At 40.8% G+C, this 57,671-nt stretch carries 48 protein-coding genes, 1 tRNA gene and 1 pseudogene; 23 read left to right on the top strand and 27 right to left on the bottom strand.

Annotated features, from left to right (window positions below):
* Position 1 precedes the first annotated feature (1 nt).
* From secD to FTU09_RS09810, 5 genes are all read right to left on the bottom strand, one after another.
* A complete protein-coding gene (secD, locus tag FTU09_RS09830) occupies positions 2-1,897 on the bottom strand; it encodes a protein translocase subunit SecD (RefSeq protein WP_179991288.1) in 1,896 nt (631 codons plus the stop codon).
* A gap of 51 nt (positions 1,898-1,948) precedes the next feature.
* Positions 1,949-2,278, bottom strand: a complete 330-nt coding sequence (yajC, locus tag FTU09_RS09825) for a preprotein translocase subunit YajC (RefSeq protein ID WP_004974939.1) — start codon at positions 2,276-2,278, stop codon at positions 1,949-1,951.
* Between the two features lie 103 nt (positions 2,279-2,381).
* On the bottom strand, positions 2,382-3,512 hold the full coding sequence (gene tgt, locus FTU09_RS09820; protein ID WP_004974942.1) for a tRNA guanosine(34) transglycosylase Tgt: 1,131 nt from the start codon (positions 3,510-3,512) through the stop codon (positions 2,382-2,384).
* Positions 3,513-3,803: 291 nt separating this feature from the next.
* The gene (locus FTU09_RS09815; RefSeq protein ID WP_167846297.1) at positions 3,804-4,862 is read right to left on the bottom strand and encodes an RNA-guided endonuclease TnpB family protein; all 1,059 of its coding nucleotides are present in this window, start codon (positions 4,860-4,862) and stop codon (positions 3,804-3,806) included.
* A 74-nt stretch (positions 4,863-4,936) separates the two neighbouring features.
* Entirely contained in the window at positions 4,937-5,692 is a 756-nt protein-coding gene (locus FTU09_RS09810; protein ID WP_180080159.1) for a DUF4303 domain-containing protein, read from the bottom strand.
* 176 nt (positions 5,693-5,868) lie between these two features.
* On the opposite strand from FTU09_RS09810, the gene FTU09_RS09805 reads away from it, so the two are divergent.
* Complete coding sequence (locus FTU09_RS09805) at positions 5,869-6,819, top strand: sensor domain-containing diguanylate cyclase (RefSeq protein ID WP_167846296.1); 951 nt, start codon at positions 5,869-5,871, stop codon at positions 6,817-6,819.
* A gap of 80 nt (positions 6,820-6,899) precedes the next feature.
* Here FTU09_RS09805 and FTU09_RS09800 read toward each other — a convergent pair whose 3' ends face one another.
* The 3 genes from FTU09_RS09800 to queA are packed head-to-tail and all read right to left on the bottom strand — an operon-like array spanning position 6,900 to position 9,580.
* Positions 6,900-7,466, bottom strand: coding sequence for a LemA family protein (locus FTU09_RS09800; protein WP_104852521.1), 567 nt, complete (start codon positions 7,464-7,466; stop codon positions 6,900-6,902).
* 22 nt (positions 7,467-7,488) lie between these two features.
* Positions 7,489-8,517, bottom strand: coding sequence for a hypothetical protein (locus FTU09_RS09795; protein ID WP_180080156.1), 1,029 nt, complete (start codon positions 8,515-8,517; stop codon positions 7,489-7,491).
* Between the two features lie 25 nt (positions 8,518-8,542).
* Positions 8,543-9,580, bottom strand: coding sequence for a tRNA preQ1(34) S-adenosylmethionine ribosyltransferase-isomerase QueA (gene queA / locus FTU09_RS09790; protein WP_179990699.1), 1,038 nt, complete (start codon positions 9,578-9,580; stop codon positions 8,543-8,545).
* A gap of 177 nt (positions 9,581-9,757) precedes the next feature.
* Here queA and FTU09_RS09785 point away from each other — a divergent pair.
* Positions 9,758-9,844: transfer RNA gene (locus FTU09_RS09785), tRNA-Leu, on the top strand.
* Between the two features lie 270 nt (positions 9,845-10,114).
* On the opposite strand, the gene FTU09_RS09780 is transcribed toward FTU09_RS09785, so the two are convergent.
* Positions 10,115-10,417 (bottom strand): HNH endonuclease, encoded by a 303-nt coding sequence (locus FTU09_RS09780; protein WP_180062518.1) that lies wholly within the window; start codon positions 10,415-10,417, stop codon positions 10,115-10,117.
* Positions 10,418-10,607: 190 nt separating this feature from the next.
* Entirely contained in the window at positions 10,608-12,842 is a 2,235-nt protein-coding gene (locus FTU09_RS09775) for an NADP-dependent isocitrate dehydrogenase (RefSeq protein WP_178867555.1), read from the bottom strand.
* Positions 12,843-13,658: 816 nt separating this feature from the next.
* On the opposite strand from FTU09_RS09775, the gene FTU09_RS09770 reads away from it, so the two are divergent.
* Positions 13,659-14,927, top strand: a complete 1,269-nt coding sequence (locus tag FTU09_RS09770) for a sensor histidine kinase KdpD (protein ID WP_180080153.1) — start codon at positions 13,659-13,661, stop codon at positions 14,925-14,927.
* Between the two features lie 96 nt (positions 14,928-15,023).
* Here FTU09_RS09770 and FTU09_RS09765 read toward each other — a convergent pair whose 3' ends face one another.
* The 3 genes from FTU09_RS09765 to FTU09_RS09755 are packed head-to-tail and all read right to left on the bottom strand — an operon-like array spanning position 15,024 to position 19,792.
* Positions 15,024-16,460 (bottom strand): efflux transporter outer membrane subunit, encoded by a 1,437-nt coding sequence (locus FTU09_RS09765; RefSeq protein ID WP_180080150.1) that lies wholly within the window; start codon positions 16,458-16,460, stop codon positions 15,024-15,026.
* Positions 16,461-16,482: 22 nt separating this feature from the next.
* Positions 16,483-18,456, bottom strand: a complete 1,974-nt coding sequence (locus tag FTU09_RS09760; protein ID WP_180080147.1) for a MacB family efflux pump subunit — start codon at positions 18,454-18,456, stop codon at positions 16,483-16,485.
* 1 nt (position 18,457) lies between these two features.
* Positions 18,458-19,792, bottom strand: a complete 1,335-nt coding sequence (locus FTU09_RS09755) for an efflux RND transporter periplasmic adaptor subunit (protein WP_180080144.1) — start codon at positions 19,790-19,792, stop codon at positions 18,458-18,460.
* A 413-nt stretch (positions 19,793-20,205) separates the two neighbouring features.
* On the opposite strand from FTU09_RS09755, the gene FTU09_RS09750 reads away from it, so the two are divergent.
* Positions 20,206-20,655 (top strand): bacteriohemerythrin, encoded by a 450-nt coding sequence (locus FTU09_RS09750; RefSeq protein ID WP_004974971.1) that lies wholly within the window; start codon positions 20,206-20,208, stop codon positions 20,653-20,655.
* A 50-nt stretch (positions 20,656-20,705) separates the two neighbouring features.
* On the opposite strand, the gene holA is transcribed toward FTU09_RS09750, so the two are convergent.
* The 4 genes from holA to FTU09_RS09730 all read right to left on the bottom strand — a co-directional run bounded on the left by holA (position 20,706) and on the right by FTU09_RS09730 (position 25,576).
* On the bottom strand, positions 20,706-21,704 hold the full coding sequence (gene holA, locus FTU09_RS09745) for a DNA polymerase III subunit delta (protein WP_180051775.1): 999 nt from the start codon (positions 21,702-21,704) through the stop codon (positions 20,706-20,708).
* A gap of 21 nt (positions 21,705-21,725) precedes the next feature.
* Positions 21,726-22,256 (bottom strand): LPS assembly lipoprotein LptE, encoded by a 531-nt coding sequence (gene lptE / locus FTU09_RS09740; protein WP_180043942.1) that lies wholly within the window; start codon positions 22,254-22,256, stop codon positions 21,726-21,728.
* A gap of 196 nt (positions 22,257-22,452) precedes the next feature.
* Positions 22,453-25,074, bottom strand: a complete 2,622-nt coding sequence (gene leuS / locus FTU09_RS09735; protein WP_180080141.1) for a leucine--tRNA ligase — start codon at positions 25,072-25,074, stop codon at positions 22,453-22,455.
* Between the two features lie 130 nt (positions 25,075-25,204).
* Positions 25,205-25,576, bottom strand: coding sequence for a DUF4124 domain-containing protein (locus FTU09_RS09730; protein ID WP_373685373.1), 372 nt, complete (start codon positions 25,574-25,576; stop codon positions 25,205-25,207).
* A 730-nt stretch (positions 25,577-26,306) separates the two neighbouring features.
* Here FTU09_RS09730 and FTU09_RS09725 point away from each other — a divergent pair.
* The 3 genes from FTU09_RS09725 to ilvC all read left to right on the top strand — a co-directional run bounded on the left by FTU09_RS09725 (position 26,307) and on the right by ilvC (position 29,666).
* A complete protein-coding gene (locus FTU09_RS09725; protein ID WP_096902629.1) occupies positions 26,307-28,034 on the top strand; it encodes an acetolactate synthase 3 large subunit in 1,728 nt (575 codons plus the stop codon).
* Positions 28,031-28,522: an acetolactate synthase small subunit gene (gene ilvN / locus FTU09_RS09720; protein ID WP_004974986.1), complete on the top strand. Its 492-nt coding sequence runs from the start codon at positions 28,031-28,033 to the stop codon at positions 28,520-28,522. The genes FTU09_RS09725 and ilvN overlap by 4 nt, the downstream gene beginning before the upstream one ends.
* 127 nt (positions 28,523-28,649) lie before the next feature.
* The gene (gene ilvC, locus FTU09_RS09715) at positions 28,650-29,666 is read left to right on the top strand and encodes a ketol-acid reductoisomerase (protein WP_004974988.1); all 1,017 of its coding nucleotides are present in this window, start codon (positions 28,650-28,652) and stop codon (positions 29,664-29,666) included.
* Between the two features lie 147 nt (positions 29,667-29,813).
* On the opposite strand, the pseudogene FTU09_RS09710 reads toward ilvC, so the two are convergent.
* Positions 29,814-30,361 (bottom strand): annotated as a pseudogene (locus tag FTU09_RS09710) (transposase); the annotation flags it as partial.
* 399 nt (positions 30,362-30,760) lie between these two features.
* On the opposite strand from FTU09_RS09710, the gene FTU09_RS09705 reads away from it, so the two are divergent.
* The 5 genes from FTU09_RS09705 (at position 30,761) to FTU09_RS09685 (ending at position 35,343) form a co-directional block, all read left to right on the top strand.
* Positions 30,761-31,651, top strand: a complete 891-nt coding sequence (locus tag FTU09_RS09705) for a mitochondrial fission ELM1 family protein (RefSeq protein WP_180080135.1) — start codon at positions 30,761-30,763, stop codon at positions 31,649-31,651.
* Positions 31,652-31,767: 116 nt separating this feature from the next.
* Positions 31,768-32,796: a glycosyltransferase gene (locus FTU09_RS09700; protein WP_178318717.1), complete on the top strand. Its 1,029-nt coding sequence runs from the start codon at positions 31,768-31,770 to the stop codon at positions 32,794-32,796.
* Positions 32,796-33,548 (top strand): polysaccharide deacetylase family protein, encoded by a 753-nt coding sequence (locus FTU09_RS09695; protein WP_180080132.1) that lies wholly within the window; start codon positions 32,796-32,798, stop codon positions 33,546-33,548. The genes FTU09_RS09700 and FTU09_RS09695 overlap by 1 nt, the downstream gene beginning before the upstream one ends.
* Positions 33,545-34,315 carry a glycosyltransferase family 2 protein gene (locus FTU09_RS09690; protein ID WP_180080127.1) on the top strand — a complete coding sequence of 257 codons (771 nt, stop codon included), beginning with the start codon at positions 33,545-33,547 and terminating at the stop codon, positions 34,313-34,315. Before FTU09_RS09695 ends, FTU09_RS09690 begins: the two co-directional genes overlap by 4 nt.
* Entirely contained in the window at positions 34,312-35,343 is a 1,032-nt protein-coding gene (locus FTU09_RS09685) for a glycosyltransferase (protein WP_180080123.1), read from the top strand. The genes FTU09_RS09690 and FTU09_RS09685 overlap by 4 nt, the downstream gene beginning before the upstream one ends.
* A 15-nt stretch (positions 35,344-35,358) precedes the next feature.
* On the opposite strand, the gene FTU09_RS09680 is transcribed toward FTU09_RS09685, so the two are convergent.
* Entirely contained in the window at positions 35,359-36,243 is an 885-nt protein-coding gene (locus FTU09_RS09680; RefSeq protein WP_180080120.1) for a hypothetical protein, read from the bottom strand.
* A 77-nt stretch (positions 36,244-36,320) separates the two neighbouring features.
* On the opposite strand from FTU09_RS09680, the gene FTU09_RS09675 reads away from it, so the two are divergent.
* Genes FTU09_RS09675 through FTU09_RS09650 form a run of 6 tightly spaced genes read left to right on the top strand, consistent with a single transcriptional unit; the run spans position 36,321 to position 41,328 of the window.
* The gene (locus tag FTU09_RS09675) at positions 36,321-37,085 is read left to right on the top strand and encodes a glycosyltransferase family 25 protein (protein WP_180080117.1); all 765 of its coding nucleotides are present in this window, start codon (positions 36,321-36,323) and stop codon (positions 37,083-37,085) included.
* Between the two features lie 29 nt (positions 37,086-37,114).
* Positions 37,115-38,179, top strand: coding sequence for a dTDP-glucose 4,6-dehydratase (gene rfbB / locus FTU09_RS09670; RefSeq protein ID WP_180080114.1), 1,065 nt, complete (start codon positions 37,115-37,117; stop codon positions 38,177-38,179).
* Positions 38,179-39,072 (top strand): dTDP-4-dehydrorhamnose reductase, encoded by an 894-nt coding sequence (rfbD, locus tag FTU09_RS09665; RefSeq protein ID WP_180080111.1) that lies wholly within the window; start codon positions 38,179-38,181, stop codon positions 39,070-39,072. Before rfbB ends, rfbD begins: the two co-directional genes overlap by 1 nt.
* Entirely contained in the window at positions 39,069-39,953 is an 885-nt protein-coding gene (gene rfbA, locus FTU09_RS09660; RefSeq protein WP_180080108.1) for a glucose-1-phosphate thymidylyltransferase RfbA, read from the top strand. Before rfbD ends, rfbA begins: the two co-directional genes overlap by 4 nt.
* Complete coding sequence (rfbC, locus tag FTU09_RS09655) at positions 39,950-40,507, top strand: dTDP-4-dehydrorhamnose 3,5-epimerase (RefSeq protein WP_180080105.1); 558 nt, start codon at positions 39,950-39,952, stop codon at positions 40,505-40,507. The genes rfbA and rfbC overlap by 4 nt, the downstream gene beginning before the upstream one ends.
* Entirely contained in the window at positions 40,507-41,328 is an 822-nt protein-coding gene (locus tag FTU09_RS09650; protein ID WP_257226855.1) for a hypothetical protein, read from the top strand. The genes rfbC and FTU09_RS09650 overlap by 1 nt, the downstream gene beginning before the upstream one ends.
* A gap of 17 nt (positions 41,329-41,345) precedes the next feature.
* Here the strand turns inward: FTU09_RS09650 and FTU09_RS09645 are convergent, their stop codons facing one another.
* From FTU09_RS09645 to FTU09_RS09635, 3 genes are all read right to left on the bottom strand, one after another.
* Positions 41,346-41,564 (bottom strand): hypothetical protein, encoded by a 219-nt coding sequence (locus FTU09_RS09645; protein ID WP_104852495.1) that lies wholly within the window; start codon positions 41,562-41,564, stop codon positions 41,346-41,348.
* A 115-nt stretch (positions 41,565-41,679) separates the two neighbouring features.
* Entirely contained in the window at positions 41,680-43,464 is a 1,785-nt protein-coding gene (aspS, locus tag FTU09_RS09640; protein WP_004975017.1) for an aspartate--tRNA ligase, read from the bottom strand.
* A 209-nt stretch (positions 43,465-43,673) separates the two neighbouring features.
* Positions 43,674-44,423: a DUF4184 family protein gene (locus FTU09_RS09635; protein ID WP_180080103.1), complete on the bottom strand. Its 750-nt coding sequence runs from the start codon at positions 44,421-44,423 to the stop codon at positions 43,674-43,676.
* Between the two features lie 148 nt (positions 44,424-44,571).
* On the opposite strand from FTU09_RS09635, the gene znuD reads away from it, so the two are divergent.
* A complete protein-coding gene (znuD, locus tag FTU09_RS09630; protein ID WP_180080100.1) occupies positions 44,572-46,713 on the top strand; it encodes a zinc piracy TonB-dependent receptor ZnuD in 2,142 nt (713 codons plus the stop codon).
* Positions 46,714-46,818: 105 nt separating this feature from the next.
* Positions 46,819-48,282: a phospholipase D family protein gene (locus FTU09_RS09625; protein WP_180080097.1), complete on the top strand. Its 1,464-nt coding sequence runs from the start codon at positions 46,819-46,821 to the stop codon at positions 48,280-48,282.
* Between the two features lie 54 nt (positions 48,283-48,336).
* Here FTU09_RS09625 and FTU09_RS09620 read toward each other — a convergent pair whose 3' ends face one another.
* Positions 48,337-48,789 (bottom strand): hypothetical protein, encoded by a 453-nt coding sequence (locus FTU09_RS09620; protein WP_154320358.1) that lies wholly within the window; start codon positions 48,787-48,789, stop codon positions 48,337-48,339.
* 179 nt (positions 48,790-48,968) lie between these two features.
* Here FTU09_RS09620 and FTU09_RS09615 point away from each other — a divergent pair, with 179 nt between their 5' ends.
* The gene (locus tag FTU09_RS09615; RefSeq protein WP_179997087.1) at positions 48,969-49,439 is read left to right on the top strand and encodes an RcnB family protein; all 471 of its coding nucleotides are present in this window, start codon (positions 48,969-48,971) and stop codon (positions 49,437-49,439) included.
* A 78-nt stretch (positions 49,440-49,517) separates the two neighbouring features.
* Here FTU09_RS09615 and FTU09_RS09610 read toward each other — a convergent pair whose 3' ends face one another.
* The 4 genes from FTU09_RS09610 to FTU09_RS09595 form a co-directional block, all read right to left on the bottom strand.
* Positions 49,518-50,027 carry a phosphate-starvation-inducible protein PsiE gene (locus tag FTU09_RS09610; RefSeq protein ID WP_004975036.1) on the bottom strand — a complete coding sequence of 170 codons (510 nt, stop codon included), beginning with the start codon at positions 50,025-50,027 and terminating at the stop codon, positions 49,518-49,520.
* A gap of 139 nt (positions 50,028-50,166) precedes the next feature.
* On the bottom strand, positions 50,167-51,948 hold the full coding sequence (locus FTU09_RS09605) for an acyl-CoA dehydrogenase C-terminal domain-containing protein (protein WP_180009028.1): 1,782 nt from the start codon (positions 51,946-51,948) through the stop codon (positions 50,167-50,169).
* A 219-nt stretch (positions 51,949-52,167) separates the two neighbouring features.
* Complete coding sequence (locus tag FTU09_RS09600) at positions 52,168-53,970, bottom strand: acyl-CoA dehydrogenase C-terminal domain-containing protein (protein WP_180080094.1); 1,803 nt, start codon at positions 53,968-53,970, stop codon at positions 52,168-52,170.
* Between the two features lie 338 nt (positions 53,971-54,308).
* On the bottom strand, positions 54,309-54,935 hold the full coding sequence (locus FTU09_RS09595) for a hypothetical protein (protein WP_004975043.1): 627 nt from the start codon (positions 54,933-54,935) through the stop codon (positions 54,309-54,311).
* 135 nt (positions 54,936-55,070) lie between these two features.
* Here FTU09_RS09595 and baeS point away from each other — a divergent pair, with 135 nt between their 5' ends.
* Together baeS and FTU09_RS09585 are read left to right on the top strand one after the other, a co-directional pair.
* Positions 55,071-56,726, top strand: coding sequence for a sensor histidine kinase efflux regulator BaeS (gene baeS / locus FTU09_RS09590; protein WP_180080091.1), 1,656 nt, complete (start codon positions 55,071-55,073; stop codon positions 56,724-56,726).
* Between the two features lie 20 nt (positions 56,727-56,746).
* Positions 56,747-57,433 (top strand): response regulator, encoded by a 687-nt coding sequence (locus FTU09_RS09585; RefSeq protein ID WP_180080088.1) that lies wholly within the window; start codon positions 56,747-56,749, stop codon positions 57,431-57,433.
* Positions 57,434-57,671: the final 238 nt, after the last annotated feature.

Genomic DNA, 57,671 nt, shown 5'->3' with positions numbered 1-57,671 from the left:
CTTAAATGCTCAACTTTTTCAAGTTGCGTTTTTTGCCATAAATGATTTGTACAATTGCACGGGTGACTGTAATTGCAGTAAACATCGAGCAGACAATACCAATCATGAGCGTCACAGCAAAGCCTTTGATTGGGCCTGTACCAATCGCAAACAGAATGAATGCCACCAAGAATGTGGTTAAGTTCGAATCGAAAATAGTGTTATACGCTCGGTCATAACCTGCCACAATGGCTTGTTTGGGCGAGGCGCCCCACTTAATTTCTTCTCGTATTCGCTCACAAATCAATACGTTCGCATCCACCGCCATACCAATGGTAATTACGATACCGGCAATACCCGGCAAGCTGAGTGATGCGCCAATCCAAGACATGACGGTTAAAATCATGGCTAAGTTAAACACTAAAGCGAAGTTGGCAATCAGACCAAACAGACGGAAGAACACCACCATCCAGATTGCGACCAAAATGAAGCCAATCTGAGTCGACAATACGCCTTTATCAATGTTTTCTTGACCCAAGCTTGGGCCAATCACACGTTCTTCGACAAAGTACATTGGCGCTGCCAAAGCACCAGCACGAAGCATTAAGGCCAATTCAGAGGCTTCTTGTGGAGAATCTAGACCTGTAATACGGAACTGCGAACCCAATACTGCCTGAATGGTTGCAGCATTAATAACGACAGATTCGGTGTATGGCGTACGTACTTCAGTTTGTGTGCCATTTTCATCGGTCACATAGCTAATGCGTTGTTTGTTTTCAATAAACAATACCGCCATACGTTTACCCACAGCGTTACGCGTCGCATCTGCCATGAGCTTACCGCCCGCAGCATCAAGGGTAATGTTAACTTCTGCACCGCCTGTATCTTGGCTAAAACCACTCGACGCATTTTGAACACGCTCACCCGTTAAAATACGGCTGCGGTTCAATAATAATTGGCGACCACTGTCCAAAGATTCAAAGGCAAACGCTTCTGTGCCAGGTGGTACTGTACCTGTAGTCTGACCTGTGTACGGATCAATATATTGATCATTTAAGTCAGACACCAAACGGAATTCGAGGTTCGCAGTACGACCGAGTACACGCTTCGCTTCAGCAGTATCTTGTACGCCTGGCAATTCCACTACAATACGGTTGCTACCTTGAGTTTGTACCAAAGCTTCAGCCACACCTAACTCGTTAATACGGTTACGTAAAGTAGTTAAGTTCTGATTGACCGCATACGACTGAATTTCCTGTTTACGGACATCGGTATAGTTCAGACGTAAGCTAGAGCCTTCTGTGGTGGCTACAGCTTGCTGTGTGTATTCATTGCCGTTACGACGCAAGAAATCCATCACTGCATCACGGTCTGCATTATTGGCAAACTGTAGGGTGATGGTGTTGTTATTCAGCGAAAGGCTATTAAATTTCAGCTTGTTGTCACGCAATTGACGGCGTAAATCGGTGGCTGAAGTTTCCATACGCTGGCTGATGGCCTTGTCCATATCCACTTCTAATAAGAAGTGCACACCACCACGTAAGTCCAGACCGAGTTTCATTGGTTTTGCACCAATTTTTTGTAGCCATTCTGGTGTGGTTGGCGCAAGGTTCAGTGCCACGACATAGTCATCACCTAAACCGCGACGTAAAGCTTCTTTGGCTTTGAGTTGGGCTTCTGAGGTGTCTAAACGCAACAATGCAGCATTGTTGGTAAAGCTGTTGTCATGACTGGCAATATTTTCTGATTGTAAAATTTGCTCTGCTTTTTGTATGATGCTTTGATCAATTTGGGTACCAGCTTTGGCACCTGAAATTTGAACAGCAGGTTCATCTGGATACAAGCTAGGCAGGGCATATAATGTACTCACCACAAGAACAACGAGGATGAGCAGATATTTCCATGCTGGGTAACGCATTTATTTTCTTCTTAAAATGAAAAAGTCGTGCGTGAGCACGACTCTTTTTGATTAGAGGTTGTTTAATGTGCCTTCAGGAAGAACTGAAATGACACTCGCGCGTTGTACTTTTACTTCTACACCACGGTTCAGCTCTACCACTGCAAAATCACCTTCAATTTTCGTGATTTTACCCATAAGACCACCTGCGAATACCACTTCACTGCCTACGCCCAAGCTTTCAATCAGTGTACGATGCTCTTTGGCACGCTTTGATTGTGGACGCCAAATCAGGAAGTAGAAAATTGCAATGAAGACTGCAATCATTAAAAGGTTAGCCACAAGGCTTGGTTGTTGTGCAGCTTCACCTGCTGCGTGAGCGGTCGAAATAAAAAGGCTCATTTCATTTTCCTAAACTAAAAACTGGCGATCAGTGATCTGATAATAAATTGGGTTTGTTCTGCAATTTACCTTGTCTTTTTACTCAGCGCAAATACTGAAAAGACTAATCTTCAGGACAAGGCGGTACTTCTAGGCCACGACGGGCATAAAAGTCCTGTACAAATTCATCGAAAGTGCCGTTATCTAAGGCATTGCGAATATCTTGGGTAAAGCGTTGGTAATAACGTAAGTTATGAATAGTGCCCAACATTGACCCCAACATTTCGCCACATTTTTCTAAATGAAACAAATAAGCGCGGGTAAAGTTCTTGCAAGTATAGCAATCACAATGCGGATCGAGCGGGCTTTGGTCATGACGATACTTACTGTTACGAATACGCACCAAGCCATCGGTTACAAAGTAATGACCATTGCGCGCATTACGGGTTGGCATCACGCAGTCGAACATATCGACGCCACGACGAATTGCTTCCACAATATCTTCTGGCTTGCCGACGCCCATCAAATAACGTGGTTTATCTTCTGGCATTTTAGCTGGCAAATAATCCAGTACTTTGATCATTTCTTCTTTCGGTTCACCCACCGAAAGACCGCCAATGGCATAACCATCAAAACCAATTTCAAGTAAGCCGTTTAAAGATTCAACACGTAAATCTTCGTACATACCGCCTTGAATAATCCCGAACAGCGCGTTGCTGTTTTGTAGTTCATCATGGTGATGTGTTTTACAGCGTTTTGCCCAGCGTAAAGACAATTGCAAAGATTTTTGTGCTTCTTCATGCGTTGCAGGATAAGGCGTACATTCGTCAAAAATCATCACGATGTCAGAGTTCAAAGTTTTTTGAATTTCCATCGAGATTTCAGGCGAAAGAAAAACCTTTGAGCCATCAATAGGCGAACGGAAGGTCACACCTTCTTCTTTAATTTTACGCATTGCGCCTAAGCTAAACACCTGAAAGCCACCAGAGTCAGTCAAAATAGGCTTATCCCATTTGATGAATTCATGTAGACCGCCGTGTTGCTGAATCACTTCTAGCCCTGGACGCAAATATAAATGAAAGGTATTGCCTAAAATAACCTGTGCCTGAATTTCTTCAATATCGCGTGGCAGCATGCCTTTGACTGTGCCATACGTCCCCACAGGCATAAACACAGGGGTTTCTACCACACCATGAGCAAGTGTTAAACGACCACGACGGGCGCGCCCCGACTGACCTAATTTCTCAAACTTCATATATGTTCCAAATCAAGGCGAAAAAACAGTTCGCTGATTGTTCATGCTAAAAGTGCAATATTTTCCTAGATTCTGCACGGAATTGCCAGTTGAGATACGTTTTCCTTGGTAAAAATTGCGAGTAAATATTTTGTTCAAATCCATTGTGCTTACATGGCGTAAAATTGCTGAATACGTTGGGTAATTTCTTTATGTAAGGCAATTTCACCTTGTTCATGATTGTCCATTGCAGCAACGTGCTGAATTAAACGCTGAATATATAAATTACTGTCATTGACATCCTCACCTCCCTTAAACGGAGGTGATTCCTACAGCTAGACGCTTATGCCCAAGCGCAAGAATGTTCATGGCACTATTTAAGTCCCTATCGTGAGTGACACCACACTCACATGACCATTCTCTTATTCCAAGACCTGTCCTACCTCTCGGACTACTTGAGGTGATCTCACCGCAGCACGAACAGATTTGGGTGGTATAGGCTTCATTGACTTCTTCAAACATTACCCCTGCGTTCTCGCATTTATACTTGAGCATTGTTTTTAGTGCTGAAAACCCTGTATCTAAAACAGACTTTGCCATTTTAGTTTTTACAAGCTTTTTGGCACTTAAGTCACCTACAATTATGAGTGCATTATTTTTAACAAGTAATGTACTTGCCTTATGCAAATGGTCTTTACGGCAATTTGCAATCTTGGCGTGTAATGCACGTACACGTTTTTTATTCCTTGCTCGTTGAGCAATACCTAATTTCTTTTCGTATTGGCGATAGAACTTGGGGTTTGAAATAACCGTACCATCAGAACAGGTTGCAATATCTTTTAAACCTAGATCAATACCTATGGCTTTGGTTGCTGTTGGTTTTTCTTGATTCGATGAATCGACCACAAGGCACACGTACCAACGCCCACGGCTGTCCTCAACAAATGAACCAGTTCTAACAGCATATTTGCTTAATCCATAGCTATCCCATAGTTTGAATTGATGTTTACCATATTGAACATATCCATCAGCGTATTTGATCGCTACTTTCTTAAACGGTATCCATCCAAGTGATTTTCTTGCTGACTTCTTGTTGCTAACACGCCATTTGAGTTTGGCTTTCTTAAACTGCTTTCTGCGTGTGATTAATTCTTCGGTGACAGCCTGTATGGTTTGGCTGTGCAAACCACACTCTTTAGATGCGCCTTTGGTGTATTGAGCAATATCAAATGCAGATAGAAACTCACCTTTTCTTTTTAGGTGCTTAAAACTTAAATCATTCACATAATTCCAAACAAAGTTCACCTCAGATGCTAATTTAATCAGCACCTTTGCGTGTTTGTCTTTTATGCGGAGTTTAAGTGTTTTCATGTGCTTATTTTAACAATAATATTTTAAGTAATGAACAACAAAGATATTTAATACGACATTCCATGTCGTATGGCTTACGCCAGTCGCTTATATCCTCGTGCTGAACCACGAGGTTTTACGCTCCAAGTGATAAAACTCGGTTCTAATGTGAGCAAATAGGCTTCATGTGCAATGCTCAAATAATCATACGGTTCCACTTCTAAAAGTTGTGCCAGATCAATCAGCAAGTCTTTATCCACTTGTTGTAGTTTGAGCTTGGGTTGTGCGGTGGATTGTTCCATCGTGGTTTGAGGCGCTTTGTTGTGCAGGAATTCATCGAGCAAAGCACTTGGAGCGTTTAGAAATTGCGCTGAGTGGATTTCTACATCGACCTGTTTGGGCACATGAATAAAAAACAGAATTTGGCTTAAATCTAAGCCATAAGCGCCCGATAAAGATTGTTTAGCCTGCTGAAATATATCCAGTAAAAGTTCAAGATGGCTGTATTGCAGCGTGTCATTGGAATTCAGCAGAGGATTGCCATAGATATGTCGCTGTTTAAAATAATCTGCAAAAATATTTTTAAATTGATGCAGACCGCTAGAATTGTTGGCTTGAGTGCGATAACGCCATTTTTCTATATTCCATTTATTTACTTCAGATAAATATTGTGCTTCATCTTCCTGTTCATTAAACAGGTTGCGTTGGCTTGAAACAGCTAAATAATCGACCCCAAGATATTCATTAAAGACCAGTACACAGGCATAAATTTGGTCTTGTTCATATTGCTCATAGAGTTGGAAAAACTCTTGAATGAGGGTGTTTTTCAGGTTCTGAATATGTTCTAACATTTTATCGGCTTACTTTTTATTTTGGGATTTATGTTTTGAGCAATTGTTGTTTATATTTTGCTCAACCTCATGATTGTGTCAAAGCTGAGAAAAATGTCAATAAGACAAAACAAATTGTAGTCAAAGCTCACTTAAGTTGTTAAATTGTAATTAAAATCAATTCATAGAGGTGGGCTATGAGTGAATTAAACAGTGCACTAAAAGAAGACCAATTCTATAAAACACTTTTGGAAACCACGAATGCAATTCCGTGGCAGATTAACTGGAAAACCAAAGCTTTTAGCTATATTGGCCCACAAATTGAGTCTTTACTGGGTTGGACGCAAGACAGCTGGAAAACTGCACAAGATTGGATTGATCGGATGCATCCTGAAGATCGGGACAAGACCGTGAATATGTGTGTGAGTCTGTCCGATCAAGGCACAGACCACGAAGCGGATTATCGTGCCTTAACCGCTACAGGAGATTATGTCTGGATTCGTGATGTGGTGCATGTGATTCGTGAAAATAACGAAACTGTGGCGATTATTGGGTTTATGTTTGATATTTCTGCGCGTAAACAAATGGAGTTGGAACTCGAAGCGTTGAGTCGCAAAAATCTGGCTTTGAGCTTACAAGACCCGCTGACCTTGGTTGCCAATCGAAAGGCGCTCAGTGAGCGTATAGAAAACGAATTTAAACGTGCTGTGCGTCATCAACATGCATTGTCTCTCTTGTTTATCGACATCGACCATTTCAAGCCTTATAACGACAATTATGGACATTTACAGGGTGATCATTGTTTGATTAGTGTGGCGCAGTTGCTTAAACAACACTTTGCGCGTGCATCTGACTTTGTGGCTCGCTTTGGTGGTGAAGAGTTTGTGGTGCTATTGCCTGAAACACCATTGGCAGATGCTGTACAACTTGCTGAAAACTTTAGGCAGGCAGTATATGCGCTGGAAATTCCACATACCAAGACAGGGGAGACGACCCAAGTTACTGTGAGTATTGGTGTAAATAGCTATCATCAAAATCAGCAGTATCACAATGTGGTCGATTTTCTGCATTCAGCCGATGAATTGTTGTATTTGGCAAAAAACAAAGGACGTAATCAGGTGCAGTATCTGACACAGTCTTGTGTTTAGTCGAAATCTGAAAAAACAGCAAGCTTCGTGCTTGCTGTTTTTATAAATAATTTCAAAGGAGCGGCTTAGAATTAAATGGCTTAAAAGTTTGGACGATAATCAAAACTTTGTGCTGCACTGTTGTCCCGAAAGGCGCGCACAGGTTTTTTCGCTGTGGTTGCAGTGTTAATCATGTTGTTAGGAAAGACCTGAATATAGTTATTAAATAACTCGACATTGCGGTTATAAATAGTAATCGCAGCACCGACATTTTCGTTCTGCTCATCAATTTCATGCATCATTTTTAAATACAGTTGGTCGGCTTTGAGTTCAGGGTAATTTTCGACCACCACATTTAAGCTGCGCATCAATTCTTTGCTCAAGGCTTCAACACGTTGTAATTGGCTGACATCGGCATTGTTGATGTTTAGGTTCATAATATTTTGGCGCAGTTCAGTCACTTTTTCTAAAGTGCCTTTTTCCATACCTGCATATTGTTCGACCACTGGCGCAAGTTCTTCAAGCGTTTTTAACTTCTGTCGTTCAAAACTGGTCACATCTGCCCAAGCGCGGATGGTGGCGTTGTGGTGGCGTATGATGTTGTTACGAATCATGATGCCCAGCATCACCAAGACGATGACAACCAAAAGAAAAATTGCGATACCCATGTTTTGCCCCAAGACGATTTTCTTAGTCCAGAAAATCAATCAAATCTGTCTGTAATTGTTCTAAATAAGGTAATTTAAAAGTGCGTAAGTGTCCACGCAATGCGGAAATATCTTGAATATTTTTTGCTTTACTGGAAATTTCAAACAAGTTGCGATTACCTAAAAAACAGAGCGTGTTCCGCTCAGGGTGAAATAACAAATCACCTTGCTGATGCTGAAAAAAATCATCCAGTTTTAACACCATTGCAGGGCTGAGCGTACGCGCCAGTTGAATTGCATCACTGCCAAAAAAGTTGAGTTTTTGATTCAGGCGAATGTCACTGGTATGCCACGGCACATGATAAGGCGCACCAAAGGTTTTATTGTTTGAGGTAACGGCTAAACCTTGTAGCTGCACATCAAAGACAAATACGCCCGATAAATGTCGCACCACTTCACGTACTTTGTAGTCATTGCCATTTTGATCTTTAATGCGGGTTTCACTGACATAGCGATATTCAAATACCAAAACCTGATGCTGCTTGCCTTGTTGATCTTGCCAAACTGTACTGGCATAGCGGGTAATGTCATTGGAAAGATTACCCAAATGAAATAAGGGGAACATCGCTTTTAAATGGGCGATAAAGTAAATGGGTTGCAAGGTTTTGGCGAGGTGCTGCGGTGGTTGTTGCCATGCCAGTTGGTAGCGTTGAGCAATGCTTTCCTGTTCTAAAAAAGCAATGACTTCTTCAATGGGATCATCTTGTTCATAGGTAATAAATGCCCAAAAAATACAGACTACACCAATCAGCAAACAAAATTGCAGCCAAATATTACTCGGTTGAATCAAGAGCAATAAACAGAACAACACACCTATAATGCCAAGCAGGACAGGCAAAACATTTTCAAACTTGAGGGTGATGTCATCTTGCCAAGGGTGTAAGCCATCTAAAATATCTTGATGGCTTTGTGCTTTTTTTCCAATATCCCATAACCGCGCGATATTACGAAATACCCGTTGATTCTTCTTGCGTCGAATATGAATGGAGTGTTGCACGGAATCGAGCGGCATGGCGGTTTCTTTTACAGTTTGAAAATTAAGTCTGAGCTTGATCAATCAGCATGGCATCGCCATAGCTAAAGAAACGATAGCGTTCCGCCACAGCATGTTGATACGCCTGCATGACATTTTCACGGCTTGAAAGCGCAGATACCAACATTAATAAGGTGGATTCAGGCAAGTGGAAATTGGTGATTAGACGATCCACCACTTTAAACTGATAACCTGGGTAAATAAAAATTTGCGTATCACCCGACCACGCTGCAAGTTTGCCTGCATGGGCTTGGGCAGCACTTTCCACGGCACGGGTGGCAGTTGTGCCCACTGAAATAACTTTGTTGCCTCGTGCTTTGGTTTCACGAATCAGCGCTACGGCAGCTTCAGAAACTTCACACCATTCACTGTGCATGATGTGATTGGCAATATCATCGGTACGTACAGGCAGGAATGTACCTGCGCCCACGTGCAAGGTCACAAAGGTTTTTTGAATGCCTTTATCTGCTAGCTGTTGCAGTAAGGCTTCATCAAAGTGCAAGCTGGCAGTGGGGGCGGCAACACTAGCGAGTTTTGTTGGGTCGTTAAATACGGTTTGATAACGCTCGGTATCAATCGCTTCTGCTTCGCGGTTAAAGTAGGGTGGAATCGGCAACTGACCGTAGGCATCCAATACGTCTAAAATAGGCTGCGAAAACTCGACAATAAATAAGTTTTCATGGCGACCTTGTACGGTCACTTTTACAGCATCAGGCCCAATAAACAGTTCTGCACCTGCTTTTGGTGAGTTGCTGGCTTTAATATGGCAATGGGCAATAAATTGATCTTGCAGACGTTCTACCAAGACTTCCACTGCACCGCCTGTGGCACGTTTACCTTTAAGACGCGCTTTCATGACTTTGGTATCGTTAAGTACCAGTAAATCGCCCGCTTCGAGTAAATTCAGTAAGTCGGTAAATTGATGGTCATGATACTGACCTTGAGCATCAAGATGCAGCAGACGAGAGGCGCTACGACTTGCTAGTGGGTAACGAGCAATGAGTTCATCGGGGAGATTAAAATTAAAGTCAGAAAGCTGCATGATAAAAACAAGTTAGAACACTGGGAAAACTGCGCCTAGTATATGCTTTTTTAGGTTTTATGGATGAAATTGGTCGATTATAAATCAAAAAAATGACAGCTGATTTAATTTTAAACAATTGCAAAAAACTTGCGTTGACAAGCTGTCAAAAAAGTTTATTATACCCATCAACACCTACCCGAGGTGGTGAAATTGGTAGACGCGGCGGACTCAAAATCCGCTGTCAGAGATGACGTGTCGGTTCGAGTCCGACCCTCGGGACCATATAAAGGAAAAGCCCTCAAGCATATTAGGACTTGGGGGTTTTTTTATTGTCTGTATATTAATGGGTTGTGCCATTTTTTAGCTCCAGTCTTAATGATTCCATTAGCCACAATTCAGGTGGTCACTTTGGAAAATGAGTACCCAAATGAGTACCTGATTTTTCATTGGTACTCATGGTGGAATCAGATGCTAAGCTTAAATTATTAGATCAATACAATAATCAAATGTGATTGATCGGGTGTCTTATAGGGCTTGTAGTACTTAAAAGCTTTATTCACTATCTAAAGCTACTTTGATGACATCTGCAATTGTCTCAGTGGTGACGCCTCTTTTTCGAGCATTCTCAGAATGGAGCCAAGTTGCTAAGTCTTTATTGCCTTTAGATGCATTGCAGCCAATACAGCACAATGCAATATTGGATAAGGTTGTAATTCTTATATCGTTGATAATGTGTTCCCAAGACTTCTTATTGGCTCTTTCAGTGCCAAACTTTTTGCCGCAATATACACAGCACAGGTCTCGCTCCAAGACCGCATCTTCTATGTGCTTTGGTATTCCCCATGAATTTGCCATTTTAGGTTTTCCTTATTTTATGGCTATAGTTGAATGAAAAATCCTAACCTGTGATAACTCACATTCATAAAATTTAGATCTAAGCATAAAATGAAATAGTTGTCATAACACTATATAAATGAGGGTGTAAAAAACCAGCGCCGAAGCGCTGGTTTTTAACATTACTAACTTAGGTTAGTTTTGCATCAACTTATTGAGCTGCATCAAGTGCAGCATTGAATGTTGCGCTTGGACGCATTACTGCATTCACTTTAGCTTGATCTACTGCGTAGTAACCACCGATATCAACCGATTTACCTTGTACTTCCGCAAGTTCAGCAACAATTTTGTCTTCGTTTGCAGCTAAAGCTTGTGCAAGTGGTGCAAACTTCGCTTTCAACTCAGCATCTTCGTCTTGAGCAGCAAGTGCTTCTGCCCAGAATTTTGCCAAGTAGAAGTGGCTGCCACGGTTGTCCAGTTCGCCAGTACGACGTGATGGAGACTTGTCGTTATCAAGTAATTTGCTGGTCGCTTGATCAAGAGTTGATGCAAGTAATTTCGCACGAGTATTATCTTCTTTAATACCCATTTCTTCTAAAGAAGCAGCAAGCGCAAGGAACTCACCTAAAGAATCCCAACGTAAGTGGTTTTCTTCAACAAGTTGTTGTACGTGTTTAGGCGCAGAACCACCCGCACCAGTTTCGTACATACCGCCACCCGCCATTAACGGAACGATAGATAACATTTTTGCAGAAGTGCCAAGCTCCATAATTGGGAACAAGTCTGTGAGGTAGTCACGTAAAATGTTACCTGTTACAGAAATGGTGTCTAAACCACGCGCAACACGCTCAAGCGTATAACGCATCGCACGAACTTGTGACATGATTTGAATATCTAAACCAGTCGTGTCGTGATCTTTTAAGTATTTTTGAACTTTTTTGATCACTTCGTTTTCGTGTGGACGGTACGGGTCTAACCAGAAAATTGCTGGCATACCAGAGTTACGTGCACGTGTTACTGCAAGTTTAACCCAGTCGCGAATAGGTGCATCTTTCACCTGACACATACGCCAGATGTCGCCTTCTTCTACGTTTTGAGTCATCAACACTTCACCAGTGTCAATATCAGTGATGTTTGCAACACCTGCAGCAGGAACTTCAAAAGTCTTGTCGTGTGAGCCGTATTCTTCAGCTTTTTGCGCCATCAAACCTACGTTTGGCACAGTACCCATCGTACGTGGGTCGAAGTTACCATTCCACTTACAGAAATTGATCATTTCTTGGTAAATACGCGCGAAAGTAGATTCAGGCATTACTGCTTTACAGTCGTAAGGTTTACCGTCAGCACCCCACATTTTACCGCCACCACGAATCATTGCAGGCATAGAAGCATCTACAATTACGTCGTTTGGAGAGTGGAAGTTGGTGATGCCTTTTGCAGAATCCACCATTGCAAGTGCAGGGCGGTGTTCTTGGCATGCGTGTAAATCTTCGATGATTTCTTCACGTAAAGAAGTTGGTAAGGTTTCGATCTTTTCATAAAGACCTGCCATACCGTTGTTGACGTTAATGCCAAGTTCTTCAAACAATTTACCGTGTTTTTCAAACGCTTCTTTATAGTAAATTTTCACACAGTGACCGAATACAATCGGGTGTGAAACTTTCATCATGGTCGCTTTTACGTGTAAAGAGAACAAAATGCCTGCTTCTTTACAATCATCCAATTCTTTTTCATAGAAGTCGCAAAGCGCTTTCTTGCTCATGAACATAGAATCGATGATTTCGCCGTCAAGTAACGCTACTTTTTCTTTCAGTACAATGGTTTCACCAGATTGAGTGATGAGTTCCATTTTTACGTTACGTGCGCGGTCAAGCGTCATCGATTTTTCGCCATGGTAGAAGTCGCCTTCATCCATGTGTGAAACGTGAGTTTGTGACCATTGCTTCCATTCACCCATAGAGTGCGGGTGTTTTTTCGCATAGTTTTTCACTGCAGCAGGTGCACGACGGTCAGAGTTACCTTCACGTAATACAGGGTTTACTGCTGAGCCTAAGCATTTGCCAAAACGAGCGCGTAAAGCTTTATCTTCTGCAGTATTTTCATTTTCAGGATAGTCAGGAATTGCATAGCCTTTTGCTTGTAATTCCTTGATACATGCAACTAACTGAGCAACTGAAGCACTGATGTTTGGAAGTTTGATGATATTGGTATCTGGATCTTGCGTGAGACGTCCAAGCTCTGCGAGGTTGTCGGCTACCTTCTGTTCTTCGCTTAGGTATTCCGAGAATTCAGAGAGTACGCGTGCTGCTACAGAGATATCACTCTTGACAATCTCGATGCCAGCAGGCTTAGTAAAGGTCTCAATGATCGGCAGTAGAGAGTAGGTCGCCAACAATGGCGCCTCATCGGTCAGTGTGTAAATGATTTTTGACTTTCCACCAGCCATATATAGCCCCTTGCTTTGATTGAGTTTTTTAGGAGCGAGATGATGACTCAGCCCCTGCGAACCGATTTGCCTAATTTAACCTTGAGAGTATCGACTCTCTATGCATTTCAGTCAACGTAATTACAGTGATGACGCCATTTCGCTACGAAATGATGTGTCGCATTTGTGCGAGTCAAGACACGGCTTAATGTAAAAATGAGCCTATTTAAACCTAAAAATCGCCTTGAGTATTTACTGTTGAAATACTAATCAAATCGTATGATGAAGATATGACATCAAAAATATATGTATATTTTATTATAAATTAACCAGTTGAGGGTTCGACTTAAGTCGAATGTTTGATAAATAACCGATGAAAATGATAGGTGGATATATTTATTCTATTTATTTTATATGTTTATCAATATGTTGCTTCTATTTTTTACAGTGTGATGCAATGTAAACTCTTGTATAGAAGTTGAGATTTTCTTCAAAAACGGAGGGAAATCTACAGATAAAAAGCCTGATTTATATTTTAAAAGTTTAGATCTATTTTTATGGTCCAAATTTTACAAAAATAAGCGTATTTTTTAGCGGGTTTGTAGCACCGTTTGATCCATCAAAAATCATAATCAAGCGTGAGCTAAACCCTTGTTAATCCATAGATGAAAAAATCAAGTAGTAAAGAAGAAATGCCGAGTTGTTACGCAGTTTTTTAAATTAGTTTGAAAGCTTGTGTTTTGTGTTAAAGTTTGTAGGTTAACTCTGAATTCAGTGGATGAGTTTTGTAGACAAAATAATTCATAGGCGCGGCACACTTTAATTAACGAGGCAAAAATGAAAATACAGTTGCTGGAAATTGGTCCTGAAACGGAGCAACTCAGTGCTTGCACACTCTCGTTATTATTGGGTGTACATACGCCAAGTAACCAAATTGATGGTTTTTTGAAGTTTGCCCGTCAAATGCTGCATGTAGATCATGCCATTTTGACTTTTAAAAATGAGCCGTACATCTGGTATTCCACCAATCAAGTTTTTAAAGCCTTTCGTGCCAACCCAAACGCACGGTTAGACGCTTTCTTTCAAGGTCAGCAACTGATTGAACCTCAACATCCTCAATATGCAAATTTTGTGCAGCACATCGCAAGTTTGGGGATAGAAGCCGCGCGCCTAATCGCACTGGATTTACTCAAAACCGATGGCGAGTCGATTGGGCAGTTGTTGTTATTTGATCATCGTGAAGAAGCGTTTAGTTTAGGTGCTTTGCCGACAGTGGCGGAGTTTGCTGCAGGTTTGGTGCGTTATATTGAATTAAAAGTTGATTATGCAAGCTTAAAAGAACTGTATGAACAGCAGTCTGCATTGAATTTTAGTAAAACCAAATTTTTCCAAATTATTGCGCATGATTTGCGCGCGCCATTTCATGGCTTATTGGGGTTTTCGGAAGTTTTAGCGCAAGAGCGCGAAACTTTGGATGATTCTAGTATTCAAAATATTGCCGACTATTTATTCGACACAGCACAATCGACCTATAACTTGCTAGAAAGTTTATTGAATTGGGCGATGGCAGAGGGTGGACGCTTTGTGTATCACCCAATTAATTTTGAGTTAAAGCAATCGACCAAAATTGTTTGCGATGTGTTGAAAAGTTTGGCAATCAAGAAAAATATTGAACTGATTGATCAAGTTGAAGAAGGCATTAAAGTTTATGCCGACATCAATATGATTACCTCGGTGATTCAAAATTTGGTGTCGAATGCGCTGAAATTTACCTTTACCGATGGCACAGGCAAAGTCATTTTACGTGCAGAGCAAACAGAAACCAGTGTGGATATTTATATTCAAGATACGGGTTTGGGCATGACTGCACAACAACTCGAAACGCTGTTCGAGCCTAAACTTACTGTTAGTTTTAAAGGCACTGCAGGTGAAAAGGGTATTGGTTTAGGTTTGGTGTTGTGTAAGCGTTTTGTCGATTTGAACCACGGGCAAATTGTGGTGGAATCGAAAGAAGGTGTGGGAACGACTTTTAAAGTCAGTTTGCCAATTGCGACCAGTAGCCATCAAGTATTAAGTAAAGAAGCGTTATTATCTGAGAAAACTTAATTTCAAAGTTTATATACAAAGCAAGCAAAAGCCTGTGGATGTTTAAAATCATCCACAGGCTTTTTTTATCGTGATCAATTTAGATCAACTCTTGCATTATTGAATGTTTTGAATCGGACTACCACCCAACGCTTGCAATAAAGTCACATAGGCGTTGTATTGGTTTTGCTTGGTCTGCAATAAACTTAAACGTGCATTGCGGGTGGTTTCTTGTGCATCTAGCAGGTTTTTTAAGGCAATCGCACCATGCCGATAACGCACCTCAGTTAAGCGTTCAGTTTTCTCTGCCAGTGCTAAATTGCGGCTTTGCAGCGCGACTTGTTGATTCAGCGCGGTTCGTGCTGACAGTGCATTTTCGACATCGGCAAAGGCTTTATATAAAGTTTGTCGATATTGCACAATGGCTTTTTCATATTCCAAAGCATTCACTTTTAGATCGCGCTGCATATCATTCCATTGCAAAAATGGCAGGGTTAAACCTGCACCTAAAGTGGCAATTGGGTTTTTTAGGGCATCGCTTAAAGAGGTATGCGCGCCTGTACCGACACCTGTACTGAGTGTGCCTGTAAGACTGATGGATGGGTAATAACTGGCTCGATTGGCATCTTTATTGGCCAAGGCTTTACGTAAACGTAATTCGGCTGCACGTAAGTCGGGACGACGTGACAGCAGTTCTGCAGGTAAGCCAGCAGTAATATTCGGTAAACGAACAGCGGCCAAACTCTGTGGTTCATTGATATTCAACATTTGCACAGGTTGATGCAGTAAAACTGCCAAGGCGGTGCGTGTTTCAACTTTTTGCTGTGCAATTTGGCTCAAGGTTGATTTTTGACTTTGCAGGGCTTGTTCGGCTTGGTTTAAATCCAATCCTGAAACTGCACCCGCGCGATATTGCGCACTGACCAATTGATACGTTTTTTGCGTACTGGCAAGGTTTTGTTGTGCGACAACATAGCGTTCATTTAAATAACCCAATTGCCAATATAAATTGGCAGTGGTTGCAATCAGGCTTTGTGCGGTGGCTTGTAAGTCTTGTTCGGTGGCTAAGGCTTCCCAACGTGCAGCTTCAGTCTGATTGGCAAGTTTACCGAATAAGTCCAATTCATAGCTCAGTCCGGGATAATTCAGCGAAATCCCACGCGCTGTATCACCATTGCCCTCTAAACTAAATTGATGCCCTGTAGAAATACCTGCATTGCCAATCCGGACACCTTGCTGACGTTGGCTTTGTTTGGCTTGTAATCTGGCTTGTTGTAAATTCAGTCCTGCAACCGCGAGGTCACTGTTACGCGCCAAGACTTGTTCAACCAATTGATTTAAAGCAGCATCGTGAAAGAGTGTCCACCAACGGTCTGTATTTAGTTGTGCAAGGACTTGCTGGCTTTTTTGCTGCTGCTCAAACTGTTGAGGAATATTTACAGCAGGTGCCTGATAAGGTGTTTTGACTACGGCTGCACAACCCACTAAGCTGCTGCCAAGAAAAAGCGCAGTGACGAGTTGGCTGAATTGTCGTGACTTCTGGTTAAATCGCATCATCATTCCTTACTCTAATTCCTTATTCTCTAGATAGCGCATCGACAGGGTTCAGTTGGGCAGCATTACGTGCAGGAATAAAACCGAACACAATTCCAATCAGGCTTGAACAGACAAAAGCGGCTACAATCGAGGTGGTGGAGTACGCCATTTGAAAGGTTCCACCTGCCACATGATTAATCAATTGCCCAATTCCGAGTGCGAGCAAGACGCCAAGTACACCGCCTAAAATACACACTAAAATGGCTTCAATTAAAAATTGCTGCAAAATATCGCTTTGTCGTGCGCCGACTGCCATGCGTACCCCAATTTCTTGGGTGCGTTCTGTGACAGAGACCAACATGATGTTCATTACGCCAATTCCACCGACCACCAGTGAAATCACTGCAATAGCAGAAACCAGTAAGGTCATGGTGGCGGTAGTTTGTTGGATGGTTTCACGGATACTGTCGGCATTTTGAGTAAATACATCCTGCGCACCATGACGCTGTACCAACAGACTTAGGATGGCATTTTCTGCTGCAGCACTTGGATATTCATCTTTGACTCGTACAATAATGCTGCGCACATGGCTTTGGCCAAGCATGCGGCTCATTACCGTAGAGTAGGGCAAATACACATTTAAGCTGTCGGCATTGCCCATCATGCTTTTTTGTTCTTCGACCACGCCAATAATACGGCTGGGTACGCTGCCCAATAAAATTACTTGCCCGACAGGGTTGCTGCCATCACTAAAAAATGTATTTTTGGTGTTGTGATCAATCACCACATCTTGCGCTTGTTCCAGCACGCTGTGTTTGTCAAAAGGCTGACCCGACTGGAAGTTCATGCCGCGCACATAGAAAAAGTCTTCGCTCACACCATTGACTGTGGCAGAAGCCTCGGTGTCTTTAAAACGTACTGTGACGTTGCTATTGACCGATGGGCTGACCCCATCCACATAAGGTTGTTCTGCCAAAGCATCGGCATCGGCAGGAATTAGGGTTTTAAGCTGAGATGAGCGCGAGGTATCACCAAAACCACGCCCCTGAAACACGGTAATGGTGTTGGTACCTAAACTGCTGATGTTCTCTAAAATTTGTTTCTGTGAACCATTGCCAAGTGCCACAACAGATACAACCGAAGCGATCCCGATAATAATCCCGAGCATGGTTAAAAAGGTGCGCATGCGATGCGCATTCATCGCCAGTAGCGCCATGCGGAAGGCTTCACCTAAACGATCAAATACAGAACGCCAAGCTGAAGTTCTTTTTTGTGGTGAATGTTGCAAAGTTTGTTGGGTAATATCATCTTGATCGGCAGGTGTGTTGGGCTGATCAGAAATAATAAGCCCGTCACTGATTTCAATAATCCGTGTGGCATTTTTAGCGACATTATGGTCATGTGTGACCAAGATGATGGTGTGACCTTTGGTATTTAGCTCACGCAAAATCCGCATCACTTCAATACCGCTATTCTTGTCGAGTGCACCTGTGGGTTCATCGGCAAGAATCACATCGCCACCATTCATCAAGGCACGTGCAATGGATACACGTTGTTGTTGTCCACCTGAAAGCTGACTTGGGCGGTTTTGGGTTTTATCGGCTAGACCTAAGTCACTGAGCAGCGCAGTCGCGCGTGCTTGTCGTTCTTCAACATCGGCACCTGCATAAATTGCAGGCACTTCGACGTTGCCCGCAGCGCTTAAATCACCCAATAAGTGATAGCGCTGGAAAATAAAACCAAAATATTCACGACGTAGCTGTGCCAATTCATCGGCTTCAAGTTGTCGGGTTTCGCGTCCTTTGACTTTGTAGCTGCCTGTGGTGGGTTGATCCAGACAGCCCAAAATATTCATGAGGGTGGATTTTCCCGAACCCGACTGACCTACAATCGCAACCAATTCACCTGGGTAAATCTTCAGATCAATGCCTTTGAGAATCTGCACTGTAGATTCACCCGCAGGGAATTCACGGGTCAGATTGGTGACCTCTAACAGAGGTTGTGACTGACTCATCTTACATTCTCACTGATGGGCCAACACGACCACCACGCTTCGCCGCATCGTTTGAGGTATCGGAACCATCGGCAATAATGACTTGATCGCCCAGTTTTAGGCCACGAATGACTTGTACTGTTGCGCGGTTGTTTAAGCCAAGCAATACCGATTGTGGTCGAGCTGAACCATCGGCTTGCAGCACGCGTACCATGCCTAAAGAGGCTTTACCTTGATCAACCAAGGCTTTTTCATTGGTAGTCAATTCCAAGCGGGCAGGGCGTTTGCTAGAACTGGCATCGGTATTGTCGCGCTCAGCACGTACGTTGCTGTCTGAATTATTGCTGTTGCCACGACTGCGTGAACGGTTTACACCTTGTACCGCAGCAGCAGGAATGGTCAGCACATTGCGTGCCTCTGCCAATACAATGGACACTTGTGCGGTCATATTGATGCGTAGCTTGCCGTCTTCATTTGGTACGTCAAATAAAGCGTTGTAGTACACTGCAGAACTTGAAGATGATGACGTATTGTTATTGCTTTCGGTATTGATGGATTTGGGTGCAGGTTCTACCTGACGTAAAGTAGCGTAATGTTTTTTCTCACTGTTGCCCAAGGTGGTGAAATAGACCGTTTGTCCCTCTTCGACCTTCATTACATCCGCTTCAGAAATTTCTGCTTTTACAGTCATGGTGTCAAGTTTGGCTAATTTAACAATCGTGGGCGCACTTTGATTGGCGTTCACGGTTTGACCTTCTTCGGTCACAATTGCAACGACAGTGCCATCCATTGGGGCAAGAATACGGGTATAACCTAAATTTTCTTTAGACGTGTCTAAAGTTAGGCGTGACTGTTCAATTTGAGCGTTAATGGCAGCAATTTCTGCTTGTGAAGTTTTATAGTTGGCTAAGGCAGTTTCAAGTTCGGCACGTGAGGTCGCATCTTGCGCATACATGGCTTGTTGACGCTGATATTCTGCTGCGACTTTGGCGAGATTGGCTTGTCGAACCGCCAATTGTGCCTGTTGGTTTTTAATACTGGCCTGCGCTGTTTTAAACTCATTTTCCTGTCGTACGGAGTCAATTTGGGCAATCAACTGTCCTTGTTTGACCTGATCGCCTAACTGAACATACATTTTTTTGACTTGACCCGAAACTTGCGCACCAACGCTGACCATTTTGGTGGCTTCAAGTACGCCTGTTGCCAACACCGCACTTTCAATATCTCCACGACTTACTTCGGCAGTAATGTATTGCGGTTGTTGTTCTTTCGGTTTTAAAAAATACCAAGCGGCAAGTGCCAGCATTAGCGCAATGATAATTCCCGCAATAAGTTTGGTCGATTTTATTTTTGGCATGAGTCAAAAAACAGAAAAAAAGAAATTAAAAGGATTATAGAAGTGAAATAAGGATAAATCGTGAATTTTTTAAAGAAATTGCAAATGAGAATTATTTATTAGTGGTTTGAGCTAGATTTAATACAGTCTGAGTACGGTATTACATCCATAAAAAAGTGAAAATAGCATCTGTTAACGAGGTGGGATAGTTGGTTTCATCTCTATGATAATTTTATTAATTTTTATGATAAATGCTGAAAAATACAACTATGGTCTAAGTTGCTTAAAAAACCTTATTTTCTATATGGATTTAAAAATTAAAAGCGGCTAGTATCAAATTCCATAAAATAATTATGGATTTAATCATTAGGATAATACGGCATCGGGACGATGCAATAAAACACGACTTTAAGCAAAAAATCTGAGGGTAAATCATGGAGTGGAGTGAGAAATTTAATATCGGAATTGATGTGATTGACAATCAACATCGACAAATTCTGGACTATATTAATGCGCTGGAAAAAATTCGGGCGACAGGTGCGCGGGAGCAAATCAAAGAAGTCTTGGATGACTTGATTGACTATACGCAATCGCATTTTAGCTTTGAAGAAAACTTGTTGTCACAGGTCAATTATCAATACTTACCATCACATCGTGGTATTCACGAACTTTTTGTGAAGCGTTTGAATGATTGCCGTCAGCGTTTTGCCAATGGCGAATCGGTAGAACATGATTTGTATCGTTTGTTGTCTAAATGGTTGATTAACCATATTCAGCATGATGATCAGGATTATGTCGATGCGGTACGCGACAATATGCTGCATTATTTGCGTTCGCAGGAACAGAAAAAAGGTAAAAGTTGGTTTGCACGTTTCTTTAGCTAATCTTGCGATAAGTGGCTGACTTTAAAATTTATTTAATGAAGTCTGCTAAATTAAGCCGAGTGAGAAGCGAACAGTGTTTTACCACAGAGTTCTGTAATGGCTTGTAGCACCAGATGTTCAGGGTTTTCCTTGGACATCCCTTTAATGGCGGCATCAATACGCAATAACAGAGCAGGCCATTGCAAGAAACTATTTGGATTTAAACGTCGCAAAGCTTGCTGATACACACTGACTTTGTTTTTCCAAATACCCAGTTGCAAAGCATTTTGTGGTTGTTCAAATAATTGCATCAGTAAGCGCATTTCTTTGCTGATGCTCCACAAAATTAAACTCATGGCTTCACCCGAAGCCATGAGGTATTGAAAAATTTTCATAGCTTGCGCTAGATTTCCCGTCAGTAAAGCATCATTTAAATCATAAGTGCTATAACGAGATTGATCTTGTAAACAGGCATGTAAATGTTCAATCTGAATCTGCTGAATTTCAGGAAAGGTGTCACTGACCCGCATTAAGCTATTTTTGGCAGCCAAAAGGTTGTGTTCATGATGTTGTTCCAACCATTGCCACGCATCATGTCCTAATTGAATGCCAAGCTTTTCTGCTTCCAAACCTAAAATCTGCTGCCGATCTTTAGGATAATTCGCCGTAAGCGCAACATTGACCCCATTGGCATCAATCAACTGAAAAAAACTGGATTTCAGACTATTGTTGTCTTGTTTCGGCATTACCACCAACAGCAAGTTTTGTTCATTGTGTTGAATATAACTTTTCAGTTGTTTTAGTGTGCTGGCATCAGGCTTGATATTGCCGTGTACTTCAACCGCCAATTGACTCGAAAACAGTGACAGACTGTTTAAGGCATTGAATACATTTTTCCAATCGCTAACGCTATTTAAATCATAACGCTGACGTTCAATATCCTGTTTTTGCCAACTGGCACGAAAAGCATCCAGCAAGTTTTGTTCGAGTAAGGGTTCTTGACCATGCAAAATCCATACGCCACGTGCTTCATCGACACGTTTGAGGGCTTGTAGATAGTCAAGTTTCATAAAAAATTCGCACTCGAAAACTTATTTAGGGTTTGAATACACAGGTGGGTTGACCAAAGGTAAACGATTAGATGAAATTTGACGCACAATTTGCTGTGCTACATCATCAATAATGACTTCTTTTAAGAATTTTTGTTCCTGATCATCGGTATTCACAGTTGCGACATCGTATTGATAACTGCGCGTTGCCATGACGGTACGAGGTTCGGTGATCGGGTTGCCTTGCGCATCTTCAATACGGAAAGTCACACTCAAACGCAATAAGGTTTCTACCAGTTTGCCATTCAATTCCAAGCGACGTGGTGTATAGTCAAGTACACGCAGTACATAGGCATTAGGGTCATTGCTGAGTTGTACGCCCGCTGTACCCATGTGAATGGAAAGTTTTTCTTCTAATTCTTCAGCATTGCTCGGTAAAGCCAGACTCATTTTTGAATAAGCCACAGGTGCAATGCTTGGATTGGTGCCTTTAAGATGAAAACCGCAGCCGACTAAGCTAGCACTGAGTCCACAAGTTAAAACAATGACTGCTAGACGTTGGCTAAAGTGCATGTGCTGTCCTCTGTAATATTCTTGAAAGTTTAAAAGCGGAAGTTGAGAATATCTTGATTGTAGGTGCAAAGCTCGTTGACTGACAACGGGCTTTGTTTGGAAATTGTTTTAATTCCTTTTTTGTAGGAGGGTTTAGGGGGATTGTTTTATAAAATCCCTCCAAACCTCCCTTTAAAAAAGGGAGGTTTAAAAGCACTTAAACCACCAAATTCACTAGCTTATTCGGTACCACAATTTCTTTCTTGGTTGGCCCAGTCAAGAATGGTTGTACTTCTGGTAAGGCTTTGGCAAGTGCAAGAATGTCTTCTTTAGATGCATCTACCGCTACATCAAGCTTGCCGCGTAATTTACCATTTACCTGCACCACAATAGTTTGAGTATTGCGGGTTAATGCAGACTCATCGACCACAGGGAATAGGGTAGAGGTTAATTCAATTCCGAACTCTACCAATAAGGTTTGGCTCAAGTGTGGTGCAAATGGCGCAAGCAAGGTCAATAAAGTCACAATTGCTTCACGTTCAACCGCAAAGTCTTGTTCGTTCTGCGCTTCAAACTTGTTGCAAGCATTCAAGAGTTCCATCAATGCTGCAATTGCAGTGTTGAACGCATGACGACGCTCAATATCATCGCCCACTTTTTGAATGGTTTCATGGGTTTTGCGACGTAAGTCTTGTGCTGCTGTAGCAAGTTTGCTGCTGTCTATTGCAGTTGCATTGCTGCCTTTTTCAAGGAAACCTGCCGCCAAACGCCAAACACGTTTTAAGAAGCGGTTCGCACCTTCAACACCTGCATCTGACCATTCTAAAGACTGATCAGGTGGTGCAGCGAACATCATAAATACACGTGCAGTATCTGCGCCGTATTGGTCAATAATGGCTTGCGGGTCGATACCGTTATTTTTCGATTTCGACATTTTTTCCTGACCGCCAACAATCACAGCTTGACCATCGCCCATGTATTTTGCAGAAAGAACACGACCTTTTTCGTCTTTTTCAAGCTCGATATCGGCAGGGTTAAACCAAGTTTTCTTGCCGCTTTCTGCTTCGCGGTAGAAGGTGTCAGCCAAGACCATGCCTTGAGTCAGTAAGTTGGTAAATGGCTCATTGCCTTGTACCACGCCTTCATCACGCATAAGTTTGTGGAAGAAACGCGCGTACAATAAGTGCAAGATGGCGTGTTCTACACCACCAATATATTGATTAACTGGCAACCAAGTTTGCGCAGCTTCAGGCTTGACCATGCCACCTGTAAAGTCTGGAGATGCGTAACGTGCGTAATACCAAGATGACTCTACAAAAGTATCTAAGGTATCGGTTTCACGACGTGCTTCGCCACCACAGCATGGGCAAGTAGTTTGATAGAATTCAGGCATTTTATTTAACGGGTTGCCTGAGCCATCTGGCACAACATCGGTAGGTAAAATGACAGGAAGCTGATCTTCTGGAACTGGAACTTGTCCACATTTTTCACAGTTGATCATCGGAATTGGGCAGCCCCAGTAACGTTGGCGTGAAACACCCCAGTCACGTAAACGGAATTGTACTTTTACATTGGCTAAGCCTTGTGGCTCTAATTTCGCTAAAAGTGCATCAAAAGCCGCTTGGAAATCTAAACCATCAAATTCGCCTGAATTGACCAGTTTACCTTCTTTAGAACCGTACCATTCTTGCCATTGGGTTGTGTCAAAGTCCGCATCGTCTGCACCTTTGGCATCAATCACCTGAATAATTGGCAATTGGAATTTATTGGCAAACTCAAAATCACGCTCATCGTGTGAAGGTACAGCCATCACCGCGCCAGAACCGTAAGACATCAACACATAGTTGGCAATCCACACAGGTAATTCTTTACCTGTTACTGGATGCTTCACAAATAAGCCAGTCGCCATGCCTTTTTTCTCGGCAGTGGCAAGGTCAGCTTCTGCCACAGAACCCATGCGGCATTCTTCAATAAAGGCTTTTAATTGTGCATTGTTTTCTGCTGCTTTTAACGCCATTGGATGTTCTGCAGCAACAGCCACATAAGTTGCACCCATTAACGTGTCAGCACGCGTTGTAAATACAGTCAGACCATCTGCATAAATTTCAGGATTTGCCGATGGGAATGTGATTTCCATCCCTTGCGAACGCCCAATCCAGTTGCGTTGCATGGTCAAGACTTGCTGTGGCCAGCCATCTTTTAAAGTTTCTAAATCGTCTAATAATTCTTGGGCATAATCGGTAATGCGGAAGTAGTACATTGGAATATCGCGTTTTTCTACCAATGCACCTGAACGCCAACCACGACCATTTTCGACCTGTTCATTGGCCAAAACTGTTTGATCGACAGGATCCCAGTTGACTGTCGAGAGTTTGCGATAAATTAACCCTTTTTTATACAGTTGCACGAATAACCATTGTTCCCAGTGGTAATACTCTGGGGTGCAAGTGGCAAATTCACGATCCCAATCTACTGCCAAACCTAGTTTTTTCAATTGGTCGCGCATGTAGGCGATATTTTCAAAAGTCCATTTAGCTGGGGCAACCTGATGCGCAATCGCTGCGTTTTCAGCAGGTAAACCAAAAGCATCCCAACCCATAGGTTGCAAGACTGTTTCACCTTTTAAACGGTGAAAACGGCTAATTACATCACCAATGGTGTAGTTACGCACGTGACCCATGTGCAGTTTGCCGCTTGGGTAAGGGAACATCGAGAGGATATAACGATGTGGACCTTCGACTGTGTCGGCAACTTTAAAGGCTTTACGAGATTCCCAGTCGCTTTGGACTTGGGGTTCAATCGCACTGGCTTGATATTCAGGGTCAATGTGAGTAGTCATAAGGTTAAATCAGGAATAAACGGTTAAAAAAAGTGTGTCACACAGCATAGCGCAAAATGCAGCTAAATTGAATTTTGCGCGTTGGATTGTGCAGGAAAATTTAAGTGAGTCGTACTTTATGGCTTAAAACTTAAAAAACTTGTGGGTTGGCACGTTCTTGTTGTGCCTGATTTAAAGCTGCATTGGCTTCACGTTGTTGCTGATCTATGGCTGGATTTCCTGCAGGATGATTTGTGGTTGGTGTCGCTTGTTGGTTTGTTGCATTTGCAGCAGTAGGCTCAGGGTTCGCAGTAGAATTTGCAGGAATGGCAACAGTAGGTGCTGAATTTTTCCAGCCGTAGGTATCGACTTTACCTTTTTTCTTGGCTGTTTTTGGTGGTGGTGTCGTGGTGTAATGGGTTGATCCATTTGCATCGACCCACTTGTAATATTGTTTTGCAGAAACTGAGCTAGTGGCAAAAATTAGAATCAAGCTTGCAGAAAGACAACTCAAGCGGATCATTGGCGTTTTCATGTTTGGAAGTCCTGAGCAAAAAAGGTAAATGGCAGAAAACCAATTACAAAAAATCATGTTGGCTAAATTTTAGCAATAATTCCCCGTGAAGCTAGGATTTATTGACAATTTTTTGATGATTTTTATCTGCAATATCGCCTATTTAAAATTGGAGCATTGACTTGTCTATTTGCAAGTTAAAATAAGCTGAAATGCGTTGGTGAATCATAACCAAGCGATTTATATATTTTTTAATTCATTCTTTATTTTTATGTATGTGATATGAAAAAATTATAAAAAATTCAGCAAATATCTGAAAGTTATTTGTTTTATATGGAAATATTGGACTTGGGATTAAATTGTGATGGATGACACAAAGCGTAAAAAATACCCAGTTTATAAATAAAGCAGAAAAAGCCGATTTTTAAACTTGACTTTAGTCGGGTAAACTACAAAAATGCACACTTTAGTTTTATGTGCCTTAGATCGATCACCCTTCGAATAAGTGTCATGTCATGCAATGGGCAACTTCTCTAGCCGAGAAGCTGAACAAAGCTTATAAAATGTGTTTACCCCAACACGTTTTAGATCTCATATTGCTTATACGGTAATCAGATCAGAAATTTTTCCTATTGCCATGAAAACTATGAAATATGTGTGCTATAACAGTGCAGGAATTAATGAACAAAACACTGCAGGTGTCTCCCATTTTGCAGTGACAAGACTAGGGTGAATCACGTTGGAACTTTTATCTGGTGGTGAAATGCTCGTTCGCGCATTGGCGGACGAAGGCGTTGAGCATGTTTTTGGATACCCAGGCGGCGCAGTACTTCATATTTACGATGCGTTCTTTCAACAAGACAAAATTAATCATTACCTTGTGCGCCATGAGCAAGCTGCTGGTCATATGGCAGATGCCTACTCGCGCGTAACAGGTAAAACTGGTGTGGTGCTGGTGACTTCAGGTCCTGGTGCAACCAACACGGTAACTCCAATTGCAACGGCTTATATGGACTCAATCCCAATGGTGATTTTGTCAGGTCAGGTTGCAACACACTTAATTGGTGAAGATGCCTTCCAAGAAACCGATATGGTGGGTATTTCACGTCCGATTGTAAAACACAGTTTCCAAGTGCGTCATGCAAGCGAAATTCCTTCAGTGATTAAGAAGGCATTCTATATTGCATCTTCAGGTCGTCCTGGTCCTGTGGTGGTTGATATTCCTAAGGATGCAACCAACCCAGCAGAAAAATTTGCTTACGAATACCCAGAAAAAGTGAAGATGCGTTCGTATCAACCGCCGCATCGTGGTCACTCAGGTCAAATTCGCAAAGCAATTGATGAGCTATTAAATGCCAAACGTCCTGTGATTTATTCAGGCGGTGGTGTTGTTCAGGGTAATGCTTCTGAGCAATTGACTGAGCTTGCACACATCTTGGGTTTCCCTGTAACCAATACATTGATGGGCTTGGGCGCGTTCCCAGGTAATGATCCACAATTTATTGGTATGTTGGGCATGCATGGTACTTATGAAGCCAACATGACCATGCATAATGCTGATGTGATTTTATGTATTGGTGCGCGTTTTGATGACCGTGTAACCAATAACCCTGCAAAATTCTGTCCAAATGCCAAAGTCATTCATATTGACATTGACCCTGCGACCATTTCAAAAACTATCATGGCACACATTCCAATTGTAGGTGCGGTTGAACCTGTACTTCAGGAAATGTTGGTTCAATTGAAGCAATTAAATGTGTCCAAGCCAAACCCTGAAGCGATTGCTGCATGGTGGAATCAGATTAATGAGTGGCGTAAAGTTCATGGTTTGAAATATGACAAGCCAACCGATGGCACGATGAAGCCGCAACAAGTGGTTGAAGCTTTAGACAAAGTGACCAATGGTGATGCGATCATTACTTCTGACGTAGGTCAGCACCAAATGTTTGGCGCGAACTACTATAAGTACAAGCGTCCACGTCAATGGTTGAACTCTGGTGGTCTAGGTACTATGGGTGTAGGTTTACCGTATGCTATGGCGGCTAAACTGGCTTATCCAGATCAACAGGTTGTATGTATCACGGGTGAAGCATCGATTCAGATGTGTATCCAAGAGCTTTCTACCTGTAAGCAATATGGTTTAAACGTTAAGATCTTATGCTTGAATAACCAAGCTTTAGGTATGGTTAAACAATGGCAAGATATGAATTATGAAGGTCGTCACTCAAGTTCTTATGTTGACTCATTGCCTGACTTCCCTAAATTGATGGAAGCTTATGGTCACGTTGGTATTCAAATTAACCATGCCGATGAGCTTGAGTCTAAGCTTGCAGAAGCGATGGCGATTAATGACAAATGCGTATTCATTAACGTAATGGTTGACCGTACAGAGCACGTTTATCCGATGCAAATTGCGGGTCAATCTATGAAAGATATGTGGTTAGGTAAAGGGGAGCGCACAGAATGAGACACATTATTTCCGTTCTCGTTGAAAACGAATCAGGTGCGCTTTCTCGTTTAGTGGGTTTATTCTCTCAACGTGGTTATAACATTGAGACTTTAAACGTTGCACCAACCGAAGACCCAACACTTTCACGTTTAACGCTTACAACTTATGGTGATGATCATAAAATTGAGCAAATCACCAAACAACTGAATAAATTGGTTGAAGTGGTTAAAGTGGTCGACCTGTCAGAAGGCCCGCATATTGAACGCGAATTGATGCTGATTAAAGTCAAAGCATCGGGTGCTGCACGTGCTGAAATTAAACGTACTGCAGACATCTTCCGTGGTCAAATTGTGGATGTCACACCAACGACTTATACGGTGCAGCTTGCGGGTACAACTGAAAAACTAGATGGTTTTATTGACGCGATTGCTGAAAACACCATTTTAGAAGTTGTGCGTTCAGGTGTGTCAGGTATCGCACGCGGCGAAAAAGTTTTAACCATTTAACTAAATTTCATAGTTAATTTTACTCATCGAATTCATTCCATCTCAAAGGATGGAGAGCTTACTCAAGTACTGAATAGACAAGTACTTGAGTAAGATAGGAATCCTAAGCATTTTAGCGGAGACAGCAATGCAAATTTTTTACGATAAAGACTGCGACTTATCTATCATTCAATCTAAGAAAGTAGCGATCATTGGTTACGGTTCACAAGGTCACGCGCACGCGCTTAACCTTAAAGATTCTGGCGTAGACGTAACTGTAGGTTTACGTGCTGGTTCTGCTTCTTGGAAAAAAGCTGAAAATTCGGGTCTTAAAGTTTCTGAAGTTCCTGCTGCTGTTGCTCAAGCTGACTTAGTTATGATTTTGACTCCAGATGAGTTCCAATCACAACTTTATCGTGACGTGATTGAGCCAAACATCAAGCAAGGCGCAACTTTAGCATTTGCTCACGGCTTCTCTGTACTTTATAACCAAGTTGTTCCACGTGCAGACTTAGATGTAATCATGGTTGCACCTAAAGCACCTGGTCACACTGTACGTTCTGAATTCCAACGTGGTTCAGGTGTTCCTGATCTTATCGCGATTCATCAAGATGCTTCTGGTAATGCACGTAACGTTGCACTTTCTTACGCTTCAGGTGTAGGTGGTGGTCGTACAGGTATCATCGAAACTTCTTTCCGTGAAGAAACTGAAACTGACTTATTTGGTGAGCAAGCAGTTCTTTGTGGTGGTGCTGTTGAATTGGTTAAAATGGGCTTCGAAACTCTTGTTGAAGCTGGTTATGCACCAGAAATGGCTTACTTCGAATGCTTACACGAGCTTAAATTGATCGTTGACTTGATGTTCGAAGGCGGTATCGCTGACATGAACTATTCAGTATCTAACAACGCTGAATATGGCGAGTATGTAACGGGTACTGAAGTGATTAACGAACAATCACGTGAAGCAATGCGCAATGCACTTAAACGTATTCAATCTGGTGAATATGCGAAAATGTTCATCCAAGAAGGTGCGTTGAACTACCCATCAATGACTGCTCGTCGTCGTCAAAACGCGGCTCACGGTATTGAAGTAACGGGTAACAAGTTACGTGCGATGATGCCTTGGATCCAAGCAAACAAAATCGTAGACAAAGAGAAAAACTAAGTTTTAGTTTAATCTTTAAAAAACCCTTATTGTATATAAGGGTTTTTTTATGAGTGAAGTAAAGGATGTTACGTGCCTTGCGCTTCGCTCAGAACTGTGTTTTCACTCCTTGCGCTGTAAGCGTCCGCTGAACCCCATGCCTATTTTTTAATTTGAGTTGGATTTCCAGCGATGTGGCGTAATTCTTCTATTTGGGTCGCTTTATGCGTCGGCAGCCTTTTCAGCACATCACTTAAATAGGCATACGGATCCAAGCCATTCAGCTTTGCTGACTGGATTAAAGTCATGATATTCGCCGCTCGCTGGCCGCTGCGCAGCGAGCCAGCAAACAGCCAGTTCTTGCGCCCTAAGGCCCAAGGTCGCATTTGATTCTCTACCCAATTATTGCAAATCGGTAGATTGCCATCATCCAAATAGCGAATTAAAGCTGGCCAACGCTTCAGAGTGTAATTGATGACCTTGGCGGTGGGAGAACTCGATGGCACCGTCAGATGATGTTGGTTGAGCCATTCATATAGTTGTTGCATCACCGGTTGGCTATGCTGTTGTCGGTATTCGCGGCGGTCTTCCGCTGTACCATCCGTCTTTTTCCTGAGTTCTGCTTCTATGGCATACAGTTTCTGAATCAGCACTAATGCCTGTTCAGCGACCTGACTTTTCCTGGTCACATGCAGTTCATGGAATTTACTGTTAGCGGCAATGTAAAAATGACCCCCCAACAGCATTTGAAAATTGACCCCCTTGGTTAATATAGTGGTCATTTGGACTGCTCAACATGTTAACTTTGGAGCAAGCAGTGACAATCCAAATACTTCATCAACAAGGTCAATCTATTAAGGCCATTTGAACCGTACCGGGTTTGTCGGAGACTCAATATTCTGAGAGACTATTCCGATGAAAAAACCAAACTATACTCCCGAAATTAGAGAAAGAGCGGTTCAATTACTCATTGAATCTGAAAAGGCGGATTCAAGCCCTGTGACAGTTCAATGAAGTTTATATTTCGAGTCATTGAGGATATGTAGCTTTGCTTACTTTAAATGCTTTGATCTAGTAAAATGATGCTATTCGTGCTTTAGATCTGGTGGGTGAATATGCATATTTTATATGTGAGCGATGGTAAGGCAGGTCATCGCTCTCAAGCATTGGGTCTTTTTAAGGCAATGCAAAAGCAAACAAATATTGATCTGACTTTTGAAGAAATTTCAATTGATCATTTACCACTGTTGAGTTTATTGACCGCATATAAAAAACAAAAACATGCGGCTGTATCGCAGCAACCAGATTACATTTTTGGGGTAGGCAGTCATACGCAATTACGTGTTTTCTTGATGGGTAAAGTTTTTCCATGTGCAAAAACTGTCATTTTAATGAAACCCAATTTTCCATTATCTTGGTTTGATCATGTGGTTATTCCTGAACATGATGGTGTGCCAGAGCAGGCAAATGTGATTGTTACACAAGGTGCGCTGAATCCAATTGAAAATGAGCAGCGACACATTCCAAACCGTATTTTGATCGCATTAGGTGGTTCATCTAAACGGCATGTTTGGAATGCAGATAAGGTGTTGTCTGCGATTGGGCAGATCGTGCAGCAGAATATGCAGTGTGACATTATTTTGACGAGTTCTAGGCGTACACCTGCTGATTTTTTAGCGACATTGGCTCAGCAAAGTTTTGCTTCACGACTACAAATTTTTCCAGTTGAAGAAACGCCGCAGGGTTGGATTTTTGAAGAGATGCAAAAAGCGGAAGCGGTATGGGTGACTGAAGATAGTGTGTCTATGATATACGAGGCCCTCACCGCAGGTTGTAAAGTAGGGCTTATTCAGATAGATCGAGTGAAAGAGGATCGTATCACCCGTTCGGTACAGCATTTGCTTGATCAAAAACTTGTATCGAATGCTAGACAAATTGCTGAATTATATTCTACGACTGCTTTTAAAGAAGCAGAGCGTGTGGCGAATAGGATGCTAGTTAAATGAGTTGTAGTTGTTTAAATTGTTATGATGGACTAGCTTATATCCTATTATTCTTTTTTAACAACGATTAAAATATACCAATCTATAAGTGGAACATTCATTTGTTTCTTGAGTGATTTATGAAAATATTACATATTGCGAATTTTGGATTCAACAAACAAGGTGCTCATTTTTATTGTACAGACCGTAAGATTTCTGCGGGTTTGATTGAAAATGGTCATTTTGTATATGACTTTAGTTTTCGTGATATGGCTAGAATGGGAACTATTTTTAAAACAAAAAAATTAGGGGCAAATTGGGCAAATAAAGAAGTTCTTAAAATAGTTTCTAATTTAGAACCAGATCTAGTTTTGATTGGACATAGCGATTTAATGAGTCCAACGGTGTTAAAAGAGATAAAGCAACAATTCCCAAAGACAAAAATTGCATTTTGGTATGTTGATCCTTTGTATTTGGAGCAAAAACTTGGTTTTGTTCGTGAATTTTCTCCATATTTAGATGCTATTTTTTGTACGACTGGTGGAGAATATCTTCAAAAATTGAAACAGCCAAATTTAAAAGTAGCTTATTTTCCTAACGTCGGGCATTCAAATGTTGAAATACTAAAACAATTTGAATCTACAAATATTGATAAAGAATTTATATTCTGTGGTGTTGTTTATAAAGAACCAGAACGTGAAAAATTTTTGAAAGACTTGGCAAATACTCTCCAAGCACATTCATTGAAATACCAATATTATGGTTGTTTTGAGCAAGCTGGCGTGTATGGAAAAGGTTATTATAAAGTGCTTTCAGAAGCGCGTATGGGGTTAAATTATTCACGTAAAAACGATGTAACTTTATACAGTTCAGATCGTATTGTGCAGTTAACGGGTAATGGCCTGTTGACTTTTAGCCCTCGTATCCCTGATTTTGAAAAACTGTATAGTGAACAAGAAATTGTCTATTTTAACGACCAAAATGATTTAGCTGAAAAAATTAAGTACTATGCAGATCATCCTGATGAGGCAAGAAAAATTGCAGAATTGGGTTGGAGCAAAACGCGTCATAGTTTTAATGCTAAACGTATTACTCAATTTATGCTTGAAGTTACTTTTGATCAGCCGTTATCTGAAGCATATGAGTGGGCATATGAGGTGTATATCTAATGTGGTTTGTTTATGTGGTACTTGGTTTAATTGTTTTTGCTGCAATACTTTACTTATTGGGTAATTATACCTTTTGGTTACCATTACGCAGTGCAAAATTGCCACGTATCGTGATGTTGCATCAAGTAACCCCCCATGCAGAAGCTTCAGGTATGAATATGCCACCGGCTAAATTTGAACAGTTGTTGCAGTATTTGGTAAAAAAACGGGCTATTTTTTGTTTCGTTTCCGAACTTGACCAGTATGAGGGGCAGAGTAATGTTTTTGCCTTATCATTTGATGATGGCTTTCAGGATAACTACCAGTATGCATTTCCTTTACTCAAAAAATATAATGCGAAGGCAACAATTTATTTAGCAACACAAATTGAAGGTATTGAGAAGTTAAATACAGCACAAATTCAAGAAATGTCAGCTTCTGGCTTAATTGAGTTTGGTGCACATACTCAGCATCATGTAAATTTGCTGAAATTGTCTGATGAGGAAGCATTTGCAGAAATGCAGGCATCAAAAAAAGATGTGGAAGTTTTAGTAGGGAAATGTCCAAGCTTTGCTTATCCATTTGGGCGTTTTAATGACAAACATCAACAAATGGCAAAAAAAATTGGTTTTAAAAATGCTGTATCTACACGTAAAAAAGTAGAAGCTTATACAGAAACTAATCAATTTAATATTCCACGTGTCAGTACACATGGCGCAATGAATGCTTTACAAATGCGTATTGCTTTAGCCAAAGGACGATATAAATTATGATTCCTTGTAGTGTTTATATCGTAACATTAAATTGTGCTGAATGGCTTGAGAATACACTGGAAAGTGTAAAAGACTTTTCAGAGGTCATTATTTTAGACTCAGGCAGTACAGATCATACTTATGCTATTGCAGAATCATTTCCCAATACGCGGATTTCTCATCAAGATTGGCAGGGCTATGCTGGTCAAAAAAGCTTAGCTTTGGCGCAATGTAAAAATGATTGGGTTTTAAATTTAGATGGTGATGAAGTTTTATCTTCTGAATTAAAAGCTGAAATTGAGCAAACGATACAAAGTAATCAATTGGATGCTTTAATTACACCAATTAACGATGTGTTTTTAGGTGTTCCCAATAGTAAACATACAAAAAAGCATGCCAAGGTACGTTTTTTTCGTAAATCTAAAGGGCGATATGACTTAGAAAATAAAGTGCATGAAAATGTGATTGTAGATGGTCAGAGTGTTCGTGCAGAAGGTGATATTTACCATTATGGTGAATCAAGTATTTTTGTTAAAGTTGAAAAAAATAATCAATATTCTGAATTAAAAGCACAAGAAAAATACCAAAAAGGTAAAGCGCCGAGTTTATTAAAGTTGGTTTTAGTCATGCCTCTCACTTTTGTAAAGTCTTATTTTATTAGACGTAGCTGCTTAAATGGGTGGAGGGGCTTTGTAAACAGCATGGTAAATGCTTTTTATGCATTTTTAAAGGAAGCTAAATTATTTGAGCAACATCATAAAATGAAAAATAAACAGGATAATCTATGAAGATTGTTCAAGTTTTGGCAACAAGTGGTGGTGTTGGTGGTTTAGAACAACACACTTTTAACTTGGTTAACGAATTATCTCAGCAACATGAAGTACATATTATTGCACACCCTTGCTACGTGGATAAATTTAATGCGCATGTATGTTTTCATGCTGTAGATTTTTCTCGTAGTCGTTGGAATATATTTTTACTTTGCCAGCTAAAATCTATTATTAATAAAATTCATCCAGATATTGTACATGCACAAGCAGGAAAAGCTGCTGAATTGATCTCTAAAATAAGAACATGGCTAAAACCTGTTAAATTTGTAACAACAGTTCATGGTACGAAAAAGAACAAATCAATTTATGCTTTTGCAGATGCCGTTATTGCAGTAAGTCAGGCTTTAACGCAGGGAATTCCTAGTGAAAAAGCGTATGTGGTTTACAATGGTGTATATACACAACCAAATTTATCTGACGAGCAAAAACAACAACTAAAGTCGGAAATCTATATTCAATATTCTTTAGTAAATTCTTCTAAAAAAATAGTAATGTGTATTGGGCGTTTAGAACCTGTAAAAAATATAAGTTTATTGCTTCATGCAATGTCTAATATAGATGCACATCTTTTTATTATTGGTGATGGGTCATTGCGCTCAGATTTAGAGCAACAAACAGCAGCACAAAAAATGAAAGACCGTGTTGCTTTTTTAGGTTTTAGAACAGATGCTCGTGATTTAATCCAAATCGCTGATGTTGTTGTATTGTCCTCGGATCGTGAAGGATTTCCATTGGTGATGGTTGAAGCTTTACAAGCAAATAAAACGATGGCATCTACTCGTGTAAATGGTGTTATTGAATGGTTGCCTGAGCCATATCTTGCAAATATTGGACAGGTGAAAGAGTTGCAACAAGCAATAGAAAATGCCTTAACTGTACAAGCACAAACAGATTTTTTACCTTTGTTCATGAGAGCAAAGCAAGAGTTAACTGTTACAGCTATGGCGCAGCAAACGCTCAATATTTATGAGCATTTGCTAAAATAGTTGTTTTGGGCTTATTTACTTTTTAACTGATAAGCGTATTGCATCTAAAACTACAAAATTATGTTCAACATTTATTGTATGGCAACCATCATCGTTATTATTCCATGTGGGTAAAACAACTTCTAAAAGTTGCTCTTTATATGAGGTTGGGCTAAGTTCAAGAATTTCTTTGAATTCAATATTACCACCATAACGTTTTAATGAATCTTGACTAGGTCTTATAAGTTTTTCTTTATAAATAAAAGGCTTACCAGCCATTCTGAATTGTTGATGACCTTTGCAGACTGGATTTTGTGGGTGTTCTTGCCAGTTAGGATTTAAAATATCTTCAGTAAAGAAAATATCTAAACGGTCACCAAATTTTTTACAGTTTCTACGTGTGGACGTTAATAAATACCACATCCCTTCATGATAAAGAGGAGTGGTATCTACAGCATCAATATTTTCAAATAAGTTTGAATGTTTTTCCCATTTGAGAGGGAAATCAGTACATTTCCATAGTTCAATAGTTTTATTAGCACTGGTTTCAGGAATCATGTACCAGTTATTTTCTACCTTAAATACACAAGGATAAGATAGGTGATAGTCCAATTTTAAAATAGTTTGTGGCTTTGAGTAGCTTCCATCTTTAAAAACCTCTAAGACTGATAAAAAACCTACGGGATGAACATCATTTACTTCTTCAAAAAATATAAAGTGTTGATTATTCTCTTGTGCATAAAAACAGTCAGCAAAGGTGAATTTGTGTGGTGAATGAATTTCAAAAAGATCTTTAAGCTGTTTTTGATTGTTAAAGGATTCATCTAACCAACCAAAACGCATATACCAATGTGAATTAAATTTTTTGGCTTGTTGGTTTTGTTGAAATTTATACCATTTCTTTAAAATTTTGCGCATCATAAAATTGGATGTATAAGACTATCTATCTAATTCTACATTAGATATTATGTTCAGCAATACAGTATTGGCTTATATGTATGAAAGTTTTTGTTATTAGTATCGAAGAAGAAAACTCACCAAGGTTAAATAGTTTTTTATGTCAGCCTTTTTTTCAGAATGGAAATTTAGAATATACAAAAGTTGGGGTAAAAGGGGGGGAGCTTTCAGCAAAAGAATATTTTGAATTAGCTGTTAAAGGGCGTGAGAAGCCACTAACACCAGGTGAGTTAGGCTGTACCTTGGCGCATTTAGCGGCATTAATGAAGTTCTTGGAAACTAGGGATGAGTTTGCATTAATTCTAGAAGATGACGCTATTTTGAAAAATAATCTTTCATATCAAATGCTGAGTGATGGATTAAGTAAGATAGATTTGCCCAAAAATTTATTATTAAGTATTGGTGGTATTCAAATGAAAGAATGCCGTAAAGTTAGAGGGAAATTTTGTGATTTTAGTCTATTAGATAAAAAAGTTTTAAAGGTAGTCCCTGATTTTTTTCATAGAGTAAATTATACAGTATCTTATATTGTAGATCGTAAAATGGCGAAAAACTTATTGGAATATCATAAACCAGTTAGACGTGCTGATGATTGGAGTTATTTATATGACTTTGATTCTACTTCAAATATTTTAATGGCTTATCTTGTTGATCATCCAGTTGTTGAGAGAGGTGAGTCAAATAAAAATTTAAGCACAATTGAGGCTGAAAGATTAAAGTCAACGGATGTATTGGTTAGTAAATTTGGCTCGGGTATGAAATACAATTTAGCTAAAATTTTTTATAAGCGTTATAGCGAGAAGTAAATTTTGTTATTAAAAAAATGGGAGATATTTTGAATATTTTAGTTACCGGTGGTGCTGGATTTATTGGTTCGGCTGTTATTCGCCATATTATTCAAAATACCAATAATCAAGTTCTGAACATAGATAAATTGACTTATGCAGGTAATTTAGAGTCCTTAAAAGAAGTGGATCAGCATTCAAACTATCAGTTTAAACAAATTGATATTTGTGATACTGAGCAAATTACAGCTGCAATAGATGCATTTCAACCTGATGCAATTATGCATTTGGCTGCAGAGTCGCATGTAGATCGCTCAATTGATGGTCCAGCAGCATTTATTCAAACTAATATTGTGGGAACTTATACTTTATTAGAAGCCACTCGAAAGTATTGGGTGGGGCTTGACGCTGAAGCTCAACAAAACTTTCGCTTTCATCATATTTCAACTGATGAAGTTTATGGTGACTTAGAAGGCACGACAGATTTATTTACTGAAACGACTTCATATGCGCCAAGCTCTCCATATTCTGCCTCTAAAGCCAGTTCGGATCATTTAGTACGTGCTTGGCACAGAACTTATGGTCTGCCTGTCATTGTGACCAACTGCTCCAATAATTATGGGCCTTACCATTTTCCAGAAAAATTAATTCCATTGGTGATTCTAAATGCACTGGATGCTAAACCTTTGCCTGTATATGGGAATGGTCAGCAAATTCGGGATTGGTTATTCGTAGAAGATCATGCACGTGCTTTATATAAAGTGGTGACCGAAGGTGTAGTGGGTGAAACCTACAATATTGGTGGTCATAATGAAAAGCAGAATATAGACGTGGTCAAAACCATTTGTAAAATTTTGGATGAGTTAAAACCACAGGCCAACGGTCAAGCGTATGAGTCATTGATTACGTTTGTAAAAGACCGCCCTGGGCATGACTTACGCTATGCGATTGATGCTACAAAAATTCAAAATGAATTGGGCTGGTCACCTACAGAAACTTTTGAAACTGGAATCCGTAAAACGGTAGAGTGGTATTTGAATAATCAGGAGTGGGTTGCCCATATTCAAAGTGGGGAATACCAATCTTGGTTAGAAAAACAATACAAGGCTAAGTAATGAAAATTTTATTGCTTGGAAAAAATGGACAAGTTGGTTGGGAGCTTCAGCGCTCCCTTGCGCCATTGGGTGAGGTGATTTCACTTGATCGAAATGGTTTAAATCAATGGTGTGGTGATTTAAGTAAACCTGAACAAATTTATCAAACTATTATAGATATAGCGCCAAATGTTGTTGTGAATGCAAGTGCTTATACTGCTGTAGATTTGGCTGAAACAGAACAAGATATGGCTAATCTCATTAATCATGTGACAGTAGGGAAGATAGCTGAGGCTTGTGCTCAAATTAAAGCACTTTTAGTGCATTATTCGACAGATTATGTTTTTGATGGTGAAGGGACATCAATATTAAATGAAACAGATGCACTGAAACCTTTGAATGTATATGGTCAAACTAAGGCATTAGGTGAGCAGGCTATTCAAAATGCTCAGTGCAATTACTTGATATTTCGAACATCATGGGTTTTTGCACAAAAAGGTAAAAACTTTTTAAAAACAATGCTTGCTTTATCTCAGCAGCGTGAAGAACTATCTATTATTGATGATCAAATTGGTGTTCCAACGTCAGCTGAGTTAATTGCCGATGTAAGTGCTCATGCGATTGTGCAGACATTGCGAGATCAAACTAAAATTGGTATTTACCATTTGGTTGCTAGTGGGGAAACATCGTGGTTTGAGTATGCAAACTACATATTTGAGCAAGCAAAAAACTTAGGTGTGAATTTAGCCATTCAACAAGTTAATCCGATTCCAACAGCAGCATATCCGACACCCGCACAACGTCCACTTAATGCACGATTAAATAATCAAAAAACTCAACATGCTTTTCAAATTTATTTGCCAGACTGGAAAGTACATGTAAAAAGAACTGTAACAGAGGTACTTCAGAAATGAGTATAAAGCGTAAAGGTATTATATTGGCAGGTGGCTCAGGCACACGCTTACATCCTATTACTAAAGGTGTATCTAAGCAGCTTTTACCAATTTATGATAAACCCATGATTTATTACCCATTATCAGTATTGATGTTGGCAGGTATTCGTGAGATTTTAATTATTTCGACGCCTGAAGACTTACCAAACTTTGAAAAGTTACTTGGTGATGGTTCGCAGTTTGGTATTGAGTTGAGTTATAAAGAACAGCCTTCACCAGATGGATTAGCTCAGGCTTTTATTATTGGTGAAAAATTTATAGGCAATGATCATGTGTGCTTAATATTGGGTGACAATATTTATTATGGTCAAAATTTTAGTAAGCAATTAAAAGTAGCAAATGCTGTTGATGTTGGTGCAACTGTTTTTGGTTATCATGTGACTGATCCAGAGCGTTTTGGTGTAGTAGAGTTTGATCCAACAGGCAAAGTGGTGAGCATTGAAGAAAAGCCAACCAAACCAAAATCACCTTATGCAGTCACTGGATTGTATTTCTATGATAATCGGGTTATTAAGTTTGCTAAACAGGTAAAACCATCCGCACGTGGTGAGTTAGAAATTACCGACATTAACAATGCCTATTTGAAAGATGGCTCACTCAATGTTGAACTACTTGGGCGTGGTTTTGCATGGCTAGATACAGGAACACACGAGTCTTTATTAGAAGCGGGACAATTTGTATATACTGTTGAAAAACGTCAATCCTTAAAAGTTGCGTGTTTAGAGGAAATAGGTTTTCAACAAGGTTGGATTTCTACGAGTGAGCTGAAAGCAAGTGCTGAAGCACTTAAGAAAACAGATTATGGTCAATACTTATTGAAATTATTGGATGAAGTGAAATGAGAGTAGAAACAACTAAAATTAATGGTTTATTAATACTTCATCCACAAGTTTTTGGGGATGAGCGTGGCTGGTTTATGGAAAGTTTTAATCAGCAACGCTTTGAATCTGTCTTAGCAGGGTTGAATTTACCAATTCCAGTTTTTGTGCAGGATAATCACTCATTGTCTCAAAAAGGGGTATTGCGTGGTTTGCATTACCAAAAAGCTCCATATGCTCAAGGTAAATTAGTGCGTGTAGTGCAAGGTAGAGCTTGGGATGTGGCTGTTGATATTCGTCCTGAGTCTGAAACTTATGGGCAATGGGTTGGAGTAGAGTTGAGTGCGGAAAATAAAACTATGTTTTGGATTCCTGAAGGGTTTGCACATGGTTTTATAGCACTTGAAGACAATACTCAATTTCTTTATAAAACTACCAATTATTATAATAAAGAAAGCGAAGGTGCTATTATTTGGAGTGATACAACACTAAAAATTGACTGGCCTTTGAATAAAGTAGATAAGGTGATACTAAGTGATAAAGATACGAATAGTATGAAGTTTGAGGAGATTAAATAATGTGGTTAACAAAAAAAATAAAATATTATTCAAGAGGTTATCTTAGAAAAAAATTCTCAGATCCAAATCACTTGTACGATAATAAAGACTTATTTGTAAAATCGTTACCGCAAAAAAAAATTTTGCTTATTGGTATATATTTAACGGATTATCCAAATCAGGCAGAAATATTAAAAAATCAATTTTCTAAATCTATACAGCATGAAGTAGTTCAAAAATGGTATGCGATTGGAGAGAAACCTATTCCGGAATATATGGTGGATGTAACTATAGGTTACTCAAAAAAGAAAAATCCTAAATTTAAAGTATTAAATGAAATTCTCTCTGATTTGGATATGAGTGGTTATGATTTATTAATTATTAGCGATGATGATATTCATCTTTGGGATAATTTTATAGATGTATATGTAGGTTATATCTATAAATATGATTTAAAAGTAGCTCAACCTGCACGTACCAAGCATAGCTTTTATGACCACCAAATTTGCTTACAAGCAGACTCTATTGTTAAGGCACGATTAACAAATTTTGTTGAAATTGGACCTATCTTTTCATTTAGTAGAGATGTTTTTAAGTATTTTTTACCATTTCCTAGTCAGAGTCCGATGGGGTATGGTCTAGATTATATATGGCCTAAAATTGCAGAAAAATGGAAGTTTAATATTGGTATAGTTGATGCTACACCTGTTGATCACAGTTACCGACCTCAAGGAAAAACTTACGTTTCTAGTGAAAATATATTGAAAATGCAAGAACTATTTGAAAATTTCGACAATAATGAAAGAGATAAAAAAATATCTTATCAATATTTTAAGAATTAATTTTAGGGGAATTTGCGCTATTCTTTATCCGCATTCCCCGCCAACACCATATAAATTAGTCCCACAAAAATCACAAATGCACCGCCAATAGAACTTAAGCTAAAGTACAAAATACGGTCATTGGTGTCTAAGGCAAACAGATTATTGGCTAGAATATAACGCATGAATAACCATTGAGCGACAGCAAATACAATTAGCATAATGCCACGATTACGAACTGCAGGACGCATAGCCATAGTAACGCTCAACTAAAAATTCAAAACGAAGCGCTATTATGCCACTAGCTTGGCTTTATCTCAATTCATAAAAAAACCCTGCAAATTTGCAGGGTTCTTCTAACATTCTCAAAACTTATTCTTGAGATTCTGCTTTTGGTTTTTCACGTAAACGAATACCTAAATCACGCAATTGAGTCGCCTCAACTGGTGCAGGTGCTTGAGTCAATGGACATTCAGCCGTCTTAGTTTTCGGGAAGGCAATCACATCACGAATAGACGAAGCACCTGTCATCAACATCACCAAACGGTCTAAACCAAATGCCAAACCACCGTGCGGAGGCGCACCGTATTTCAATGCATTCAGTAAGAAGCTGAATTTCTCTTCGGCTTCTTCTTCTTCAATACCTAAAGCTTCAAAAATCGCTTTTTGCATTTCTAAAGTATAAATACGCAGTGAACCACCACCAATTTCAGTACCGTTCAATACCATGTCATACGCGACAGATAAAGCTTCACCAGGGTTGCTCTTCACATCTTCAACGCTTGATTTTGGTAAAGTGAATGGGTGATGCACAGAGGTCCATTTACCATCATCTGTTTCTTCAAACATTGGGAAGTCAACCACCCAAAGCGGTGCCCATTCGCAAGTTGCAAGGTTCAAATCGTGACCGATTTTGACACGCAGTGCGCCCATCGCATCGTTGACTACTTTGGCTTTATCTGCACCAAAGAATACGATGTCGCCATTTTCTGCGCCTACACGTTTTAATAAATCAAGCACGATTGGCTCAATAAATTTCACGATTGGAGATTGTAAACCTTCGATGCCTTTTTCAAGTTCATTGACTTTAATATACGCCAAACCTTTTGCACCGTAGATGCCAACAAATTTAGTGTATTCATCAATCGCACTACGTGGCAATGAACCCGCACCAGGCACACGAAGTGCAACAATGCGACCTTTAGGATCTTTCGCTGGGCCAGCAAATACTTTGAACTCAACGTCTTGCATCAAGTCAGCAACGTCTACCAGTTTCAGTGGAATACGCAAGTCTGGCTTATCAGACGCATAATCACGCATCGCTTCCGAATATGGCATACGTTGGAATTTGTCGAATTTCACGCCTAGAAGTTCATCGAACATCTTCACGGTCATGCCTTCCATCAAATCCATAATGTCATCGTCACTCATGAACGATGTTTCAATGTCGATTTGAGTAAATTCTGGCTGACGGTCTGCGCGTAAATCTTCGTCACGGAAACATTTAGCGATTTGGTAATAACGGTCAATACCGCCCACCATCAACAATTGTTTAAATAATTGTGGCGATTGTGGTAGAGCATAGAAGCTACCGTTAGATACACGGCTTGGCACTAAATAGTCACGTGCACCTTCAGGCGTTGCACGTGTCAAAATTGGTGTTTCAACATCCAAGAAACCATGATCATCTAAATAGTTACGAATCAGGTTGGTGACTTTTGAACGGAAACGTAAGCGATCTAACATTTCTGGACGACGGATGTCCAAGAAACGGTATTTCAAACGAATTTCTTCTGAAATGTTGGTATTTTCATCGTTCAATGGGAACGGAGGCGTTTCAGATGCTGCAAGAACTTCAATTTCCTTGCCTAAAACTTCAATTTGTCCACTAACCATATTGGCATTTTCTGTGCCTGCATAGCGACGACGTACACGACCTGTGATTTTTAATACAAATTCTGAACGTGCTTTGTCTGCAGTTGCAAATGCTTCTGGGGTGTCTGGGTCAATTACGACTTGCACAAGACCATCGCGGTCACGCATGTCTAGGAAAATTACACCACCGTGGTCACGACGACGGTGTACCCAACCACACAGGGTCACGGTTTGATCAATTTGAGCTTCGGTTAAAGAACCGCAATAATGAGTTCGCATCATAGCGTTAAAAATCCAACTATATGGGTTAAGGAAGCGAATACGTAAACAGCGCACCGCCTTTAGCAAAGGTAGGATTATGCCTCTTTGGGCATGTGGCTACAAGAACCTGCTGCAAAAACAGTGGGTTTTTACAAGGAATGTGTCTGAAATAGGATAATGCAGCAAGATTCAGGATAAAGTGATGAGCTTTGACTTTATTTTATCTACCCTTACCGATCCAAAAACAAAAATAACAGACAACCTAAACTGAACATGAGTAATGCCCCTTGGCTAAACTCATTGATGGCGCGTCCCGTAAAATAATATAGTTCGGCTTGCCAAGTCGCATCGGGGATATAACGCGCATAATCCCAAAGTGAAAAACCACCACATACAATCGACAAGATAATTAGGCCGATGGCATAAACGCGAATTTTAGTGCTTACAGAACTGAGCTGTCGATGCTTGCGATAATAATGCAGGCTCATACATAACAAAAAAGGCAGCGCCAAAATAGAACTGCCAATTTGCAGTATGCGATGCATCGGATAAATACCTGTGCCTAATTGTACCGATTGCGCTAAAAAATCCTGAAAGGCAAAACTACGAAAGTCGTGATGGGTTAAACCATCCCAAATTAAATGGGTGGCATTGCCAATCAGTAAGGCCAGAATCAAGCCACATACAAACCCAAGTACAGATTTTATCGTGTTTAGATTTAACGGGTGATGCACGCCCACAAAGCGATACAATGCAGGGCGATAGAGTAAATACCACAGCGCACAAAAGACAAGACCCAATAATAAATTTGGATACAGCAATGCTGACCATAAATGTGGAGTGGGATCATGACGCAAAGTAAACAGACGGTGTAAATCTGGCAACATCGTACCTATAGCGAGTGCAGCGATGGGCAGACGTTGTCCTAAAAGCTTGGCGAGTGGTGGGGCAAGTACCGCATGTGAGAGCGTAAAGGGCATACCAATTCAAAGTAAAGAATATAAAAAATCAAAATAAATTGTGGTGAATAGCTTAATTGAGAATACAGAATAACAATGTTTTTTATTGCAATGTTAATGAAATGTTATATTATAACATTAATTATTTTTGCTAATTTGAGCATGGGTCATGTCGTTCCATAAAAATTTAATAACACTTTCCATTTTTTCAGTGCTGGCACCTGCAGCATTCGCCAATACTGAAAGCAGTAGTACACAATTGGAAACCATTCAGTTACAAGCACATCCTTTGGTGCAAACTGCTGCAGACTTTGCAGTGGCAGATCATGTGATTGATCAGAAAACGTTGGCAGAGCGCAGTACCACCATTGGTGATGCGATGGCAGATGAGCTAGGTGTATATTCCAATCAATATGGCTCAGGCTCTAGCCGTCCAGTAATTCGTGGACAAGATGGCCCACGAGTTAAAGTGCTGCAACATGCTTCAGAAACTGCCGATGTTTCTACACTGTCACCTGACCATGCCATCACTGTCGATCCAATTTTAGCCAAGCAAGTTGAAATTATTCGTGGCCCATCAACATTACTTTATGGTGCGGGAACGGTTGGTGGTTTAGTCAATGTGACCGATCAAAAAATCCCAACTCAAATGCCAAATAATGGTTTAGAAGGGCAGGTAGGTTTACGTTACAACACGGGTAGCGATGAAAAGCTAGTGAGTGCGGGGGTAACTGCAGCACTCAGTGATCAATTTGCGCTGCGTATTGAAGGTTCAAAACGTAAAGCCAATGATTACATTACCCCAAACTATTGGGTAGAGCATCATCATACAGAAGTACATGTTGAACCAGATGGCTCAACCCATACACATGAACATGAAGAGTTGGTAAAAGAACGCCGTGTAGACAATACCTTTGCCGAAGGCCAAACGGTGAATATTGGTGGATCATGGATTCATGATCGTGGTTTTGTAGGTGTGTCATACAGTAACCGTCAAGACAAATATGGATTGCCAGGGCATAGCCATGAATATCATGATTGCCATCCACATGGGAATAAATTGCATTGCGGAAGCCACGACCCTGCACCACAACCAGATCCACATGACGAACACGAACATGCACATGGTGGCCCGTGGATTGATTTGGAATCACACCGTTATGATTTGCGTACTGAGCTTGATCAGCCCTTTGTTGGCTTTGAGAAACTGCGTGCGCATGCCAGCTTTACCGATTATGAACATGATGAATTAGAAGAAAACAAAGTCATTAGTAACTTTAAAAGCAAAGGCTATGATGCGCGTTTAGAGTTGGTGCACAAACCCCTTGCAGGTTGGGAAGGTGTGTTTGGTACCCAGTATAGCCAGCAAAAAATTGATTTGACCGGACAGAAAGAAAAACATGGCGATCATTTTCATGAAAGCGTACCTATGCCAGATACCAAAACGCAAAAATATAGTTTGTTCGGTTTAGAGCATAAACAATTTGGCGATGTGCATGTTGAACTCGGCGCACGGGTTGAACATCAAAAAATTGATGTCGATGCGAAGCAAAAAGATTATTCAGATACGGGCGTATCTGCTTCTGCAGCAGCCAACTGGCAGTTTGCACCGAACTATAAACTATCCTTTACAGGCTCACACCAACAGCGTTTACCGTTGGCACAAGAGCTTTATGCAAATGGCATCCACTTTGCAACAAACACTTATGAGCGTGGCAATGCAAATTTAGATGTGGAAAAATCGAATAATTTAGAACTTGGTTTGCACTATGAAGCTGACAAACTGGATTATTCGTTGCATGTCTATCATAACTGGTTTGATAACTATATTTATGGTGCAACCACCGACCATATAGAAACTTTCCGTTTAATTGATTATCAACAAGACAAAGCCAAGTTTTATGGTACAGAAGCTAAGCTAGGGTATCAGATTAGCCCTGATTATAAACTCAGTGTGTTTGGTGATTATGTTCGTGGCGAAATAGATAACCAAAATGCACCACGTGTACCTGCAGGCCGTTTGGGAACTAAACTAGATGCTAACTTTGCCGATGGTTGGTCGGGTATGGCGGAATACTATCGTGTATTTAAGCAAGACAAAATTGCAGCGTATGAACAAGAAACAGAAGGCTATAACATGGTCAATGTTGGCGTAGCTTATGCAGGAAACTATGCCAATAAACAAGATTACCGTGTGTATTTTAAAGCCAACAACTTGTTAGATGATGAAGTCTATTCACATGCATCTTTCTTGTCACATATTCCACAAGTGGGACGTAACTTTACTGTGGGCGTTGAATTTGGTTTCTAAAATTCAATTTGGGCTTTATAGGATGTCTGTGTGAAAACACAGAAATCCTCTTGAAAATCCAAACAATTAAACCTAGTCTGAGCGCATCGGACTAGGTTTTTTGTTATGCGTATCTTTCAGCGAATTCATCAAAAATTGAATTGGTCGCCTCGGGCGTATGTGGGACTTATTATAAGTTTTCTGGTTTTAGGTTATTTGGCGTCTGCGACCTACCACAGCTTAAAACCATTGCCCGAAGGGCTGAATTACACTGGAAAATTACGCCATGCACCTGTCAAATTTATTGCCGATCAGACCTATATTGATGCGCAAGGTGTTCAGCAGCAACAGCACCAAATTTTTAAGGAGATTTTAGGCTTAATTGATGCTGCGCAAACCACCATTGTGGTGGATATGTTTTTGTTTAATGCAGAGGTGGGGACGTCTAAACAACAGCATCAGCCACTGACACAGCAATTGACCGAAGCTTTAATTCATAAACGTCAGATGCAGCCAAATATTGAAATTAAGGTCATTACAGACCCAATTAACTCAGTATATGGCGGTATTGCACCTGAGCATTATCGTCAATTACGTCAAGCAGGCATTGATGTTATTGAAACCGATTTAACGCCTTTACGGGCATCGAATCCATTGTGGTCAGGCTTTTGGTATCTCTGCTGTCAGGGTATTCCAAATAATGCAGAAAAAGGTTGGCTACCAAGTCCTTTCGGGCAAGATAAAATTACCCTGCGCAGTTATTTCAGCCTGTTTAATTTTAAAGCCAACCATCGTAAAACCATGGTGGTCGATACCACCGAAGGTTGGAAAGCGTTGGTGACCTCATTGAATCCGCATGATGGTAGTTCGCGTCATTCCAATATTGCCTTAGTGGTCACTGGCAATACAGCGGTGGATATTTTGCAGACAGAACAAGCTGTGGCACGTATGTCGCAAGGCAATGTGTCTGGGGTGATTGTGGGTGAGTTTGAGGCAGATCATTCTTACCCTCAAGTGCAGGTTTTAACGGAACAGGCCATTTGGGATGCAAGTTTAGCAATGATTGAAAATGCTAAGGCGCAAGAGCATCTTGATTTGGCAATGTTTTATTTGTCAGAACGTAAAGTGATTCAGGCTTTAATTGCTGCACAGCAACGTGGTGTACAGGTACGGGTGTTGTTTGATCCGAATAAAGATGCCTTTGGTCGTGAAAAAAATGGTATTCCAAACCGACAAGTAGCATCCGAACTAAATGCGGCAGGGGTGAGCGTGCGTTGGTGTAACACGCAAGGCGAGCAATGTCATAATAAAATGATGATCAAATCTAATGCCACACAGGCTGAGTTGATTTTAGGTTCTGCTAATTTCACCGCACGTAATTTAAAAAACTATAATTTAGAAAGCAACTTGCGTGTGGTCGGACAGGTGCAAGACCCTGTATTTCAGGATGCTCAACACTATTTTAATACCGCATGGTCAAACCTTGAGGGTAAAAATATGAGTCTGGATTATGCAGTCTATGCCGATGAGTCGAAGTGGAAATATGCGTTGTATCGCTTTATGGAGTGGAGCGGTTTATCGACATTTTAGTTTCCCTCATCCCGACCTTCTCCCTGAGGGAGAAGGGGGTGTCAGAACCTAATATTACTTCTCGGGATTTGGCGGCACCATTTCATCCAAATCTTTATCACTCATTTGATCTAACTCGGCAATATCAGTTTTGATTTTCCATTGCGCTTCATCATCTACAGGATTCGGTAAACGCGCTTCTAGCCAGTCACAAACCACATCTGGACTAAATTCTGGATGGTTACATTGAATCACCCACGATAAAAAATCTTTGGCTTCACCATTCATATACGGTGGTGGTGAAACTGGTAAAAATTGGGTCGGCAAGCGTTCATCTCTGGAAATATAATTCAGCACATGCCCCAATTCCTGCACAGTTTGCCATGCCAACGGATGTTCTACATCAATTTGAAATTTGAACCACCATGCATGCTGACCGTCTGAACCATAAGCGTCTACACGGGCTTGCTGCACACTTGGAACTTTGCAGAAAAACTGATGAAGGCGGTCAAAATTTAATTCAGGCACGAGGTTTCATCCAATTTCAAAAAAAATGTATCTTAGCATAGGGGCTGTAGATATTTCATAAATGGCGAGCTTTGTCGGTGAAATCTGTATGGAGGAAAGTTTAAAATTGCTGATTTTTTATTCATTGTTTATCCTTAATTTGAGGTTAGAATAAAAATATAAAAATAGGAGTGCTAGATATGAAAGTGGCGATTTTAACTGCATTGAGTGGCATGCTATTTTTAGGTGTGTCGATGCAGAGCTTGGCCGAAACCAATCGTTGGGCAGGATATACAGGCGTCAATACACAGCGTGATCAGCATCGTCCTTATTCGCCACAGCATCGTCCTGCTTATCCGCAGCATCGACCTTATCATTCACAGCAACCCTATTCCTATTCACCACATTATCCATACCATCAACGACCTGTGCCGCAGTGGGGGCAGCCCACGATTCGTAGTGGCATCAATATTCAATACAATGCGCCAAGTACTGTGCAATATAACCACCAAAGTTACAGTTGGGTAAATGGTGAGCCAAGTAGCGCACATATTGAAAGTTCTACCTATCGTGTGGTGACCGACTGGCAGCACTTGGGTTTACCCGCTCCGCCACGAGGTATGTACTGGATTTTTGAACATGGGCGTTATATGTTGGTGGCAAATCGTTGAGAAAAAAGTGAAATCATAGAGATCAATGCTTCTAGATATTGAGTATCTAGAAGCATTTTTTTGACCTATTTTAGATTTTTACGCCAATTCATCATCTTCTGGGCGAGGGGTTTTGCCTTGTGCTAAAGGCTTTTCACTGTGCTTGTCTCGAATAACGGAAGGGTAATGCCAAGATGCAAAACGCACCACTAAAATTGCAGCGGCTAAAATTAAAATTGAACCAGTAATAATCACTAAATCGAGATCAGCTTTATGGTCGTGTTGAATATCTGAAATTAGCAAACGGGTTAGTGCGGTAATGGCAATATAAATTAAAAAACGTACAGGCATGTGATTGGTTTTAAAATAAATACCAACCATTGCTCCTAGTTCTAAATAGATAAAAAGCAATAAGATGTCATCAATAGTGGCATATTGTTTGATGGTGAAAATATCAATTACCGTATGTCCAGCAGACCAAATGACCATACAGCCAATGATAAAGAGCGCAAGATAATGAAAACTTTCTACAGCCCAATTGCCATATTTGTCTAATAGGCTTTCAACTGCTTGAATATTTTTATCTATTTTTGAACGACGTACTGCCATTTTCACCTCCTGTTTAAGTATGGATATTCAGACTTCAACAAAGGTGATGCAAATTTCATGCACAATTTAGAATAGGGATATAAAATTTAGTATAAAAAAACGCCTGATGATTCAGGCGTTTTTGCAGATACTGTATGAATTAAGACTGGTTGGTGAAGTAATCTTCACTGAAGTTCATCACCACTTCTGCACCCGCTTTCACTTTGGTAATGCGTAAAGCCAGTTCTGGCAAAATACGTTGTACAAAGTACAGTGCCAATGACAATTTGTTTTGATAGAACTCACCCTCTTTTTGCTTGGCTGCATTGGCAATGCGCGCAAACATATATGAGAAGCTGAGCAAACCTACCGCATGTAAATAATCAACCGCTGCTGCGTTCGGGAAATCTACATTTTCTTTGGCTGCATTTAAAACGTATTGTGTAACAGATGCAACTTCAGTGGCTGCATCTAAAGTTGCATCTTTAATGAAGTTGAGGTCTGCATCTAAACCATTGGTAAAGTCACGGATTTCTGCAATGTATTCTGCAATAAATTCGCCATTACATTTAATGGTTTTACGACCAATCAAGTCTTGCGATTGTACGCCGTTGGTGCCTTCATAAATTTGGGCGATACGTAAATCACGAACACATTGCTCCATACCCCATTCACGGATATAACCATGACCACCGAAGCACATTTGCGCATCAAGTGTCGCATTGAAAGCAGTATCGGTTAAGTAGGCTTTGGCAATTGGGGTTAACAGTGCAACACGGTCATTGGCTTTTTTCACAGCTTCTGCATCGGTAGAGAATTTAGTGATATCCAATTGTTGACCCACATATACCGCAAATGCACGTGAAGCTTCGTTATTGGCACGTGCATTGAGCAGCATACGACGCACATCGCCATGCACCAAAATGCTATCCGCTGCTTTGTTTGGTGATTTTACGCCCGATGCACTACGGCCTTGAATACGGTCAGTCGCATATTGCGCAGCATTTTGATAGGCAAATTCAGATGCACCTAAACCTTGAATTCCCATAGACAGACGTTCGTAGTTCATCATTACGAACATGGCAGCCAAGCCTTCGTTTTCTTTGCCGACCAAGTAACCTTTGGCACCATCAAAGTTCATCACACATGTTGCAGAGGCTTTAATGCCCATTTTGTGTTCGATTGAGCCTGGGCCTACAGGGTTACGTTCGCCCAATGAACCATCTTCATTCACCAGGAATTTTGGCACGATGAATAAAGAAATACCGCGCGAACCTGCAGGGGCATCAGGTGTTTTTGCTAAAACCAAGTGAATGATGTTTTCCGCAAGGTCGTGATCACCACCTGTAATAAAGATTTTAGTCCCTGTGATGTTGTACGTACCATCTGCATTTGGTTCTGCTTTGGTTTTAATAATCCCTAAGTCTGTTCCTGCATGCGGTTCAGTCAAACACATGGTACCTGACCATTCACCTGAGTAAATTTTAGGTAAATACGTTTCTTTCTGTTCTTGTGATGCATAGCTGCTTAATGCCATACCTGCACCGACAGACAGCAGTGGATACAACATGAAGGATGGGTTAGTGGCAAACAGCATTTCATCTGACAATACTGTCAGCATTTTTGGCATGCCTTGACCACCCCATTCTTCATCTGCGCCTAAACCAATCCAGCCGCCTTCGGCATATTGTTTAAATGCTTCTTTAAATCCAGCAGGTGTGGTGACTTCGCCATTGTTATAGGTCGCGCCTTCTTCATCACCGCTACGGTTAATAGGCAACGTCACATTTTGGGCAAATTTTGCCATTTCTTCCAAAATTGCTTCAGCCGTTGCAGCATCAAGGTGAGCGAGGTTTTCATTGTTTTGCCAGAATTGTTCTGCATTGAATACATCATTTAAGATGAATTTCATATCGGCAAGTGGGGCATTATAAATTGGCATGTGAGTTCACCTGTTTATTGTTTGAATCTTGATTCGTTGAGTTCAGTGTAATCTACAATTGTGAATGTTGTAGACCACTAAAGCGAAAGAATGCTTTATTTATAAAGAAAAAGGACTGTCAATGCTATGACCGTCCTTTCTCAATTTCTGTACTCAAGAGTACAACATTTTGAATATCCCGCTAAATATGTTCAATATTTAGCGAGTTTCAATTTTCGCTTAGAAAGCAAAGTGTTCAGCATCTAATGCAAATAGTGGCTCTACACCTGTTGCAATCACGTCTACGTGTGAGCGAACACGTGGCAAGATTTTCTTGAAGTAGAAACGTGCAGTCGTCACTTTAGCATTATAGAAGTCTACATCGGTTGTGCCTGCTGCAAGTGCTTCTTGAGCGACCAATGCCATACGTGCCCATAGGTAAGCTAGTGTTACATAACCAGAGAAGTACATGTAGTCTACTGCTGCAGCACCTACTTCCTCAGGGTTTTGCATTGCACGCATACCAATTTGCATGGTCAAATCGCCCCATTCTTTATTGAGCGCTGCGAGCGGTTCAACAAATTCTTGCATTGCTGCGTTGTCTTTGTTGGCTTCTGCAAATTTATGGATGATTTTGGTGAAGTCTTTCAACATTGCACCTTGTGTACCCAAAACTTTACGACCTAACAAATCGATTGCTTGAATTTCAGTTGTACCTTCGTACAAGCATGAAATACGTGTATCACGCACAATTTGTTCCATGCCATGCTCAGAAATGAAGCCATGACCACCGAAGACTTGTACACCATGTTTTGCAGATTCAGAACCTGTTTCAGTTAAGAATGCTTTTGCAATTGGCGTCAATAAAGACAAGATGTTGTCAGAGTATTTACGCTCTTCTTCGGTTGCACCTTGTTCAACGATATCTGCGTGTAGAGACAACAGATACACTAGTGCGCGACCACCTTCAGCAAACGCTTTTTGAGTCAATAGCATATTGCGTACAGCAGGATGCACAATAATTGGATCTGCTTCTTTTTCAGGAGCTTTCGGACCAGAAAGTGAGCGCATTGCTAAACGGTCTTTGGCATAAGTCAACGCACCTTGGAAAGAACCTTCAGATGCTGCAAGACCTTGTACCGCTGTACCGATACGTGCAGTGTTCATGAACGTGAACATGCAGTTTAGACCACGGTTTTCAGGGCCAATTAGGAAGCCTTTCGCGTTATCAAAGTTGATCACGCAAGTCGCATTGCCATGAATCCCCATTTTGTGTTCGATTGAACCACAGCGTACGCCGTTGCGCTCGCCTACAGAACCGTCAGCATTGAGGTTGAATTTTGGCACGATGAATAAAGAGATACCCTTAGTACCTTTAGGTGCACCAGGAAGACGAGCAAGTACAATGTGGATAATGTTCTCTGCCATGTCATGTTCACCAGCAGAGATAAAGATTTTCTCGCCAGAGATTGCATAGCTGCCGTCTGCTTGTGGTTCAGCTTTGGTACGGATAATACCCAAGTCAGAACCTGCGTGAGATTCGGTTAAGCACATGGTGCCTGTCCATTCACCAGAAACTAGTTTTGGTAAATAAGCATCTTTTTGTTCTTGAGAACCATGGTGTTCTAAAGTACGTACTGCGCCGTGCGATAAACCAGGGTACATGCCCCAAGCCCAGTTTGCAGTACCAACCATTTCAGAAATAACGTTACCTAAAGAAACAGGTAATGCTTGACCACCGTATTGTTCTTCAGCTGAAAGTGATGGGAAACCGAGTTCGATATATTTTTGATACGCTTCTTTAAAGCCCGTTGGTGTAGTCACCACGCCATCATTCCAAGTACAACCTTCACGGTCACCTACTTGGTTTAACGGAGATAATTCGTTTTCACAGAAATCTGCTGCAGCTTCCAAATATTGGTCAACCAATTCACGGCTTACGTTTTCTTGGAATGCAGGTAATTTTGCATAGTGATCTTCGGCATTTAATAATTCATGCAAAACGAATTGCATATCACGTAAAGGCGCTTTGTATTGTGGCATATCGGTTTCCTCAATACTGGTTTGACCAGCGTTATATTTTAAATGGATTTCAGCGCATGCCTTCTCAGACATGCCATGTTGGAATGGTTGTAATCGTGCAACATCTTCTAATTCGGTACAAGCATCTGCATAGCATTTCTTGGTGACTGCAAAGTCAAAGATTTTTATCTTGAAATGGCTAAGTTACTTGAGTGTAAACAGTTTTGCTGAATTTGAAATGATACAAATAGTCAAAAAGCGTAAAGAGATATGTCTAAGTGAAGTGGATAAAAAGGTAAATAAAAAGGCACTCAATCGAGTGCCTTAGAGTCGTGTAAGTGTGTGCTCACCTGAATGCATTAGCGCGAAGTAGGTGATATTCTCATTTGTTGCATAGGTTGATTCGGCTGAAAACGAACCAAGCATTGTCCCTTGAGTTGTAGTTCGCCCAGTTTCACTTGAACGTGTTGTCCATGCATTTTTCCTTCACAGGCAGCACGCATGGCCTTTTGATGCGCTTGATGTTGTGCTAATCGTTGATCGTACCGTTTGGTCATTTCAGCACGTTGCGCATCGGTCAGCACTTCACCACGTTGTTGCATACGCGGCATTTTTGCACGCATGGCTTGGTGTTGTTGCATCGCATATTGGCGATGTTGTTTAAATGACTGGCGATCAGGCTGGAAACGCATCGTACAGGTACCTGCGAGTGTTTGATCACCTACTTTTAATTGTAGATTTGTACCTACTGCTTTGTTGTCACAAGCCTGTTGCATCTGCCCACGAAATGCGCGGTGTTCTGCACGCATGGCACGATATTGCTCGCGTTGTTCAGGACTGAAGCGTTGTCCATCTTGAGCATAATGTTGTTTAAACATACGTGTTTGTTGTCGTTCGGTCAGATCATTACTGGTTTGGCATGCAGTTAAAATCCCCATGCCCAAAACACTTGCCCCAAGTAATGCGATTTTCGTCATCTGTTTCATCTTCAAACTCCCCAACCTGCTTTTAACTTCACTCAGTTAAGATTAAATAATAAAGATGAAGAAACAATGGAGAGTTTTTTCTAGCACTGTTGGTTACAATGCTCAAAATCAATAAGAAAAGCTGAGATTGCGCTTTTGAAAATTCGCCGTATTCCCATCGCATTACGCCTGTTTCTCACAGTGCTGCTGACGACCTTACTGATCACCACGGTCAGTTTGGGGGTATTGCATGTCAATATGCAGCGTAATTTCAGTAAATACGTGGCTGATGTCGAAATGCAAAAGCTGGACTTAGTCATTCAAAACTTGGCAGAAGTCTATGCGGTATATCACGATTGGGGCAACGCCATTCAGGCGCAAATTCTCCAAATTGAAGGTGAGGCTGCACCCGATGATTATGACCGTTTATCGCGGTGGTGGTTGCGCCGTCAGTATGACATTGCCTTGCAGCAGCGTTATTTTCAGGAACATACCTTAGCCAATGTGAACCCAAGTGTGGTCGAACCTGATCCAGCCAAACGACAAGCCAATGCCGCAGAACTTCGCTGGTTAGAACTGAATTTACCTTCACAATTCCAGCCATTTGAAGGTTTGGTATTTCCTTTAAGTGCCAATCAAAATGCATTCCGTTCAGATCGTAAAAACGAAGGGCAGAACAATACAACAGACGCTTCGGGTAAAAAACAGTTTATTTCGATGCCTGACCGCTTGGGTTTGAGTTCGCGCTTATCTTTATATGATGCCCAGCGGCAATTTGTGGTAGGAGAGCCTGCTGAAACTCAAATTTCTTATCGTCCAATTATGGTCAATGAAAAAGTCGTGGGCTATTTAGGCTTAAAACCTGTGTTAGATCAGGAAGATGCTTTAAGTATTAACTTTTTTAGTAAGCAAACCCGTTATTTATTATTGGTTTATGCTTTAAGTATTTTGGCGAGCTTGATTGCTGCATTGTTATTGGCGACCTATTTTAAAAAACCGATTCAGCGTTTGTTGAATGGTACACGTGAATTGACCAAAGGGCATTATCAGCATCAGGTCACGGTCAATCGTAATGATGAATTGGGTGATTTATCTACCGAGTTGAATCATTTGGCGGTGATTTTAGATCAACATGAAACTTCACGTCGTCAGTGGGTGGCTGATACTTCGCATGAATTAAAAACGCCATTGGCGGTGTTGCAGGCGCAAATTGAAGCCATGCAAGATGGTATCCGCAAAGCCACACCAGAGCATTTGGCTGCGATGATGCATCAGGTCAATAATCTGAAAAAACTCACACAGGATTTATCGGACTTGGCGCAAGCCGAAGCCATGCAGCTGAAATGCTATTTCTCGAGCATTGATCCATGGCAAGTGATTGAGCAGGAAATCGAAAGCTTTAAGCCGAAATTTGAACAGGCGCAGTTGGACTTGATCGTGTCGGGTGAAGGCACGCAATTACAATTGGATATAGACCGTTTTAAACAAATTATGCTCAACTTGCTCAGTAATAGTATTCGTTATACCGAAGCGGGTGGGCAGGTGCATATTCACACCAGTCAAAGTGCAACAGAATGGACAGTGTATGTAGATGACAGTCCGTTTGGTTTAAGTGATGAACAATTGGCACGTTTGGGTGAGCGTTTTTATCGTGCCGATGATTCACGTACACGCGCCACAGGTGGGACAGGTTTAGGTCTGGCTTTATCGGTCAAAATTGCCAAAGCATTGGGCGGAGAGTTAAGTTTTGCACATTCACCGTTGGGTGGTTTACGCTGCAAATTAAGCTTTCCCAAAACAATCAAATCTTGAAAGACTTTAAGGAATCGTGCATGAAACATATCTTGCTGGTTGAAGATGAAATTGAACTTGCCCAATTGGTGCGAGATTATTTAGAAGCTGCTGGTTTTGAAGTCAGTATGTTTCATGATGGACAAGAAGCCTATGACAGCTTTTTGCAGCGTAAACCGAGCTTGATGATTTTAGATTTAATGGTACCGCGTATGGATGGTTTGACCATTTGCCGCAAAGTGCGTGAACAGTCCGATGTGCCTATTATTATGGTCACGGCACGTACTGAAGAAATTGATCGGGTGCTAGGCTTGAACATGGGCGCAGATGATTATGTATGTAAGCCTTTTAGCCCGAAAGAATTGGTGGCACGTGTGCAAGCGGTGTTGCGCCGTCTGGAACGTAAAAATGAGCCAGAAAGTAATGATTTATTCCGTATGGATAAAGCACAGCAGCGTATTTGGTATCAGCAAAAAACCTTGAATTTGACCCCAACCGAATTCCGTTTATTGGAATTGTTTTTAGAGCATGTCGGGCAGGTGTATTCACGCGCGCAGTTGCTAGACCATATTAACCCAGACAGTTTTGAAGTGGCAGATCGTGTAATTGATAGCCACATTAAAAACTTGCGCCGTAAAATTTCTGACGCTGCCGAAACGGGAAATCGTCATGAATGGATTCAGGCGGTGTATGGTGTGGGCTATCGTTTTGAGTATCCTGAAGAATAAGTTTAAAAATTCAATAAGCGAATCTTGGAAGGTTCGCTTTTGTTTTCTAAGTTAGATATTATGTTGAAAAAGTGCAGAGCAAATAGCTTTAAAAAATTTTTATCAAATACCTTATCAAATGGAGCGTAAAACTCAGTCCTTCAGGTCAGAGATATAAGCGACACGACATGAAGTGTCGTTTGATTTAACTAAGGACTATTTTCCTTGAGTTTTGATTGTTAATATAAGTACATGAAAA

It is taken from the genome of Acinetobacter sp. YH12058 (assembly GCF_013419805.1).
Taxonomy (GTDB): domain Bacteria; phylum Pseudomonadota; class Gammaproteobacteria; order Pseudomonadales; family Moraxellaceae; genus Acinetobacter; species Acinetobacter towneri.
This window is presented reverse-complemented; position numbering and strand designations above follow the sequence as displayed.

Coding starts and splice junctions, on each gene's coding strand:
- secD (WP_179991288.1), bottom strand. CDS start 1,897: ATGCGTTACCCAGCATGGAAATATCTGCTCATCCTCGTTGTTCTTGTG.
- yajC (WP_004974939.1), bottom strand. CDS start 2,278: ATGAGCCTTTTTATTTCGACCGCTCACGCAGCAGGTGAAGCTGCACAA.
- tgt (WP_004974942.1), bottom strand. CDS start 3,512: ATGAAGTTTGAGAAATTAGGTCAGTCGGGGCGCGCCCGTCGTGGTCGT.
- FTU09_RS09815 (WP_167846297.1), bottom strand. CDS start 4,862: ATGAAAACACTTAAACTCCGCATAAAAGACAAACACGCAAAGGTGCTG.
- FTU09_RS09810 (WP_180080159.1), bottom strand. CDS start 5,692: ATGTTAGAACATATTCAGAACCTGAAAAACACCCTCATTCAAGAGTTT.
- FTU09_RS09805 (WP_167846296.1), top strand. CDS start 5,869: ATGAGTGAATTAAACAGTGCACTAAAAGAAGACCAATTCTATAAAACA.
- FTU09_RS09800 (WP_104852521.1), bottom strand. CDS start 7,466: ATGGGTATCGCAATTTTTCTTTTGGTTGTCATCGTCTTGGTGATGCTG.
- FTU09_RS09795 (WP_180080156.1), bottom strand. CDS start 8,517: ATGCCGCTCGATTCCGTGCAACACTCCATTCATATTCGACGCAAGAAG.
- queA (WP_179990699.1), bottom strand. CDS start 9,580: ATGCAGCTTTCTGACTTTAATTTTAATCTCCCCGATGAACTCATTGCT.
- FTU09_RS09780 (WP_180062518.1), bottom strand. CDS start 10,417: ATGGCAAATTCATGGGGAATACCAAAGCACATAGAAGATGCGGTCTTG.
- FTU09_RS09775 (WP_178867555.1), bottom strand. CDS start 12,842: ATGGCTGGTGGAAAGTCAAAAATCATTTACACACTGACCGATGAGGCG.
- FTU09_RS09770 (WP_180080153.1), top strand. CDS start 13,659: ATGAAAATACAGTTGCTGGAAATTGGTCCTGAAACGGAGCAACTCAGT.
- FTU09_RS09765 (WP_180080150.1), bottom strand. CDS start 16,460: ATGCGATTTAACCAGAAGTCACGACAATTCAGCCAACTCGTCACTGCG.
- FTU09_RS09760 (WP_180080147.1), bottom strand. CDS start 18,456: ATGAGTCAGTCACAACCTCTGTTAGAGGTCACCAATCTGACCCGTGAA.
- FTU09_RS09755 (WP_180080144.1), bottom strand. CDS start 19,792: ATGCCAAAAATAAAATCGACCAAACTTATTGCGGGAATTATCATTGCG.
- FTU09_RS09750 (WP_004974971.1), top strand. CDS start 20,206: ATGGAGTGGAGTGAGAAATTTAATATCGGAATTGATGTGATTGACAAT.
- holA (WP_180051775.1), bottom strand. CDS start 21,704: ATGAAACTTGACTATCTACAAGCCCTCAAACGTGTCGATGAAGCACGT.
- lptE (WP_180043942.1), bottom strand. CDS start 22,256: ATGCACTTTAGCCAACGTCTAGCAGTCATTGTTTTAACTTGTGGACTC.
- leuS (WP_180080141.1), bottom strand. CDS start 25,074: ATGACTACTCACATTGACCCTGAATATCAAGCCAGTGCGATTGAACCC.
- FTU09_RS09730 (WP_373685373.1), bottom strand. CDS start 25,576: ATGATCCGCTTGAGTTGTCTTTCTGCAAGCTTGATTCTAATTTTTGCC.
- ilvN (WP_004974986.1), top strand. CDS start 28,031: ATGAGACACATTATTTCCGTTCTCGTTGAAAACGAATCAGGTGCGCTT.
- ilvC (WP_004974988.1), top strand. CDS start 28,650: ATGCAAATTTTTTACGATAAAGACTGCGACTTATCTATCATTCAATCT.
- FTU09_RS09705 (WP_180080135.1), top strand. CDS start 30,761: ATGCATATTTTATATGTGAGCGATGGTAAGGCAGGTCATCGCTCTCAA.
- FTU09_RS09700 (WP_178318717.1), top strand. CDS start 31,768: ATGAAAATATTACATATTGCGAATTTTGGATTCAACAAACAAGGTGCT.
- FTU09_RS09695 (WP_180080132.1), top strand. CDS start 32,796: ATGTGGTTTGTTTATGTGGTACTTGGTTTAATTGTTTTTGCTGCAATA.
- FTU09_RS09690 (WP_180080127.1), top strand. CDS start 33,545: ATGATTCCTTGTAGTGTTTATATCGTAACATTAAATTGTGCTGAATGG.
- FTU09_RS09685 (WP_180080123.1), top strand. CDS start 34,312: ATGAAGATTGTTCAAGTTTTGGCAACAAGTGGTGGTGTTGGTGGTTTA.
- FTU09_RS09680 (WP_180080120.1), bottom strand. CDS start 36,243: ATGATGCGCAAAATTTTAAAGAAATGGTATAAATTTCAACAAAACCAA.
- FTU09_RS09675 (WP_180080117.1), top strand. CDS start 36,321: ATGAAAGTTTTTGTTATTAGTATCGAAGAAGAAAACTCACCAAGGTTA.
- rfbD (WP_180080111.1), top strand. CDS start 38,179: ATGAAAATTTTATTGCTTGGAAAAAATGGACAAGTTGGTTGGGAGCTT.
- rfbA (WP_180080108.1), top strand. CDS start 39,069: ATGAGTATAAAGCGTAAAGGTATTATATTGGCAGGTGGCTCAGGCACA.
- rfbC (WP_180080105.1), top strand. CDS start 39,950: ATGAGAGTAGAAACAACTAAAATTAATGGTTTATTAATACTTCATCCA.
- FTU09_RS09650 (WP_257226855.1), top strand. CDS start 40,507: ATGTGGTTAACAAAAAAAATAAAATATTATTCAAGAGGTTATCTTAGA.
- FTU09_RS09645 (WP_104852495.1), bottom strand. CDS start 41,564: ATGGCTATGCGTCCTGCAGTTCGTAATCGTGGCATTATGCTAATTGTA.
- aspS (WP_004975017.1), bottom strand. CDS start 43,464: ATGATGCGAACTCATTATTGCGGTTCTTTAACCGAAGCTCAAATTGAT.
- FTU09_RS09635 (WP_180080103.1), bottom strand. CDS start 44,423: ATGCCCTTTACGCTCTCACATGCGGTACTTGCCCCACCACTCGCCAAG.
- znuD (WP_180080100.1), top strand. CDS start 44,572: ATGTCGTTCCATAAAAATTTAATAACACTTTCCATTTTTTCAGTGCTG.
- FTU09_RS09625 (WP_180080097.1), top strand. CDS start 46,819: ATGCGTATCTTTCAGCGAATTCATCAAAAATTGAATTGGTCGCCTCGG.
- FTU09_RS09615 (WP_179997087.1), top strand. CDS start 48,969: ATGAAAGTGGCGATTTTAACTGCATTGAGTGGCATGCTATTTTTAGGT.
- FTU09_RS09610 (WP_004975036.1), bottom strand. CDS start 50,027: ATGGCAGTACGTCGTTCAAAAATAGATAAAAATATTCAAGCAGTTGAA.
- FTU09_RS09605 (WP_180009028.1), bottom strand. CDS start 51,948: ATGCCAATTTATAATGCCCCACTTGCCGATATGAAATTCATCTTAAAT.
- FTU09_RS09600 (WP_180080094.1), bottom strand. CDS start 53,970: ATGCCACAATACAAAGCGCCTTTACGTGATATGCAATTCGTTTTGCAT.
- FTU09_RS09595 (WP_004975043.1), bottom strand. CDS start 54,935: ATGAAACAGATGACGAAAATCGCATTACTTGGGGCAAGTGTTTTGGGC.
- FTU09_RS09585 (WP_180080088.1), top strand. CDS start 56,747: ATGAAACATATCTTGCTGGTTGAAGATGAAATTGAACTTGCCCAATTG.